The organism is Psychromonas sp. SR45-3, from assembly GCF_014163575.1.
In the GTDB taxonomy this organism is placed as follows: Bacteria; Pseudomonadota; Gammaproteobacteria; order Enterobacterales; family Psychromonadaceae; genus Psychromonas; species Psychromonas arctica.
On the sequence record NZ_JACJDP010000017.1, the window covers coordinates 1 to 57,671 of the forward strand.

50 protein-coding genes (1 of these 50 running past the window's edge) are annotated in these 57,671 nt (G+C 37.3%); 31 read left to right on the forward strand and 19 right to left on the reverse strand.

Translation table 11 applies throughout. The annotated features are described in order from the left end of the window. Window positions 1-753: 753 nt before the first annotated feature. From hemC to H5084_RS10645, 6 genes are all read left to right on the forward strand, one after another. Window positions 754-1,683, forward strand: coding sequence for a hydroxymethylbilane synthase (gene hemC / locus H5084_RS10620; protein WP_182690432.1), 930 nt, complete (start codon window positions 754-756; stop codon window positions 1,681-1,683). Beyond that, window positions 1,680-2,438 (forward strand): uroporphyrinogen-III synthase, encoded by a 759-nt coding sequence (locus tag H5084_RS10625; RefSeq protein WP_182690433.1) that lies wholly within the window; start codon window positions 1,680-1,682, stop codon window positions 2,436-2,438. Before hemC ends, H5084_RS10625 begins: the two co-directional genes overlap by 4 nt. An 18-nt stretch (window positions 2,439-2,456) precedes the next feature. Then, window positions 2,457-3,584, forward strand: a complete 1,128-nt coding sequence (locus H5084_RS10630) for a uroporphyrinogen-III C-methyltransferase (RefSeq protein WP_182690434.1) — start codon at window positions 2,457-2,459, stop codon at window positions 3,582-3,584. A gap of 5 nt (window positions 3,585-3,589) precedes the next feature. Then, window positions 3,590-4,804, forward strand: coding sequence for a heme biosynthesis HemY N-terminal domain-containing protein (locus tag H5084_RS10635; RefSeq protein ID WP_182690435.1), 1,215 nt, complete (start codon window positions 3,590-3,592; stop codon window positions 4,802-4,804). Window positions 4,805-4,936: 132 nt separating this feature from the next. Then, window positions 4,937-5,449, forward strand: coding sequence for a tyrosine-protein phosphatase (locus H5084_RS10640; protein WP_182690436.1), 513 nt, complete (start codon window positions 4,937-4,939; stop codon window positions 5,447-5,449). An 80-nt stretch (window positions 5,450-5,529) separates the two neighbouring features. Beyond that, entirely contained in the window at window positions 5,530-7,680 is a 2,151-nt protein-coding gene (locus H5084_RS10645) for a permease (RefSeq protein WP_182690437.1), read from the forward strand. Between the two features lie 46 nt (window positions 7,681-7,726). On the opposite strand, the gene H5084_RS10650 is transcribed toward H5084_RS10645, so the two are convergent. Then, on the reverse strand, window positions 7,727-8,083 hold the full coding sequence (locus H5084_RS10650; RefSeq protein WP_028868180.1) for a glutathione S-transferase N-terminal domain-containing protein: 357 nt from the start codon (window positions 8,081-8,083) through the stop codon (window positions 7,727-7,729). 102 nt (window positions 8,084-8,185) lie between these two features. On the opposite strand from H5084_RS10650, the gene H5084_RS10655 reads away from it, so the two are divergent. The 6 genes from H5084_RS10655 (at window position 8,186) to H5084_RS10680 (ending at window position 13,779) form a co-directional block, all read left to right on the forward strand. Then, the gene (locus H5084_RS10655; RefSeq protein WP_028868179.1) at window positions 8,186-8,371 is read left to right on the forward strand and encodes a DUF1289 domain-containing protein; all 186 of its coding nucleotides are present in this window, start codon (window positions 8,186-8,188) and stop codon (window positions 8,369-8,371) included. 49 nt (window positions 8,372-8,420) lie between these two features. Next, a complete protein-coding gene (locus H5084_RS10660; protein WP_182690438.1) occupies window positions 8,421-9,206 on the forward strand; it encodes an NAD(P)H-binding protein in 786 nt (261 codons plus the stop codon). Between the two features lie 257 nt (window positions 9,207-9,463). Further along, window positions 9,464-12,010, forward strand: coding sequence for a nitrite reductase large subunit NirB (nirB, locus tag H5084_RS10665; RefSeq protein WP_028868177.1), 2,547 nt, complete (start codon window positions 9,464-9,466; stop codon window positions 12,008-12,010). Next, window positions 12,010-12,336: a nitrite reductase small subunit NirD gene (gene nirD / locus H5084_RS10670; protein ID WP_028868176.1), complete on the forward strand. Its 327-nt coding sequence runs from the start codon at window positions 12,010-12,012 to the stop codon at window positions 12,334-12,336. The genes nirB and nirD overlap by 1 nt, the downstream gene beginning before the upstream one ends. A 134-nt stretch (window positions 12,337-12,470) precedes the next feature. Next, window positions 12,471-13,337, forward strand: a complete 867-nt coding sequence (locus H5084_RS10675) for a formate/nitrite transporter family protein (RefSeq protein ID WP_037071212.1) — start codon at window positions 12,471-12,473, stop codon at window positions 13,335-13,337. A gap of 244 nt (window positions 13,338-13,581) precedes the next feature. Further along, on the forward strand, window positions 13,582-13,779 hold the full coding sequence (locus tag H5084_RS10680) for a hypothetical protein (RefSeq protein WP_182690439.1): 198 nt from the start codon (window positions 13,582-13,584) through the stop codon (window positions 13,777-13,779). Between the two features lie 195 nt (window positions 13,780-13,974). Here the strand turns inward: H5084_RS10680 and H5084_RS10685 are convergent, their stop codons facing one another. From H5084_RS10685 to H5084_RS10715, 7 genes are all read right to left on the reverse strand, one after another. Beyond that, a complete protein-coding gene (locus H5084_RS10685; RefSeq protein ID WP_182690440.1) occupies window positions 13,975-14,964 on the reverse strand; it encodes a calcium/sodium antiporter in 990 nt (329 codons plus the stop codon). A gap of 258 nt (window positions 14,965-15,222) precedes the next feature. Further along, the gene (gene rpoZ, locus H5084_RS10690) at window positions 15,223-15,498 is read right to left on the reverse strand and encodes a DNA-directed RNA polymerase subunit omega (RefSeq protein ID WP_025563521.1); all 276 of its coding nucleotides are present in this window, start codon (window positions 15,496-15,498) and stop codon (window positions 15,223-15,225) included. A gap of 86 nt (window positions 15,499-15,584) precedes the next feature. Further along, the gene (gmk, locus tag H5084_RS10695; protein WP_028868172.1) at window positions 15,585-16,211 is read right to left on the reverse strand and encodes a guanylate kinase; all 627 of its coding nucleotides are present in this window, start codon (window positions 16,209-16,211) and stop codon (window positions 15,585-15,587) included. Window positions 16,212-16,417: 206 nt separating this feature from the next. Beyond that, on the reverse strand, window positions 16,418-17,401 hold the full coding sequence (locus H5084_RS10700; protein WP_182690441.1) for a two-component system response regulator: 984 nt from the start codon (window positions 17,399-17,401) through the stop codon (window positions 16,418-16,420). Window positions 17,402-17,421: 20 nt separating this feature from the next. Next, window positions 17,422-20,751 carry an MHYT domain-containing protein gene (locus H5084_RS10705; RefSeq protein WP_182690442.1) on the reverse strand — a complete coding sequence of 1,110 codons (3,330 nt, stop codon included), beginning with the start codon at window positions 20,749-20,751 and terminating at the stop codon, window positions 17,422-17,424. A gap of 539 nt (window positions 20,752-21,290) precedes the next feature. Then, window positions 21,291-22,271 carry a rhodanese-related sulfurtransferase gene (locus H5084_RS10710; protein ID WP_182690443.1) on the reverse strand — a complete coding sequence of 327 codons (981 nt, stop codon included), beginning with the start codon at window positions 22,269-22,271 and terminating at the stop codon, window positions 21,291-21,293. 153 nt (window positions 22,272-22,424) lie between these two features. Next, window positions 22,425-23,003, reverse strand: coding sequence for a TetR/AcrR family transcriptional regulator (locus H5084_RS10715; RefSeq protein WP_028868168.1), 579 nt, complete (start codon window positions 23,001-23,003; stop codon window positions 22,425-22,427). A gap of 204 nt (window positions 23,004-23,207) precedes the next feature. On the opposite strand from H5084_RS10715, the gene H5084_RS10720 reads away from it, so the two are divergent. Beyond that, window positions 23,208-24,203 carry an AraC family transcriptional regulator gene (locus H5084_RS10720; protein WP_182690444.1) on the forward strand — a complete coding sequence of 332 codons (996 nt, stop codon included), beginning with the start codon at window positions 23,208-23,210 and terminating at the stop codon, window positions 24,201-24,203. 126 nt (window positions 24,204-24,329) lie between these two features. Next, window positions 24,330-24,857, forward strand: coding sequence for a lipocalin family protein (locus tag H5084_RS10725; protein ID WP_028868166.1), 528 nt, complete (start codon window positions 24,330-24,332; stop codon window positions 24,855-24,857). A 77-nt stretch (window positions 24,858-24,934) separates the two neighbouring features. On the opposite strand, the gene H5084_RS10730 is transcribed toward H5084_RS10725, so the two are convergent. Both H5084_RS10730 and H5084_RS10735 read right to left on the reverse strand, forming a co-directional pair. Beyond that, on the reverse strand, window positions 24,935-25,597 hold the full coding sequence (locus H5084_RS10730) for an HAD family phosphatase (protein ID WP_182690445.1): 663 nt from the start codon (window positions 25,595-25,597) through the stop codon (window positions 24,935-24,937). A 371-nt stretch (window positions 25,598-25,968) separates the two neighbouring features. Then, window positions 25,969-26,853 carry an EamA family transporter gene (locus tag H5084_RS10735; protein WP_182690446.1) on the reverse strand — a complete coding sequence of 295 codons (885 nt, stop codon included), beginning with the start codon at window positions 26,851-26,853 and terminating at the stop codon, window positions 25,969-25,971. Window positions 26,854-26,960: 107 nt separating this feature from the next. Here H5084_RS10735 and H5084_RS10740 point away from each other — a divergent pair, with 107 nt between their 5' ends. The 10 genes from H5084_RS10740 to H5084_RS10785 all read left to right on the forward strand — a co-directional run bounded on the left by H5084_RS10740 (window position 26,961) and on the right by H5084_RS10785 (window position 37,375). Beyond that, window positions 26,961-28,361 (forward strand): PLP-dependent aminotransferase family protein, encoded by a 1,401-nt coding sequence (locus H5084_RS10740; RefSeq protein ID WP_182690447.1) that lies wholly within the window; start codon window positions 26,961-26,963, stop codon window positions 28,359-28,361. A gap of 1 nt (window position 28,362) precedes the next feature. Continuing rightward, entirely contained in the window at window positions 28,363-28,578 is a 216-nt protein-coding gene (locus tag H5084_RS10745) for a DUF3820 family protein (RefSeq protein ID WP_028868162.1), read from the forward strand. 143 nt (window positions 28,579-28,721) lie between these two features. Further along, on the forward strand, window positions 28,722-29,714 hold the full coding sequence (locus H5084_RS10750; protein ID WP_182690448.1) for a DUF2860 domain-containing protein: 993 nt from the start codon (window positions 28,722-28,724) through the stop codon (window positions 29,712-29,714). A gap of 251 nt (window positions 29,715-29,965) precedes the next feature. Further along, window positions 29,966-31,459: a sodium/proline symporter PutP gene (gene putP / locus H5084_RS10755; protein ID WP_028868160.1), complete on the forward strand. Its 1,494-nt coding sequence runs from the start codon at window positions 29,966-29,968 to the stop codon at window positions 31,457-31,459. A 292-nt stretch (window positions 31,460-31,751) separates the two neighbouring features. Next, window positions 31,752-32,207: a YHS domain-containing (seleno)protein gene (locus tag H5084_RS10760; RefSeq protein WP_028868159.1), complete on the forward strand. Its 456-nt coding sequence runs from the start codon at window positions 31,752-31,754 to the stop codon at window positions 32,205-32,207. A 2-nt stretch (window positions 32,208-32,209) separates the two neighbouring features. Then, on the forward strand, window positions 32,210-32,710 hold the full coding sequence (locus H5084_RS10765) for a hypothetical protein (RefSeq protein ID WP_037071208.1): 501 nt from the start codon (window positions 32,210-32,212) through the stop codon (window positions 32,708-32,710). A 9-nt stretch (window positions 32,711-32,719) separates the two neighbouring features. Further along, window positions 32,720-33,568 carry a hypothetical protein gene (locus H5084_RS10770; protein WP_028868157.1) on the forward strand — a complete coding sequence of 283 codons (849 nt, stop codon included), beginning with the start codon at window positions 32,720-32,722 and terminating at the stop codon, window positions 33,566-33,568. After that, complete coding sequence (locus H5084_RS10775) at window positions 33,568-34,473, forward strand: cyanophycin synthetase (RefSeq protein WP_259396758.1); 906 nt, start codon at window positions 33,568-33,570, stop codon at window positions 34,471-34,473. Before H5084_RS10770 ends, H5084_RS10775 begins: the two co-directional genes overlap by 1 nt. Continuing rightward, entirely contained in the window at window positions 34,474-35,655 is a 1,182-nt protein-coding gene (locus H5084_RS10780; protein ID WP_182690449.1) for an MFS transporter, read from the forward strand. Window positions 35,656-35,764: 109 nt separating this feature from the next. Further along, complete coding sequence (locus H5084_RS10785; RefSeq protein ID WP_028868155.1) at window positions 35,765-37,375, forward strand: methyl-accepting chemotaxis protein; 1,611 nt, start codon at window positions 35,765-35,767, stop codon at window positions 37,373-37,375. A 156-nt stretch (window positions 37,376-37,531) separates the two neighbouring features. Here the strand turns inward: H5084_RS10785 and dapB are convergent, their stop codons facing one another. Genes dapB through H5084_RS10800 form a run of 3 tightly spaced genes read right to left on the reverse strand, consistent with a single transcriptional unit; the run spans window position 37,532 to window position 38,823 of the window. Continuing rightward, complete coding sequence (gene dapB, locus H5084_RS10790) at window positions 37,532-38,263, reverse strand: 4-hydroxy-tetrahydrodipicolinate reductase (RefSeq protein WP_028868154.1); 732 nt, start codon at window positions 38,261-38,263, stop codon at window positions 37,532-37,534. A 19-nt stretch (window positions 38,264-38,282) separates the two neighbouring features. Beyond that, window positions 38,283-38,609 carry a DUF2956 domain-containing protein gene (locus H5084_RS10795; RefSeq protein WP_182690450.1) on the reverse strand — a complete coding sequence of 109 codons (327 nt, stop codon included), beginning with the start codon at window positions 38,607-38,609 and terminating at the stop codon, window positions 38,283-38,285. After that, window positions 38,602-38,823, reverse strand: a complete 222-nt coding sequence (locus H5084_RS10800; RefSeq protein ID WP_182690451.1) for a DUF1289 domain-containing protein — start codon at window positions 38,821-38,823, stop codon at window positions 38,602-38,604. The genes H5084_RS10795 and H5084_RS10800 overlap by 8 nt, the downstream gene beginning before the upstream one ends. 201 nt (window positions 38,824-39,024) lie before the next feature. On the opposite strand from H5084_RS10800, the gene H5084_RS10805 reads away from it, so the two are divergent. After that, window positions 39,025-41,367, forward strand: coding sequence for a fatty acid cis/trans isomerase (locus H5084_RS10805; RefSeq protein WP_182690452.1), 2,343 nt, complete (start codon window positions 39,025-39,027; stop codon window positions 41,365-41,367). Window positions 41,368-41,618: 251 nt separating this feature from the next. Then, window positions 41,619-42,449: an HDOD domain-containing protein gene (locus tag H5084_RS10810; RefSeq protein ID WP_028868150.1), complete on the forward strand. Its 831-nt coding sequence runs from the start codon at window positions 41,619-41,621 to the stop codon at window positions 42,447-42,449. A gap of 69 nt (window positions 42,450-42,518) precedes the next feature. On the opposite strand, the gene H5084_RS10815 is transcribed toward H5084_RS10810, so the two are convergent. Continuing rightward, window positions 42,519-43,094 (reverse strand): GTP-binding protein, encoded by a 576-nt coding sequence (locus H5084_RS10815; RefSeq protein WP_182690453.1) that lies wholly within the window; start codon window positions 43,092-43,094, stop codon window positions 42,519-42,521. 85 nt (window positions 43,095-43,179) lie between these two features. Here H5084_RS10815 and H5084_RS10820 point away from each other — a divergent pair, with 85 nt between their 5' ends. The 3 genes from H5084_RS10820 to H5084_RS10830 all read left to right on the forward strand — a co-directional run bounded on the left by H5084_RS10820 (window position 43,180) and on the right by H5084_RS10830 (window position 45,828). Continuing rightward, window positions 43,180-44,043 carry a YicC/YloC family endoribonuclease gene (locus H5084_RS10820; protein ID WP_028868149.1) on the forward strand — a complete coding sequence of 288 codons (864 nt, stop codon included), beginning with the start codon at window positions 43,180-43,182 and terminating at the stop codon, window positions 44,041-44,043. A 178-nt stretch (window positions 44,044-44,221) separates the two neighbouring features. Then, entirely contained in the window at window positions 44,222-44,659 is a 438-nt protein-coding gene (locus H5084_RS10825; RefSeq protein ID WP_182690454.1) for a M48 family metallopeptidase, read from the forward strand. Window positions 44,660-45,192: 533 nt separating this feature from the next. Beyond that, complete coding sequence (locus H5084_RS10830; protein ID WP_182690455.1) at window positions 45,193-45,828, forward strand: hypothetical protein; 636 nt, start codon at window positions 45,193-45,195, stop codon at window positions 45,826-45,828. Window positions 45,829-46,431: 603 nt separating this feature from the next. Here the strand turns inward: H5084_RS10830 and poxB are convergent. Then, on the reverse strand, window positions 46,432-48,156 hold the full coding sequence (poxB, locus tag H5084_RS10835) for a ubiquinone-dependent pyruvate dehydrogenase (RefSeq protein ID WP_182690456.1): 1,725 nt from the start codon (window positions 48,154-48,156) through the stop codon (window positions 46,432-46,434). A gap of 545 nt (window positions 48,157-48,701) precedes the next feature. On the opposite strand from poxB, the gene H5084_RS10840 reads away from it, so the two are divergent. After that, window positions 48,702-50,846: an MFS transporter gene (locus tag H5084_RS10840; protein ID WP_182690457.1), complete on the forward strand. Its 2,145-nt coding sequence runs from the start codon at window positions 48,702-48,704 to the stop codon at window positions 50,844-50,846. Window positions 50,847-50,934: 88 nt separating this feature from the next. Here the strand turns inward: H5084_RS10840 and H5084_RS10845 are convergent, their stop codons facing one another. Next, complete coding sequence (locus tag H5084_RS10845; RefSeq protein WP_182690458.1) at window positions 50,935-51,981, reverse strand: polysaccharide lyase family 7 protein; 1,047 nt, start codon at window positions 51,979-51,981, stop codon at window positions 50,935-50,937. Window positions 51,982-52,222: 241 nt separating this feature from the next. Beyond that, on the reverse strand, window positions 52,223-53,596 hold the full coding sequence (locus tag H5084_RS19955; protein WP_182690459.1) for an MATE family efflux transporter: 1,374 nt from the start codon (window positions 53,594-53,596) through the stop codon (window positions 52,223-52,225). 348 nt (window positions 53,597-53,944) lie between these two features. Between H5084_RS19955 and H5084_RS10855 the strand changes: the two genes are divergently transcribed. Continuing rightward, window positions 53,945-54,601 carry a DsbA family oxidoreductase gene (locus H5084_RS10855; RefSeq protein ID WP_182690460.1) on the forward strand — a complete coding sequence of 219 codons (657 nt, stop codon included), beginning with the start codon at window positions 53,945-53,947 and terminating at the stop codon, window positions 54,599-54,601. A gap of 168 nt (window positions 54,602-54,769) precedes the next feature. Here the strand turns inward: H5084_RS10855 and H5084_RS10860 are convergent, their stop codons facing one another. Together H5084_RS10860 and H5084_RS10865 are read right to left on the reverse strand one after the other, a co-directional pair. Beyond that, the gene (locus tag H5084_RS10860; RefSeq protein ID WP_259396759.1) at window positions 54,770-57,094 is read right to left on the reverse strand and encodes a bifunctional diguanylate cyclase/phosphodiesterase; all 2,325 of its coding nucleotides are present in this window, start codon (window positions 57,092-57,094) and stop codon (window positions 54,770-54,772) included. Further along, on the reverse strand, window positions 57,091-57,671 hold the 3' portion of the coding sequence (locus H5084_RS10865) for a transporter substrate-binding domain-containing protein (protein WP_028867827.1). It continues 346 nt past the right edge of the window; 581 of the gene's 927 nt are visible here — the last part of the coding sequence; the start codon falls outside the window, past its right edge — the gene reads right to left on this strand; it ends in the stop codon at window positions 57,091-57,093. The genes H5084_RS10860 and H5084_RS10865 overlap by 4 nt, the downstream gene beginning before the upstream one ends.

Sequence of the window (57,671 nt, forward strand, 5' to 3'; positions counted from 1 at the left end):
CCACTGGTTAGTTCCGGTGGGGCTTTTTTAATTGTGTTGATTTATGAGCTAGGCAGAAAGTAGGGCGAGTTTGCCGACAGGCAAGGTTGACGAGCGGAGGAGCTCTGCGACGACCGTTCCATCGCAAGCTGGCATAGTATTCAGAACAATCCCTGTAGACTCTGTCTACAGGGTTTTTTTCGATTAGGGCTTTTGGTGGTGATGTCCTGCTTGAGCAGGGGATAAATAAAGCGCCGCGCAGTGGCCATCCTTTAGTGCGATAGATAGGGGGGAATGATGCGGTCAGCATCGTCTTATGAGCGGGCTAAGTTCTGTGTGCCCTGGTGATATCGCGACAGCGATGGGTCATGAGCAATCTCGACCCATCGCCAAGCTTGCATAGTATTCAGAACAATCCCTGTAGACTCTGTCTACAGGGTTTTTTTCGATTAGGGCTTTTGGTGGTCAATCCTTTTAAGTTTTCAAACGTTTCGCGACGACTTTCCATCGTCAACAGCTTAATCACCGCTATTCCAATGATTCGAATTTTATCAATCTGCATACTTGCTCAGAAAATCGCCATCAAATACCTATAAGTCTTACCCCCCAAGAATATTGACCATTGGCTAAATTCGGGTATCAATTGCATTAATTAACTGAACAAGGTTAGAGAATTTATGCTTTAACTCGAACTTTGGCGTATTATCAAATATTTCTCTGGATCATTGTTTTGTTTTTGATAGCATAAAAACTCCCTTTGTTAGAGAAATTATCATGTCTAAAAAAATTATCCGTATTGCAACTCGTCATAGTCCATTAGCAATGTGGCAGGCTAATTTTGTTAAAGCCGAATTATTGAAGCATCATCAAGATTTAACTGTTGAATTATTACCAATGAAAACAAAGGGCGATATTATTTTAGATACGCCATTAGCTAAAGTCGGTGGAAAAGGTTTATTTGTTAAAGAATTGGAAGTCGCTATGCTTGAGAAGCGTGCTGATATTGCTGTGCATTCGATGAAAGATGTTCCTGTAGATTTTCCAAAAGGTTTGGGGTTAACCACTATTTGTGAGCGTGAAGATCCTCGTGATGCTTTTGTTTCTAATAACTACAAACAATTATCTGATTTACCCAAAGGCGCTATCGTTGGTACTTGTAGTCTAAGACGCCAATGTCAAATTAGTGAATTAAGACCTGATATAAAAATTAAAGACTTACGAGGTAATGTCAACACGCGTTTGCGTAAGCTAGATGGCGGTGAATATGATGCGATTATTCTTGCTGCTGCTGGTTTAATTCGTTTAGAGATGGCGTCGCGTATTGCTAGTTATATAGAACCGGAAGTTAGCTTACCGGCTGTTGGCCAAGGAGCAGTTGGTATCGAATGTCGACTAGATGATGCAGAGACAATTGCTTTGCTTGCGCCATTAGAACATCGTGATACTCGAATTCGTGTCACTGCTGAACGAGCAATGAACTTAGCACTTGAAGGTGGCTGCCAAGTTCCTATTGGTAGTTTTGCTTTGTTAAAAGGAGAAGACCAAGTGTTTTTACGTGGTTTAGTTGGCAGTGTTGACGGTAAGAATATCATTAGAAAAGAATTAATTGGGCATATTGATGATGCACATCTGTTAGGTGAGCAATTAGCACAGCAATTGTTAGATGCTGGCGCAAAAGAAATTCTAAGTGAAGTTTATAAGTGAAACCTGCTCCACGACTTTTAGTGACTCGTTTTGCACCTCATGCACAGGAGTTGGTTGAACGTTTAAGTCATGTTGATTGCTTTGCGATTGCTCAACCTCTGTTAATGACAACACTATTAAAAGAGCGTCAGGCTCTCGATATATTTTTAAGCGGTTATTATGACTTGGTGATTGTGGTCAGTGGTAATGCTGTTAAATATGCACAACAACAAATTCATAGTGACTGGCCAAAAGCAACTTATTTAGCTGTTGGTAAATCGACACAGATACAATTGAGCAAAGTGACTAAACAAGATGTGATATGTCCTTTAACAAGATTTGATAGTGAAGGTTTATTAGAACTGGCAGCACTACAATCAATTAAAAATAAGCATATTTTAATCTTGCGTGGTGAAGGTGGAAGGGAGTTATTAGAAAATATACTCATTGAACGTGGTGCAAAAGTAGATTTCTTACAAACATATAAACGTGTCAAGATTGTATTGGATGGTCACGAATTAGCTAATAATTGGCAACAAGCCTCTATAAATGGTGTTATTATCAGTAGTGTAGAGATTTTAAATCAATTATTTGCTTTGGTACCAATGAATCATAAAGATTGGTTATTGGGTTTGGTTTTTTATGTTCCAAGCCAACGAGTCGCTGAAGAAGCTACCTTGTTAGGTGCGAAAGATGTTGTTCTTTTACCAAGTCTACGTACCGAGCAACTAGTAGAATTTTTCAAAGCAGATGATGGCAACTGTATAGCCCGTTAGTTTTTAAATAGGAAAGTTATGACTGATACTAATACTGAAACTCAAAATATATCGGCGACTGTTGAGCCTGAAGTTGTCATTGATAAACCCAAAAAGTCCTCTCGACTTGTTGCGATCCTCGTTGTTATTTCTATTTTACTGTCTTTATTTATCATTGTATTTGGTTGGTATCTTTATAAGAATAACTCGGTGAATAACAATGTATACAAAGAAAAAATTGAAGTGTTAGCTAGTCAACTAGCAGAGCAAGTGGAACAGCAAGACAAACAATTTCAACAAAGCAAATCATTAAATAATAGCTTTAAAACACAAGTTGAACAATTAAATATTCAGTTGCTAGATGCACAGAATAAAAGCAAATTATTTAGTTCGGACATGCAAGCGTTACAACGTAATATGGCGGAAACAAATATTCGTCATCCAAGTGATTGGATCTTGTCTGAAGTGGAATACTTGATCAATTTATCAGGACGGAAATTATGGCTCGAACATGATGTGACCACTGCTACTTCTCTGTTAAATGCAGCTGATCAACGTATTGTTGAAATGGGAGATCCAAGTCTAAATCCATTACGACGCGCCGTACTTGAAGATATTAATATGTTGGAAGCTTTACCACAACGCGATCCTGATAGCGTAGTATTGGCTTTATCAAGTTTAGAACGACGTATTGACCAACTTGTGATGGTTGGTTTGGATATGCCTGAAGTAAATAAAGAAACCGATGGTGCAGTCTCTTCAGATGTCGCTGATTGGGAGCAAAACATTAACCAGTCTTGGGATGATTTTGTTGCTAGTTTTATCGTTATCTCTCATCGAGACAAACCTGTTGAAGCTTTATTAGCGCCTGAGCAAGCTTGGTACTTAAAAGAAAATTTAAGAAATCACCTCGCAAAAGCTGAATTCGCAGTTTATAGAGAGCAGCAAGATATTTACGATATGTCCATGACAAATGCAATGAAGCTAATCGAGCTTTATTACGATATGGAAGATAAAGGAACTGAACAATTCCACACTTCAATTAAAAGACTTAGTAAGCAAAAAGTTGCTATTACTTACCCAGATCAATTCAAAAGTGCGCCGTTGCTTTCTCGTATTCTTAAACAACGCATTAGCAAGTCATTTACTATTGAAAGTGCGGAGTAATTATTATGATTCGAGTTTTAATTATTGTTCTTATCTTATTAGCCGCATTAATCTTTGCGCCTGAAATAAGTGCTTATAAAGGTTATATTTTAATTTCATTTGATAGCTATACAACCTATGAAACAACAATAATCAATGCGGCACTTATTGCGGTTATTTTTTACTTTTTACTGCTTTTTGTGGAGTGGATATTACGTAAACTACTTTCTATGAGCAGTGTTACTCGAGGGTGGTTTGGGCAACGTAAAACACGTAAAGCACAAAAAAATAGTTTATTAGGCATGCTTGCTTTGTTAGAAGGAAATACTAAACAGGCTCAAAAGTTATTATCTAAATCCGCCTCTCGAAGTGAAGCTCCTGCATTGACTTATATTGCAGCTGCTCGTGCATCTCACAAAAATGGTGACTTTAATCAACGTGATGATTACTTACAATTAGCTAATACACACCCAGGTTGTAAATTAGCTGTTGGACTTGTTTGGGCAGAGTTACAGCTTGATGCAAAACAATATGAAAATGCATCTGCAACATTAAACGAGTTAAATCAAAACTTCCCTAAGAATAAACAAGTGTTACAGCACTATATGACACTATATCCAGCGCTTAATCAATGGCAAGAGTTGATTACATTAATTAATGCTCAACGAAAATTAACAGGCTTAAATGATCAACAGTTTGCCGAGTTAGAGCTTCATGCGCATCAACAATTATTTAAGCAACTAGCACAGGAGAGTGGGCAGCTACTTAATGACTATTGGCATAAAGATGTTGCTCGTTGGATGCGTAAAGAATTGAGTTATCAAGAAGCGATGCTAGCCGCATTAGTTGAACATGATCGCGGAAAAGTTGCACAAGAGTTTTTGTTAGATAAATTGCATCGTCAATTCTCATTGCCGTTATTACCTTATTTACAAAAAATACAAGTAACCGATTATTATCCTATTATTATGTTTCTTGAGAAGCAGTTAAAGAAATCAGCGCATGTCGATTATCTCCATCAGGCTTTAGCGCACTTAAAACTAAAAGAAGGCCATAATGAAGCTGCTATTGAGCATTTGACTGAAAGTCTTAAATCGCTTCCAAATATTGCGGATTATAAATTACTCGCTTCGCTTTTAGAACAAGAAGGCAAGCAGGAGCAAGCTAACCTTTGTTATAGAGAAGGGTTAACCTTTGCTGCTAAGCCAACCTCTACAAATTTAATACTTATTGATGGTTGATAGATCATAAATTTGTCATTATTAGCGAGTATATTTTAAAAGTAAGTTTTGGCTTACTTTTTTTATTTTTGCTTTTTACAGTAATTATTTTAATAAGCTTAATTACTATGATGGATATTAGTAGGTAGTTTAATGAGTTTACATCCCATCTTTCCTCTCAGTGTTGAACACAGCAATGCTAAGTTGTTATTAACTCCATGCCCTGGTGCTAAAGAGCTTCCCTTGAAATTGGCTTTACAGGCTTTAAAGGAGTTTGGTGCCAATGCAGTGATCACATTGATGACTGAAAAAGAGTTACAAGCACTGTTATTAAATGATATTTGCATCGCAACTAAATCTTTAGGTATGTCATGGTTTCATTTACCGATCTGTGATGAGCAAATCCCAGATAAAGATTTTAGTTGCTTGTGGGAAACTGCTGGTCCAGCTATCCATCGCCTATTAGAAAACGAAAAGAGTGTTGCGATCCATTGCAAAGGCGGATCAGGACGGACTGGCATGATCGCAGCTCAAATATTATTAGAGCGGGGAGAGGTGCTGCATAAAGTAATCAAAAAAATTCAAGTATTAAGACCTAATGCTTTTAATCTAGCGGAGCAGCGAGAGTATATTGAATCAATCGAACTTAGATTAGCAAAAGAATAAAATTATTTTTATTATGCTATTTTTATAGCGAGTTGTTTCTGGCTGTTATATTATAACATTTTTTGCTAGCTGGTTTTTCTATGTTACTCACTCTAAGCATTTTGGCCTTATTTTTAGGTCCTGTCACTTATCGTTTATTACAACGTCAACCTGGATGGTTAGATCTATTAGATGCTTTCATTTTTGTGAGTATTTCAGGGTTAGTACTCTTCCACATTTTGCCTGAGCTGCTCTTTGAAGGGGGATTATTAGTTTTAGTGCTCACTAGTTTTGGTTTATTAACCCCTTCATTAATAGAGAAATATTTTCACAAAGCTGCAGATAAAGCGCATAACACTACCTTGTTTCTTGGTGTATTAGGCTTGGTCTTGCATGCCAGTATCGATGGTACTGTTTTATTAGCAGATCAAGCTAACCACACTGGTTGGTTATTAGCATTAGGGGTCTTATTACATCGCTTCCCTGTGGGGTTAACTATCTGGTGGTTATTACGTCCTCAATATGGCGTCGTATTACCTTTTGTGGTGTTAATTAGCATGGCTGTTGCGACTTTACTTGGTGCTTCTTATGCTGAACTATCAATGGCACAACTGGATGGTCAATATTTAGCATGGTTCCAAGCTTTCGTAATGGGCTCTATCATGCACGTTGTACTGCATCGCCCTTATTTGCAGCACCATAAAAAACATCAAACTGGTGAAGTAAAAGAACATAAGTATGCTGCTGGTATTGGTAGTTTTCTTGGGTTAGTTGTACTGGGGTTTGTTCTCTTACCCCATTGGTTAGGTTATATTCAGCATAATCATGACCACGGTATTGAAGCAACATCAATAACCGAATTACCTGCCGATCACAACCATTCAGGTGTTGAGCACGATACACATCAAGAGCAACACTCGGCTGATGAGCATGAAGATCATAACCATGAGCATTCAACCGATGAACATGAAGAACATGAAGAACATGAGCACTTAGCTGTCGAGCATGAAGATCATAACCATGAGCATTCAGCCGATGAACATGAAGAACATGAGCACTTAGCTGTCGAGCACGATCATTTAACAGATCAACATACGAGTGATCAGCATTTAGCCGTTGAACACGAAGATCATAACCACGAGTACTCGACGGTTGCACACGAAGAACATGATGAAGAGAGTGAAACGCTACATCAACAGCACAATACCGCACTGACTTTAGTTAACTTTACTAAATTAGCTTTATATAGTGCTCCAATGTTGCTATTGGCTTATCTTCTAAGCGGGTTAATGCATTACTTTAAGCCAACCTTAAACGTATTACCAACACAAGATAATAAAGCGTACTTTAGAGATGCCATCAAAGGTGTTGTATATGGCTTGCCACTTCCTGTTTGTTCTCCTGCTGCGAGTAAAATGCATCAACAACTGTTGGGGTTAGGTGCAAACCAAACCTTCGCTACTGCCTTCTTAATTGCAACACCAATTATTGGGTTTGATGCTATTTTAATTTCTATTCCTCTGTTAGGCGAGCAGCTGGTTCTTTTACGCATTGTTTTTGCGGTGGTATTTGCAACGTTAATTGCATGGTTACTAGGGCGACACTTCAAAAATCCAATTTCAGCCGTGGTTGCACAAAGTTGCCAGGGTGGCAAACCTACTTCTCGCTTTATTACCGCGATTAAACAGGGTTACCAGCACCAATTAGATCATACAGCGCCGTGGGTTATATTTGGTTGGGCGCTTGCTGCCACCTTGTCTGCGACGCCTGCGTGGGCATTCTTTGAGCAAGCTTTATGGTTACAAGTACTAGTGATGGTTTTGATTGCTTTCCCTTTTGCATTGTGTGCAACAGGTATGACACCCATTATTGCAGTGATGCTAATGGCTGGTTTATCCCCAGGTGCTGCCGTGGCTTGTTTGTTAATTGGGCCAAGTATTAGCCTAGATTTATTAAAGCAATTAAGATTTCAACAGGGATACTTTGCAGCCTTTGCTTTTGCGATGGTGATGTTAGTCGGAGCCTTCTTGATAGGGTTATCATTAAATCAATATATTAATGCTTTTCCATTGCCATGGTTAGGAGAATTAGACTCTGACTTTGCTTGGTGGAATATCGTGAGTTTAGCCATTATCTTGGTGTTATATTTTGCTTCATTATTACGTCGAGGTGCACGTGCTTTTATTGCGGAGTTATTACCTAAAAGTTTATTAGCGCATCGCCATCATCATGATCACGGCCATCATCATTAGTCTTGATGATATAAACCTCTCTCAACAGTTTAAGAGAGGTTTTTTATTAGGCGAATCTATTCTCTAAATACTGGATAATATCTGAAGATTCATACATCCAAGTGACTTTGTTACCTTCTTCAATACGTAAACAAGGCACCTTAACTTTTCCGCCTTGTTCTGCTAATTGTTGTTGGTTATCAGCTTGTTTTGCATCAACGAGTTGAATATTGAGTGCATTACGGCGCATTGCTCGACGTACTTTGACGCAAAAAGGACAAGCTTGAAACTGATATAATTGTAAGCTTTGTGTTTCTTGGTCAACTTTTTGTTGTTGATCTTCTGTACGTTGACGTTTTTTGGGTGCAAAAATGAAATTCAACGTTAAAATTAAACGGCCTAATAGCCAGCGAATTATTTTCATTTACTTCTCTTTGTTATTAAATTAATAAGGCAAAATTGTAACCGATCCGTAAGCGACAGAAAAGAAATGATAAAGCAACGTATGATCAACTAAGGAAAAAAGATGCAGATTCCTCCTTCTCCATGTATTAGTAATTGCTGTTTAAATGATCAAGATATTTGTATGGGATGTTTCCGTAGTCTGGATGAAATTAAAGAGTGGTCGCAAGCATCCAGTCCGCGTAAAGAGACGATTATTATTAGCACTAAACAACGTCGTGAGCAGTTACAAGCTTCAGTATTACGTTAATATTTTATGCCCTATAGAATCAGGTAAGTGTATTAATAAGGAAATAAAAGTGAGTAATGAAAATAGCATTATTAGTATATTAGGTAGCGGTTGGTTAGGTTTACCGCTCGCAAAAAGCTTACAGCAAGATGGAAAAAACATTCGCGTATCCACTCGGTCACAGGCTAAAGCCAAACAATTAAGAGAGCAAAACTTAAAGTCATATGTTGTTGATATTGAGAATGAACTAACGGATGTTTTACCTTTTTTACAAGCTGAAACACTGATTATCAATATCACCAGTAAACAATTCACTGCTTATCAGACTCTCGTTGCTGAAATAGAAAAAAGCCCTATCAAACATGTGTTGTTTGTTAGCTCAACTTCCGTGTATGCAAATGATCAGGGGTGGTGTAAAGAGAGTGATACGTTAACGCATGAAACAAACTTACGGCTTATTGAAAAACTGTTTACAGATAACCCTGCTTTTGATTGTACGGTGATTCGTTTTGCCGGGTTAATTGGCCCCAAGCGTCATCCGGGACGTTTTTTTGCAAACGGTAAAAGCATTAAAGATGGACATGCTAAGGTCAACCTTATTCATCAGCTAGATTGTATTAAACTGATGAAAACGGTAATAAAGCAAGGTGCTTGGGGTGAGACTTTTAATGGTTGTGCAGATAACCATCCTAGCAAAAGTGACTATTATTCTACAATGGCAAAGTCATTGGGTTACCCTGAACCAAATTGTCAGTTTTCTGATAACGCGGTTAGTAAAATTGTATGTAATGAAAAAGTTAAAGCACAGTTAAACTATCAATTTATCTTTCCAGATATCTATAAAGTCATCTGCTAGCTTCCTATTATTAATAACCTTAGCCATGGCATGATCATGGCTAATTGTTTAATTCCCTCCTCATTCACTATAAAAATACGACAAAAGCCACAATAACCTTAAAATAATAATGGTTTTTGTTGATTTTTTTAAAAAAACTACTTTTAAATTTTCATTTTTAACACTTATGCAACTTCTCTTGATATCTATCAAGTTCCATTTATGAAGTTAGGTTATCTTTCACTGGAATTTAGTTTTAGCTGGTGAATGAGGAAATTATGAGTAAACAAAAATTAGTAATTATTGGTAACGGGATGGTTGGCCACCGTTTTATTGAAGATTTTGTTGAAAAGGCTGATCTTGAAAAATTTTCCATTACAGCTTTTTGTGAAGAACCACGCGTTGCCTATGATCGCGTGCATTTATCTTCTTACTTTTCTCATCATACAGCCGAAGAACTTTCTTTAGTGAAAGAAGGTTTCTACGAAAAACATAATATTGAAGTTTTAATTGGTGAACGAGCTTTAACCATTGATCGTCAGAAAAAAATAGTTCTTTCTCAAACTGGGCGTGAAGTTGCTTACGATAAATTAGTAATGGCAACGGGCTCTTACCCTTGGGTACCTACGATTAAAGGTAATGAAAGCCAAGATTGTTTTGTTTATCGTACCATTGAAGATCTAAATGCAATTGAAGCAACTGCAAAACGCAGTAAAAGCGGTGTTGTTGTCGGTGGTGGTTTATTAGGTTTAGAAGCTGCAGGTGCATTAAAAGCACTTGGCGTAGAAACGCATGTTATCGAATTTGCACCTGTATTGATGGCTGAGCAACTCGATCAACAAGGCGGACAGATGTTACGCCAAAAAATTGAAAGTATTGGCGTTAATGTTCATACGGGCAAAAATACGCAGGAGATTATAGCATCGGGTGAAACGGCGCGTAACACGCTAAAATTTGCCGATGGCACTTCATTAGAAGTTGATTTTATAGTTTTCTCAACGGGTATTCGTCCACAGGATAGGCTTTCTAGACAATGTGGTTTTGAAATTGGACCGCGCGGCGGGATAGCTATCAATAACCAGTGTATGACTTCTGATCCGGATGTTTATGCTATTGGTGAATGTGCTTCTTGGAATGACAAGTTCTTTGGCTTAGTAGCGCCAGGTTACAACATGGCAAAAGTGGCTGTTGATAATATCCTTGGCCGCGAAAATGAATTCGAAGGCGCTGATATGAGCGCTAAACTAAAATTACTAGGTGTAGATGTAGGTAGTATTGGTGACGCAAATGGACGTACTCCGAACTGTAAAAGCTATGTTTACGTTGATGAAAACGCATCAGTTTATAAACGTATTATTGTTTCTGAAGATGGTAAATCATTATTAGGTGCAGTACTGGTTGGTGATACAGAAAGTTATAGCGATTTACTGCAATACAAACTTAATGGGATTGAGCTACCGAAGCACCCAGACACGTTGATCCTACCTGCTCATGCTGGTGGTGAAAAAGTATCATTGGGTGTTGATTCATTACCTGATACAGCACAAATTTGTTCATGTTTTGATGTTAAGAAAAGTGATATTGCTGATGCAGTTGCAGCGGGTCACCACACGCTTGATGCAATAAAAATGGAAACCAGTGCAGGTACAGGTTGTGGTGGCTGTATTCCTTTAGTAACTCAACTATTAAACTCTGAATTGTCGAAACTCGGTGTGGAAGTTAATGATTATATTTGTGAGCATTTTGCTTATTCTCGTCAAGAGTTATTCCATCTGATACGCGTTGAAGGCATTAAAACCTTCTCTGAGTTATTAGCAAAATACGGTAGCGGTTACGGCTGTGAAGTCTGTAAACCAACGGTAGGATCTATTCTTGCGTCTTGTTGGAGTGAGTACATTCTTTCTAGCGATAATAATGGTCTGCATGATACCCATGATATTTTCCTCGGTAATATGCAAAAAGATGGTACGTACTCGGTTATCCCACGTATGCCCGGCGGTGAAGTGACGCCTAAAGCTTTGTCTGCTTTGGCAAGTGTGGCGGATCAGTATGAGCTTTATACTAAAGTAACAGGCGCACAACGTATCGCTTTATTCGGTGCGCATAAAGGTGATTTACCTGATATTTGGTCGCAATTAATCGCAGCTGGTTTTGAAACGGGTCAAGCCTATGCCAAAGCACTGCGTATGGTGAAAAGCTGTGTAGGTAATACTTGGTGTCGTTTTGGTGTGCAGGACAGTATTGGCCTCGGTGTTGAACTGGAAAACCGTTATAAAGGGTTACGTACGCCACATAAAATGAAATTTGGTGTTTCAGGTTGTACGCGAGAGTGTTCAGAAGCACAGGGTAAAGATGTTGGTTTTATCGCAACCGATAGTGGTTGGAACATGTACGTGTGTGGTAATGGTGGTATGAAGCCGCGCCACGGAGATCTATTCGCCACTGATCTTGATAAAGAAACAATGCTTAAATACCTAGACCGTTTTGTCATGTTCTATGTGCGTACTGCAGATAAAGCGACACGTACTTCAGTTTGGTTAGAGAACCTAGATGGCGGTATAGATTATCTGAAAAAAGTGATTATCGACAATAAACTAGGTATTAATGATCAACTTGAAATGGATATGGCTGCAGCAATTGGTCGCTATAAGTGTGAGTGGACAGAAACACTCTCTGATGATAATCAATTAAAACGTTTTGCGCATTTTATTAACAGCGATTTACACGATGAAAATGTTGTATTTACGCCGATACGCGATCAAAAACGTCCTGCATTCATTGAAGAAAAAGCCCCAACATACAAAATCAATTTGGAGGAAGTGTAATGAGTAAATGGATCCCAGTTTGTGCGTTTAACAACATCTATATAGGAACCGGTGTTTGTGCACTAATTGAAGGTAAGCAAATTGCCATATTTCGTCCAAGCGAAAAAGAACAGGTCTTTGCCATTGATAATATGGACCCATTTTCTCGTTCAAATGTATTGTCTCGCGGCATTATTTGCGAACACAAAGAGCAGTTGTGGGTTGCTTCGCCACTTAAAAAACAACGTTTTAACTTAATCGATGGTTCATGTTTAGAAAGTGATCAAGTATCAGTGGCGACTTATAAAACACGAGTCAAAGAAGGCAACATCGAGGTTCAGTTATAAAAAGCTCAACTGTAAAGATTAAATAGCTCAAATGCTTCTTACTTATGGACGTGATGATCGTGATTCATGAGGTAAGTAGGAAGCCTTTTACTATTCAATTTTAACTTTAAACTTTAACCAATAGGGACAATATTATGTCTTACATTAAACCTACTGACTTCGTAAAAACCATGATCGATGCTGGCGAAGCTAAAACAAAAACGAGTACTGGCGATCTGCTTTTACGTGGCACCATGGCAGGCATTATTTTGTCACTTGCCGTTGTTGTTGCTATCACAGCTATTGTACAAACAGGCGTTGGCCTTGTTGGTGCACTTGTCTTTCCAGTTGGCTTTTGTATTTTAAGCCTGATGGGTTTTGACTTAGTAACAGGTGCTTTTGGTTTAGCGCCGTTGGCTAAATTTGATAACCGTCCAGGTGTTTCATGGGCGAGTATTTTTCGTTGTTGGGGACTGATTGGATTAGGTAATTTAATTGGTTCATTAATCGTGGCTTACTTGATTGCGATTTCATTAACTATGAATTTTTCAATTGACCCTAATGCTGTGGCACAGAAATTTATCGCAGTCTCAACAGCACGTACCGTTGGTTTTGAAAACCTAGGCATGGATGGCTGGATAACTTGTTTTGTACGCGCTATTTTTTGTAACCTGATGGTCTGTTTAGGTGTTATTGGTGGTATGACATCACGCTCTGTTGCAGGTAAAGTGGCCGCTATGTGGTTACCTATCTTTATCTTCTTCGCGTTAGTATTTGAACATACAGTGGTAAACATGTTCCTTTTCCCTCTCGGTATGATTTTAGGTGCTGATTTTGGTATTGCAACATGGTTAAACTTTAACTTGATCCCTACCATTTTGGGTAACATTGTAGGTGGAGTAGTATTTGCAACCATCCCACTTTATTTAACACATAGAAAAAATACAGCACCAGTAAATGTTGCATCTGAAGTGAAGGCAACAAATGAAGCTTTTTCAGAAGAAGTATTAAACGCAAAATAAAAATTAATTTTTATTTTGGAATAAATAGCCTAGTGTTAACACGCTGGGCTTTTTTATACCTGCTATCTAAATGATACAATTCTGCATAAAAACCTGATCAATATTGCTGATTAAAATTAACGAACACTTTGTTGTTTTCAATCCGTAGTTCTCAATTCCAATAGCTAGCTATTACTCAATCAAACGCCTTGCCCTCATTGATTTTTCCTTCGTAATTTTTAACCATTTAATTAAGTGGAATGGTATGAATAATAAAAGTGCACAACAATTAGAGGGAGTAATTATTAGCTATACACCACAATTATTGATTGAGGAATTCAAAATGGGCTTAGCAAGTTTTATACGGCTAGACCCTGTAAATAATACTCGTTGCTATCTAGGAAGGATCACTCTTATTTATTTATACGCCTCGCCGCCAGAACACTTGGACCTATTGTCTTAATAGGAGGGCGGGTACTTTTTGCTGCTTGGTGCTGCTTAGTCCTTATGCACTTCAATATTGAAGCCGCCAAGTGTTTTATTAATCATAGACAATTTTATTGCAATTTATGGGTTTTACTTTTTAAAAGAAAAAAGGCGCTAAAGTATATCTTTAGCACCTTTAAATTTTTATTTTTTTGTTGTAATTAAATTAACACTAAACAACCGTGTCAATTAGGCCAGTGTATAACCAAAACATATAACCGATATAAGCGGCTAATAATAAACCACCTTCAACGCGCGCTAAAACGCCAGTTGTGCCTTTACGCCAAGCAATAGAGAATATCAGTAAGGCGATGGTTAAACCTAACATCACTGGATAGTCTCGGGTTAATACAACGCTATCAAATGTGCCTGGACGAATAAGTCCTGGTAATGCCATTACGCCGAGTATATTGAATATATTAGACCCAATAATATTACCCAGTGCGAGGTCATATTCTTTTTTACGCGCTGCGGTAATCGTTGCAGCTAACTCAGGCAGACTGGTGCCAATGGCCACAATGGTTAATCCAATAATCAAATCACTGACTTGAAAGTATTCTGCAATTTCAACGGCACCCCAGACTAAAATTCGAGAAGATGCGATCAAAATAAAGATGCCTATCAACAACCATTTAATGGCTTCTCCTTTACTAACCTGTTCCGGTAGCTCCTCTAATATTTCCTGTGACAGGGCATCGTCAGGTTGATTTTTAGCTTCCCAAATAGTGAAAGCTAACATCAAAAACATAAGTGTTAGCAATAATAAACCATTCGCAAAACTGAGTTCCCTATCCCAGAGAATAAAATAGCTTAAGGTAATAATAGCGAGTAAAACGGGCATTTCACGTTTGAGTAGTTTTGAGTGAATTTGCAATGGATAAAGCATTGCAGTGATCCCTAACATTAAACCAATATTAGTGATATTAGAACCGATAGCATTACCAATTGATAAACCGGTATTGCCATCAGCGGCAGCCATTGCAGATACTAGCATCTCAGGGGCAGAGGTGCCTAAGCCAACAATAACAACACCGACTATGAGAGGAGATATAGAAAAGCTGCGTGCAGTATTAGACGCGCCTAAGACAAACTTATCAGCACTCCAGATAAGCAACACAAAACCGATAATAATAGCGAGAGCGGGGAGTAATAAAGTAAACAAAATTTTTTCCTGATTATACTAATTACATCAATTAGAATAATTAAGTGGATTATTTCGCGGGTTAAAATTAGGTATTTTTTATTGTAAGTTCGTTAAAGGAAATAACCTTTACATCAATCTATGCTCAACCTAATTCATTTTCCAGCAGCAAATTTAAGCCACCTATTTAATACAATCGATAGTATTTTTTTAGCCATAAAAAAACGCTGAACATTTACATGATCAGCGCTTTTTCATTTTTATAAGGTCAGTTAGTATTTAACCACGACCTTCAGCAATTGCAGCAACAGCAGCTAATTCAGCAGCTTGTTTTTCATGTCTTTCTTGACGATCTTGAATATCCATTAACTCATTAGTAATTAAGTTTTCTTCAATTTCACGTAAAGCAATCACGGTTGGTTTGTCATTCTCTGGATCAACTAAAGGTGTTTTACCTCCAGTAGCAAGCTGACGAGCTCGGCGAGAAGCCATTAAGATTAGATCAAAACGGTTGCCTACTACATTTACTGCATCTTCAACGGTTACTCGTGCCATTGTTGAACTCCAAAAGTTAATTACATAAAAAAGGGCGGTTATTATATGTGCAAAATAGGAATTGATCCAGCACCTTAGTATAGAGTTTATACTTCTAATAACTCTTTGATGGTTTTACTGTGTTTTATCGCTTGTTTTTCTTGCTCATTACGCAGTGCGCGTACAATAGCAGAAAACTCACGTATAGCTGTATCAAAATCGTCATTGACGATTAAATAATCATATTCATTATAGTGTGACATTTCTGATTGTGCTTTTTCCATACGTTGCGCAATCACTTCAGCACTATCTTGGCCACGCTTGTTCAAGCGCGCTTCTAACTCTGCGCGGCTCGGAGGTAAGATGAAAATACCTTTAGCGTTTGGCATGACTTGATGTACCTGACGAGCACCTTGCCAATCAATATCTAGCATGATGTCGATGCCTTGTTGCAAGGACTCTTCAATGGTTATGCGAGAGGTTCCGTAATAATTACCAAACACTTCAGCCCATTCAAAAAATGCATTTTCAGAAATTAACTGTTCAAACTCTGCTTTACTAACAAAATGGTAATGCTCGCCATCTACTTCACCTGGACGCGGCAAACGTGTGGTATGTGAAATTGATACTTGAGCAGGGTGATCGCTATTTTCTGCTAATAAAGCCTTAATAAGGCTAGATTTCCCTGCGCCACTTGGGGCAGATACAATAAAAAGAGTGCCAACTTGGGACATAAATAAATTTCCTGAAACTATATTTTTATAAATGGGTGCTAGGCTGGTGGATTTTTGAGCACCTGAAATTTTGTAAGCGCGGATTATCGCCTATTTTGTTCATGAAGTCTGTTTATTGTTCGATTATTTTTTAAATAATAACCACGTGTAACAAGCTTTATTGTTAGGGCTGAAACGCGCTATCACTTATCACCTGGCTTTCATTATTAATCTTTCCAGCGGTTTTTTATCTCTACAATTTTGTCTAGCTTACTTACAAATAAGTCAACTAGCTCTGGGTCAAAGTGTTTATTTTTTTGCGAAGTAATAAACTCAACGGCTTTTTCAACCGTCCAAGCCTCTTTATAAGGGCGTACACTGGTTAATGCATCAAAAACATCTGCTAGGGCGACGATACGTCCTTCAATAGGAATGTTTTCTCCCTTTAATTGCTTAGGGTAGCCTGTTCCATCCCATTTCTCATGGTGTGTCATAGAGACGATTTTAGCTAACTCAATCAAATCAGAATCAGACTCTCCGAGTATTTCAGCGCCTATTTCCGGATGCTTCTGCATGATACTGAACTCTTCACTAGTTAATTTACCCGGTTTAAGCATGATGCTGTCAGGAATGCCTATTTTTCCAATATCATGCATCGGTGCAGCATGAAATAAAGCATCCGCTTCTTTCATTGAATGGCCATAAGCTAAAGAAATTATTTTAGAGTAATGACTCATCCGCATTACATGCATACCTGTTTCATTATCTTTGTATTCTGCAGCTCGGCCTAAACGTTGTATTATTTGTAATCGAGTGCGTTTTAATTCATTAACATCAACCAATGATAGGTGTGTTTTTACACGAGCTTTCACTACCGCAGGTGTTACAGGTTTTGAAATATAGTCTACAGCCCCCATATTCAAACCTTTGGCTTCATCAACGGCATCGTTTAAAGCAGTGACAAAAATAATAGGAATAGACTTATATAAAGTAGTTTGTTTTAAGTGCTCACATACCTGATAGCCTGTCATTTCTGGCATCATTACATCAAGTAATATTAAATCAGGTTGTTCTTTTTCTATTAAGCGTAATGCTTCCGCACCACTTTTTGCAAAAGTCAGTTTATAGGTATCCTTCAGGATATTGTTCAATACTTTTAAGTTAATAGGCTCGTCATCGATAACAAGCACATTCTGTTTACTATTTGGCATTCAATTCACCTATTAATCATTTAAATATTGGATCGTAACGAGTCGATAAACGCCTTGATATGGCTTGAAGCTAAATCAAAATCAAAGTCATTACATGCAATGATGATAGGCGTAACTTGTTTATCGTACCCCGCAGCATTGGCTTGAAGTGTATCTAATAAGTCATCATCGAATTCATTATTGGTAACGTATTTCTGTAAGGTTAATAAAGTATTAAGTAACTGTTCTTTAGATATTGCCTTAAGTTTACTTTGTACTTTTTTATGCGTTTTACTGCTCATTTTCTGCGCGCATTTACTAATGGCATCAACTTCATCTTGAACCGTCTCAATCAATAATAAAGCATCGCTTTGTTTGTGTTTACGGGTTATTTGCTCTAACTCAGTAAACGCCAGCATCAGTTGATTCAGTGCTAAATTACCAGCAACACCCTTATATTTATGTGCAATATCTTCTAGCTTGGACCAATCATTACTTTGTACTAATGACACTAGTGAACAGAGTTCATGTTCTGACTTGTTTAAAAAGTTTATGATTTCATGAAATAAAGTTGTTTTCGATCCCCACAAATCAATGCCCTTCTCAAGGTCAATCGTTGCTTTTTGTGTTGAAACTGGCTGTTTGGGTGAAGTGTCTACTTGCTCAATAATAATAGTCTTCGCAATTTCACCTATTAACTGCCGAATATCGATGGGTTTGCTGGCAAAACCATCCATTCCTGCAAGTTGTGCAGATTTTTTATCTTGAGGTAGCACGCTGGCCGTTAAGGCTATGATTGGTAATCGTGCCAGCCCATTTTCTGCTTCATAGGTTCGTCTTTGTTCTGTCGCTGTCAAACCGTCCATTACTGGCATTTGTATATCCATCAAGACGACATCAAACCCTTCACTTTCCATTTTTAATAGTGCTTGCTCACCATTTCTTGCAACGGAAATTACATGTCCGTGTCGTTTTAAGATCAAGCTTAATAAATCAATATTTTGCTCAATATCATCGACAATCAATACACTCAGTTGTGGTAGGAGAACTTGATCTTGTTTTTTGTCTGCTGTTGTAGATGCTATCGCAATTTTTACAGGAAGCGTAAAAGTAAAAGTAGAGCCTTTGCCAAACTCGCTACTCGCCGAAATTGTGCCTCCCATTAATTCAACTAGCTGTTTGCTGATAGTGGTACCTAACCCGGTGCCTCCAAAACGGCGACTCATGGATTCATCTGCTTGTGCAAATGCATCAAAAATAGCGGCTAGTTGTTGCTGAGTCATGCCGATGCCAGTGTCTGAAATCGCAAAGGTTAAAAAACCCTCAGACTCACTTTTTATAGCGATATCAACATGTCCTTGTTCGGTGAATTTGATTGCATTTCCAATCAGGTTAGTGAGTACTTGCCTTAATCGATCAGGTGCACCATGGTAGAAGCGTTGAATATTTTTTTCTATATTAAGATTAATATCTAAATTTTTATGTTGGGCTTGCAACCATAATGTTGATACCACTGAATCGACTTCTTCGACTAGCGAAAAATCCCGATATTCGAGCTGAAATTTACCTTTATCCAGTTTCGCACTATCCAAAATGTCATTTAGAATATGCAATAAGGACTTAGCTGATTGATTAATAGTATTGAGTTGTTTTCTTTGATGAATACTGAGTTCTTCATCCAATAAAATATCACTAAAACCAATAATGGCATTCATTGGAGTGCGAATTTCATGGCTCATATTTGCTAAAAAAGCAGCTCTAGTTGCCGCGGCTTGCTCAGCTTTTTCTTTTTCTGCAATTAAAGCTGATTCCATTTTTTTACGGTCTGTAATGTCCATGATGAAACCATCAAGAAAATAATCTTCTGAGTTTTCATCCTTTGATGAGCGACCGTGACCCAGTACCCATTTTACTTTGCTGTTACGGTCAATAACTCTAAATTCAAGCTGAAAGCCGTTTGTGTGTCGAAAATTAGTCTGTGCGATAGTTGGCATATCTTCTGGATGTACAAAGTCTGCAATACTACGTTTAGGGTAAGGTAATAAGAAGTCTTCAGCTGGGTAACCCAATATTTTTTCAACTTCATCATTAATAAAAATATTTGGCCAACCCGGCCTATCGATACAACGATAAGCAATACCGGGAATATTAGTGACCAAGGAACGGATCTTAGATTCTTTTTTTCGCAGTGTGTTTTCCATGGCTTTACGCTCACGTAAGTCAGAAATAAAGGCTACGAACATATGTTGGTTATTCAGTTCTACATGCCCAATTCCTAAACGTACTGGGATTTTTTCACCGCTTTTACAAAGCGCTTCTACTTCACGGCCTTTGCCGATTATTTTTGCTTCTCTAGTTTGTAGGTAATTATCCACATATTGATCATGATTATGCTGAAAAGGTACAGGCACTAACATTTTGACATTATTGCCAATTAACTCTTCTGGTTGCCATCCTAATAATGTTGATACTGCATTATTGACGCTAATAATAATACGCTCAGCATCAATCGTAATAATGCCATCGATAGCAGTGTCCATAGTGGCAAGCAGTCGTCTTTCATTATTGGTTGCAGTGGCTGAAATATCTTTATAGCGAATAATTAAATTTATGCCTAACACTAGAAAAATGATCACTACGGTAATGGTTGTGACTCCCAGTACCAATAACGTTGATACATTGCTGCTTTGTTGTGATAGCTCGATGCCGGGTGGCAATACAAAACGAGCTGCAAGCATACCTGTGTAATGCATACCAGCAATGGCCGCTCCCATAACACAACTTGAAATGGTTAGTTTTGTATTTTTACTGTATTGCAATGATGCCTTTTTATCTAAACCAAAGCTTATCCACAGTGCTAATATTGCCAAGCTGATAGCGACAATAATAGAGAGGATAAACAAAGGTAGGTCATAACGAAGTAAAGGGGCCATCTCCATCGCCGCCATACCGACATAGTGCATAGTTCCAATACCTGAACCAACCAGAACACCGCTATAGACTAACTGCTTCCTTTGAATTTGGTGGTTTGTAAGTAAATTAAGTGCCACCCAAGAAGCGGCTACTGCAGGTAAAATAGAGAGCGTCGTTAACTCAAACTGATAGGAAACACTAGTACATAACTCCAGAGCGAGCATGCCAATAAAGTGCATTGACCAGACACCACCTCCTAAAGCAATACTGCCAATTAGTAGTAATAAACTTTTACGGGCGGGCGTTGTATGCTTTGCTTGAGATGCAACTTGAAACCCCATAAAAGAAGCAAGGATAGCGATCAATATTGATAAAATGACTAATATTGGGTTGTGCGTAGAAACAATGAATAAATTATAATCACTATATTGAAAAAACGTTGAAATTTGTTGTTGCATATATATTAAACACTGCTTTGAAGAGGGTAAATAGCGTACTTTTAAGTACAGGTTGATTTGTCTATATCGGCAAGTGTTAATTAAAGTTTAATTATTTTACTGATAGTTAAGGATTTGCACATTAACAGTAATGGTGATGTATCTTTTTGATTTAAAATTGTTTGTAAGTTGCTCAATAAAATACTCATTTAACCTTAGCACCTTTCAATAATTTAGTAGGGCCTTTGTGTGTTTTTTTGTACTTTAACTAATTCTTAGGTTCACATAACACTTTTATTGACTGTTTATTGCGCAATGTGAGCCGTGTTAATGGAAAGAAAATACATACTATCAAATCAAAGAGTACGAGTGATATCAACTCAAAGATCAACTTTGTTTACTCGGAGGAAACGCTTTTCTTATGGCTATTTAATTAAAACGTAGTTTTTAAGCGATAGATATTAAAAAGAAAGTGATTGAGTTATTGTGGCAGGGGCTTTAAATCTGAATAAATTGATATCAACAGCGATCACTCGCCGTTGATATTGTTGATCGTAATCTTATAAGCTGCAGCGTTGCTGCATTTTTACTGCTTGTTTTTTTGCTCTATTTTCTTCTAATTGTGTTAAAGCATCCGAGCCAATATGTGCTTGACCACGCTCCTGCGAAAGACGAATTTGCTTTTCACGCTCTAAAAAACGCAATTTTTGTTGCTCAGATAAACTGTCATGGCATTGATGACAACTTACGCCTTGCATATACTTTTCTGATTTTTTGTCTTCTTCAGTGATCGGTAAACGGCAACCATGGCATTGGTCATATTGACCTTTTTCAAGCTGGTGGTTTACTGATACGCGATTATCAAAGACAAAGCACTCACCTTCCCACATGGTTTCTGATTCTGGCACTTCTTCAAGATATTTAAGTACACCACCTTCAAGGTGATAAACTTCACCAAAACCTTGCTCTTTTAAGTAAGCAGTTGATTTTTCACAACGAATTCCACCGGTACAAAACATAGCAATTTTTTTATGTTTTTTAGGGTCTAAATTTTCTTTAACGTATTGTGGAAATTCACGGAAATTAGTTGTTTTTGGATCGACAGCATTTTTAAAAGTACCAATGCTAATTTCATAATCATTTCGAGTATCGACCAATAATACCTCTGGATCACTGATCAGGGCATTCCAATCTTTAGGTTTAACGTAAGTCCCTACGACACGATTCGGATCAATACCTTCAACACCCAAAGTTACAATTTCTTTTTTTAGTTTTACTTTTGTGCGGTAAAATGGGTTTTCTGTATCAAATGAAAATTTTGCTGTTAAATCGGTTAAAGAAGGGTTTGATTTTAACCAATTAAGTACATTATCAATACCCTCTTGATCACCAGCAATAGTGCCGTTGATACCTTCGCTTGCTAATAACAAAGTACCTTTTACTTGATTGGCATTCATGATGTTAAGTAAAGGTGTTTGGATCTCTTCATAATTTACTAGATCAACAAATCGGTATAGCGCACAAACCACTGTATTTTGCATTTTTTATTCCTCTGTTTGCTAACTGAAACGTAAATTCAGCGCATTAATTGTGCGGGGCATTATACGAATAGAAATCATTTAAGCAATTTTTATATTACTTATTAGTTAGCAATTACTATGCTCTGTAAGCTTGTTACTTAGGGCGTACTTATACTAACGCTTGAAACGTAACATATTTTCAATGTAAAAGGTGGCCTGCTGAGCGCTATATTTTTGTTGGAATATTTGTTCGTTTGCAATGACACCTTCTTTTAATAAGGTCAATAAATCAACAATCAAACGATTTTTTTGAGCATCTTTTTCGAAATCTTCTACCTGTTTTTTAAAAATATTCTGAAAGGTTTGTTTATGGTGTAAGCAGGATTCAGTTATCTCGGGATTTAGCATAGAAAATTCTTTATGTGCTTGGGTGAAGTAACAACCATTGAAGGTTGGTAATTGTGTCACTTTCCCATTAAGCCAAGCATCTAACTGCTCAAAAATAACCAAGATACTATCTTTGCCCGGTACTGCTAAGGTAATACTTTTTTGTAAGTGCTCTATGATTTGTTGATGATGCCATTCTAACGTAGCAAGAATTAGTGCATCTTTATTTTTAAAATGATTATAGAGTGTCTTTTTTGCAACTTGTGATTGCTTGATAATTTCATTGATACCAACGGCATGAAACCCCTTTTGATAAAAAAGTGCAAAGGCAGCTTCTATTATTTGTTGTTGTTTTATATTGCTCATTTTCCTACACACTCCTACAAAAAATACAAATTATCATACATGAAGAACAATCGGTCTCATTGATTTTGTAAAAATTTTGAATTAAGTACTCTTTTTGAGGTATTTTTTCGCGCATAAATTTTATCTGTGCATATACTATTTTGATTACTTTAGGTTTTTTTATTAAAAGTAAGTACATCATTTTATCAATATGAGGTGTTATAGATGCCCACAAGTCTACATTTAATTAGAGCAAGTCACTTAAATGCAGTGATTCAAAACCTGCACGCATTATCGCTTCCCGTTGAATCTTTATTGGAAAAAGCAGGGCTATATTTTGCTACCCCAATTCAGCCTAACGAACTGATTATAGAAAAGAAAATTTGGCACTTTTTAAAGCTTGCTGCTGATTATACCAATATGCCGCATTTGGCGACTTGGTTAACAGAGCAAAGTGATTTATCACAGTATGGTGAATTTACTAAATGTTTGGTGAATGCTGATAATCTTCATCAAGCTTTACTGTTATTAACTCGTCACATTAGTCTTCACAATAGTAATAACATTTTTTTGCTAAAGGAAGACAAGCAAAATATTTGGATCTGCCAGCCGCACTCTCGGCATGTCAAACAAGGAGCTTGGCAAGTTGAACAGCACGTGCTCACTTTTATCTGTTTGTTAGTTGAACATTATTTAGGGCATGGCTGGCAACCTAAACAGATTAAATTAAAAGATACAGAGGCAGTTGGAATTGAACACTCTCGATTCTTTAAAGGTACCGATATTAAATTAGGGCACAGCTATTCGGCAATCGCGATAGATCGACGTTTATTAAATAAACACAACCCAGCTATTGATTTACCGCAGTTAGCTGAGATTGACCCTATACCTAATGATTTTTTACAAGCCTTCAAGCTTTTATTAAAACAGGGGTATTTTGGTCAGGATTGGTTAGCGGAGAATATTTCTGCTTCATTAGATATAAGTGTTCGTACTTTAAAAAGAAAACTGCAGGGGCAGGGCTCGTCTTTGCGCCAGGTTTTCGATGAAGTGCGTTTTCAGCTGGCTTGTGAACTTATTGATCAAAATGTGTATGAATATGAAATATTAGCGGAAAAGCTGATGTATACACATCCTAATAACTTTGTACGTGCTTTTAAGCGTTGGAGTGGCATTACGCCGCGTGAATTTATTCGCCTTCGTAATCGTGACCTGTCATAACAGCGGGGAGAAAATTCATCTACTAAAATACTGAATGATCTTTGTTTACTTTAATGGCGTATAACACCAGACTGTTTTATGTGGCTCATCCTTAGCTACAAAAACGAGCGTAAATGAGGGATCAAAATGAAAGTTTTATTATTACTGACGGCTATTTTGTTACAAACAGCATGTACTGGCGTACCCGAAGGTATGCAGGCAGTTAAACACTTTGAAAGTGAGCGTTATTTAGGTACTTGGTATGAAATAGCGCGTTTAGACCATTCTTTTGAACGAGGTCTGGATCAAGTCTCTGCGACTTACTCAATGCGTGAAGATGGCGGTATTAAAGTCATTAATAGAGGCTACTCCAAAGAAGATAAGGAATGGCAAGAAGCGGTTGGAAAGGCTTATTTTGTTGATGATAAAAATACAGGGCATTTAAAAGTTTCTTTTTTTGGTCCATTTTACGGGTCTTATATTATCTTTAAGATGGATAAAGTGGACTATCAATATGCTTTTATCAGTAGTTATAATCATGATTATTTATGGTTGTTGTCACGAACTCCGCAAGTGAGTGATACCGTGAAACAGGACTTTATTAATACTGCTGCTAAGTATGGTTTCGCCACTCAAGAGCTTATCTTTGTAGATCAAAAAATAGCTGTGGATTAAAATGTCGCTTTAGATAAAAAGCAACGCACATCAATGAGTATTGATGTGCGTTAACAAAAACAAAAAAGGTTAAGTATTTACTTGTTGTTTTGCTGTTTAAGGTGCGTTAACACATGATCTAGTGAAGATGCTATATGGTGACCTAATGCAATCACTTGTTGATCTGGAATAACCAGATCAGGTACCTGAAAGACTTGCATTTTTGCGGCTATGGCAGAGATAACACCATTACTTGAATCTTCAAAGGCTAAACATTGCTCAGGGGCAACATTTAAGCGTTGTGCAGCGAGTAAGAATATCTCGGGATCAGGTTTACCACGAGTAACTTCGCAACCACTACTAATATGTTGAAAATAATGATCAAGTCCCGCCAACTTTAATTTTGTTGCCGCTAATTTATTATGTGTTGATGTGGCGACGGCAACAGGGATATTTTGTGATTTAAACCATTCAAGTAAATTGATCACACCTGATTTAACCGGAATAGCTTGGTGCTCAACAATCGGCCAATAACCATCCATCCAAGCCTTACGTAATGGTGCATACTCAATATACTGTGCATAATGCGACATGATCGCTGCTTCAATACCTTGAGCATTACGACCAATAATTTTTAAGTAAGCGCTTTTCACAAAAGGCAGTGATAACTGTTGGCAGGCCTTTTCGAAGGCTTGCATGCAAACTCGTTCAGTATCCAGTAATAGACCATCCATATCGAAAATAGCAGCTTGGTAGGGCATAAAGTATCTCTGTCATATTAATAAGGTGATAAAGCGGATCTAGTTTACCTGTTTTTTATAGTAAATCCGTTAATTCTTTAATGCATCAGACGTCGATAAAAGTGTTATCCCACTGGTCGTATATTTTAGTCAGTAAAATGCTTCAATATTCTGTTTCAACTCACTACTTTAATAAGCAACCTCAGCTCGGGATCATCCAACCGATACAGCGCAGCTATTTCCGTGTATTTCTGTGTTAAATCAGCTATCAATAATCAGTTATTGCTATGCTGATTTGCCTTGAACTACACAAAACTGTATTGTGAGAAATTATAACTAATTGATTATGATATTAATTTTGTATTTATTACCCCGGGTTGAGGTTAAGTAACTCAAATGTATCGCGATTTCAGTTTAGTGATCAATTTAGTATTAACAAAACTAATTAAAATTCCGCTGATCACACATAAAAAAGCAATCAACTTAATCAGACCTACCGTCTCTTGGTAAAACAATACCCCCCCTAATAATCCAAACACGGGCACTAATAAAGTGAGGGGAGCAACCGTTGTTAATGGATAAGTCACTAATAAACGATTCCAAATCCAATACCCTAATAAAGTAACCGGATACGCTTGAAATAATACAGAGAAAATGACCCGTTCATTGAGTTGTTCTGGCAGTTGTACAAAAACATCGCTACCTGATTGTAAATAGACGATAAGAAACAAAGGAGCAGGTGCAAAAGCCATCGCCCATAAACTAAAGGCAAAGATTTGTTTGGTTGCCGCTTTTTTGACTGTGATGCTCGCTAAACTCCACGATATAGCAGCGAATAATATTAACATTAACCCTAGTTGAGTTACTGAACCGTCAGTGACGGTTAAGCTTAATAATAACCCTGCTAAAGCAATACCGCTGCCAATGACTTTATTAATTGGCAGCGGTTCTTTTAGTAAAAAATAACCTAAGAATAAACCGAATACTACATTCATTTGTAGCAATACTGATGCCATACCAGCACTTAAACCCGCTTCGATAGACCATGTCGCCATACCCCAAATACCAATTGCGAATAACCATCCATAAATGATCAGATACCACCATGAAACATTTGGTTTTTTAACAAAAAATATAGCCGGTAATGTTGCTAGTGTGAACCTTAATGCGGTTAATAATAAAGGATCAATTTCACTGACACCCAATTTGATTACAGAGAAATTTAATCCCCAGACAATCATTACTAAGATACCTAGTATCAAATCATTTTTTTTCATCATCGACCCTTTATTTTAAATGAGGTGTGCTTGCGCTTGTGAGTATTATCAAACAAACTAAAAAAGATAACAGATACAAATTTCAATTTTATGGGCGGTACAGTTTTATGCGTTATATACAATTAGCGACACAGTGTGTGCAGCAGATCGAATCTGGGCAATTAGCATTACATGCTAAAATGCCGTCATTACGTAAATTTAAACAGTTACACAATGTGAGTATGACGACGGCTTTAAACTGTTACCAACACCTTGAATCATTAGGCTGGTTGGTGGCTAAAGCTCAGTCGGGATATTATGTTGCGCAGCAATCACCATTAATGGACCAGTCATCTAGGCCGAGTTTTGTATCTTTTACGAGTAGCATTACTAAACCGCATTTACCTGCTATCTATAATCCTTTTGTTGATCCTTGCCCCTTAGGTATTGCACGTTACGATCCTGGGTTAATTCCTATCGATAAATTACAGGGATCTTTTCGGCGAGCAATGAAACGTCAAGGCAATCATCTCAGTCACTATCCTGCTCCGCAGGGAGAACCGGTATTGCGAGAAAGCTTAAGTGATCATTTCAAAAGAATCGATTTTCATTTTTCTGCTGAAGATTGTGTGATCACTCACGGTTGTTTGGATGCTATACGCAGTGCAATTGAAATAATCACTGAAGAGGGAGATGCCGTCGCAATTAGTTCGCCTTGTTTCTCAGGTTTATTGGAATTATTAGGCGTTATGAAGCGTCGAGTTGTTGAGATCCCTTCTGTGCAAGAGGGGATAGACCTTGATCAGTTACAGAAACAAATGCATTTAGGGTCAATAAAGGCGGGATTATTTTGCACTTCACATATGAATCCACAGGGAACCTCAATGACACCATTGCAAAAGCAAAGGTTAGTTGAGCTGGCGACTCATTATAAAATTCCTATTATTGAAGATGATGTGTATCTCGAATTGGGTTATAAAAAAGTCCTTCCTTTGCCTGCAAAGCATTGGGACACAGAGGGGTATATCCTATGGTGTGGATCTATTTCTAAGACTATTGCGGCTGGTTACCGGTTAGGGTGGTGTTTACCAGGTCGTTATTTGCAAGCTTATTTACAACAACGATTATTTGCGAATCAAGGTATTACTTCGCCTTTACAACTCGCAATAGCAGATTTTATTCAACGTGGTGATTACCTTAACCATCTCAAAAAGATACGCTTACACCTCGCTCAGCAAACATTGCAGTTTACTACCTATTTACAACAAAATTTGCCGCTTAATAGTAAGATAAGTCAACCGGCTGGTGGGTTTGTTTTATGGATTGAAGTGGACAATTTAAATACGTTTAGATTAAGAAAGCTAGCGATTGAAAAGCAATTAGATGTACGCATTGGTGAAAGCTTTAGTACGTTGGGTTTATATAAGCATTGCTTTCGCCTAAATATTGGCTTTAAGATCAGTGCTTCAGAGATTGAATTAAAATTAAAACAACTCATTACCTTAGTCAACACCTGCTCAAAGGAATAATATGTTAGATAACCCTCGTGCATTAAGTGATGCAATTAATCAAACCATGCCATTTGGTAAATACGCAGGCCGTAAGCTAATTCATTTACCTGAGCCTTATTTAGTGTGGTTTCACGGTAAAGGCTTTCCAGAAGGTAAATTAGGTGAGCAGTTGGCGTTAATGTACGAAGTAAAATTAAATGGATTAGAAAAAATGCTTGCCCCCTTAATCAAATAACTTCGTCATGATCATGTTTTGATTCTTTAAAGTAATGAAAAAAGAGCTAATTTAAAAAAAATTACGTATTGGTTTTATTGCTACAGGTAAACATATTAATAAAGCAGTACAGTAAGCAAACACTTCAATAGGGGATAAAGATAATGTTAAAAGCAATAGGCGGTTTAACCGCGGGTATTTTTATAAGTTGTTCTGTTATCGCTCAACCACTCAGTAAAGAAGCGGGCTGGGAGTTGACATTAAGCGTTAATGCTGGCTACAGCGTAGGAGAATCACAGTTTGATACTGATCATGATAATGAAATCACTAACGATTTAAATAATAGTGGCCAATCTAACTCATCAGTACTTGTGTATCCATTAGGGCGGATCCAATACACCTTAGAAAACCTTAACACCCAATTCTATCTAGGCAATAGCCGCGAACAAGTTAGTACTGCAAAATTCCAATATGAACTTGGCATGATCCATCAGTTTGCAGATCAAAGTAAATTAACGGTTGCCGTTTTTCCTAAATTATCTTTATTCAATGAAACTTGGGAAGACCCTTTTGTTACTAATACAAAAAGGCAAAGCACTGATCAAAAAGTCGGTGGTGCTCGAATTGCTGTTGATAATATTTTAGGTACTGGGCTCACTTTTAAATACGCGATAGCAAGCAGTAGTATCGACGATGAATTAAGTGGTCAGAGCCAATTAAGTGATACCTCTGAAATAGCGTTGTTAAAACGTGATAGCTTATATCAACGTGTTGAGGTAGGAAGCTCATTTCCTATATCTCAGGGTGTATTACTGAAGCCGGCTTTTCAATATACTAATCGAAATGCCGATGGGGATGCAAATAGTTATGATCAATATACGGGTCAACTGTCGCTTTTATTATTCAAGCAAAGACATACTTTAATCACCACTATTAATGCCGGTGTGCGTCTTTATAAACAAGAAAATCCTATTTTTAATGATAAGCAAGATTTAACACATGCAGGCATTTTCAGTCTTTATTTCTATCAGCGTCCATTTGATTGGCAGCATTGGAGCTGGACCATGATGCTTGGATATAATCAAGAAAATTCAGATATAGCTTTCTATGATAGCAAAGGCGTTATTATTTCAACGGGAATGGTTTATCGCTATTAATATGCTTATTTTTCAAGCATATTGTTTAATTTTATAATGATATGTTTGAATAAATTATTTTTATATTATCTGCGCAAGATCACAAAAAAAACTTTCAAGGAGCTGATTTTTACTTAAATCTGAGTTTAAATTCACTAAAGTAAATTATTCACAGGCTAATTTGTTAAGGTATTGTTATAAACAACATTTAAGGAATGATAGTTGTTTGGAAATACAAATTATCACAGGAAGTGTTAAGGAGTTTAAATCTTATGATAGAACAAAATTTTGCAGTGATTGGAACCTTCATCCTTTATTTAGCGATGATGATGGGGATTGGTTATTGGGCTTTTCGAAAAACAGTTAATTCTTCGGATTATTTTTTAGGTGGACGTCAACTCGGACCTTGGCCAACGGCAATATCTGCTGGTGCATCTGACATGAGTGGTTGGTTGTTGTTAGGTTTACCTGGGTATGCATTAGTGGCTGGTTACGGCTCTCTTTGGTTAGCTGGTGGTTTATTAGTGGGTAGTTGGTTAAATTGGCTTATTTGTTCAAAGCGTTTACGTACCTACACCATTATTACTAATGATTCATTAACCTTACCAGATTATTTTGCGCGTCGCTTTGAAGATAAAAGTAAATTATTACAAACGATGTCTGCGTTTTTTATTCTGCTATTTTTCCTTTTTTACACCAGCGCGGGTTTAGTAGCTGGCGGTAAGTTATTCCAAACTGTTTTTGACCTCAACTATCAGCTCGCTGTAATTATCGGTACGGTTTGTGTTGTTTCTTATACCTTGTTTGGTGGTTTCTTAGCGGTATCTTGGACTGATTTAGTGCAAGGTCTATTGATGGCTGCGGCATTACTGCTGGTGCCTATTCTTGCAATAGATGGATCGGTAAGTGATTTAGCGGCAACATTAACGGCTAAGAACCCTGAATTGTTAGATGCTTTTACTAACAATGATGGTACACCAATGAGTGCCATCGCTATTATTTCACTAGTTGCATGGGGCTTAGGTTACTTTGGACAACCTCATATTTTAGCGCGTTTCCAAGCAGCAAGTAGTAATAAATCGTTAACTACCGCTCGTCGTATTTCAGTGATTTGGACTGCACTTTCAATTATGGGTGCTATTGCTGTTGGTCTGATTGGGATCACCTATGTGGATGCGAATTTAGGTGGTGTATTAGAAGATAGCGAAACTATCTTTATGATTCTAGTGAATGGTATGTTCCACCCTGTGATCGCGGGTATTTTATTAGCGGCGATCCTAGCGGCTATTATGAGTACAGCGGATTCACAGTTACTTGTTTCTTCTTCTGCATTGGCGGAGGATTTCTATAAACAGCATATTAATCCTGAAGCTAGCTCTGAAAAAATAGTATTAGTTGGGCGCCTAGGTGTCGTTGGTTTATCACTTATTGCATTAGCTTTAGCCTTTAACCCTGAAAGCTCAGTACTTGGTTTAGTGTCATATGCATGGGCTGGTTTTGGTGCCGCATTTGGTCCTGTGATTGTATTAAGTTTATTCTGGTCTCGCATGAATCGTTTAGGCGCGCTAGCGGGTATTGTTGTAGGTGGTGTAACAATTGTGGTCTGGAAACAATTAAGTGGCGGTTGGTTTGACGTTTACGAGATTGTCCCTGGTATTATTTTTGCTACTATTTCAATCGTGGTAGCTAGTTTAATGACAGCTGCACCGAGTACAACTATGTTAGCTAAACACCAAGAAATGAAAGATAAGTTATCAGTGTTATAAGTGTAAGATTAATTTAAACATAATATAGCGTTTATGACTCGAAAGCCCACTTAAGCAATTAAGTGGGCTTTTTTTTCTGTTACTTTTAGAAAAATTATTGATTGTGGTTTTTGGTGTTAACGCATTGATTAATAACTAGAGTTAATTAAATGAATGTTCGTAAAAGCCATAAATATTTACCTTTTTATGCATGCCATTCATATAATTTGTATTTTTTTAATAAAAGAAGCAATAAAATTAGGGTCTTTCAGGTCTTGTAGATTATATTATTTTTAAAAGGGTGGAACTGAACATGAAAAAAATACTCTCAATCTTACAAGTTATCACATTAATGAGCTTTGCTCTTTTTCAAAGTGCGAATGCTGCTGATGCAATACATACTGGATTCTTTAGTAATAAAGCGGTCTCGGGATATGATGTTGTTGCTTATTTTACTGAGCAAAAACCGGTAGAAGGTAGCAGTAAGTACCAGCTTGAATATAAAGGCGCGGATTGGTACTTTTCAAGCCAAGAAAATTTAGCTTTGTTTAAAGGTGATCCAGAAAAGTATGCACCACAATATGGTGGTTATTGTGCATGGGCGATAGCAGGCAATGAAACTGCACCGGGCAACCCACCATTTTGGACCGTTTATAATGATAAACTGTATTTAAATTATGATCAGTCTGTGCAAGATTCATGGGCTGCTGATAAAGACAATTTTATTAAACAAGCCGATCTTAACTGGGCTAAATTGGACAAGGAATAATAATGAGAATTTTACCTGTTTTTAGCTGGATAGTGGTGCTGTGGATTGCAAAAGTTTTTTTATTATCGCTACCCTACAAGTTTACATTACATCCTGATACACAACATATTTTCGGAATGATTGGTGCTTGGATGCAAGGTATTCTAGGGGACTCGATAGGCACATGGTTTGCAAACTATGGCTCATATGCAGTTGGTTTTGTTGAGCTGGTTACTTCAGTTATTTTATTATTACCGGTTGTTTTTTGGTTACTGAAAAAAGTTAAACTATTACAATGTGCACCTAGCAGAAGTTTATTACATGCGCTTGGCGGATTGATGGCCTCGGGTGTCATGGGTGGCGCTGCTTTCTTCCACTTATTTACCCCATTAGGTATTGAAGTTATTCATGAAGGACAGAGTGATGGTGGTAGTTTATTTTATGCTGCTGTTTCTATTTTAATATTAGGTTTTGTTCTTTTTGTGGCTAATTACCGTGATTATAAAAGTAAAATAACTCAATAAGGGACCACATTGTTAATACGTATACTGCTGGTACTTTCTTATATTTTATGGTGCTGTCGATTTTTGATCGCGCCGTGGAAGTACTTTCAACTCAATGCTAATTATTTTAATGAGCATCGCCATCTCTTTTCTAAATTAGATATGGACCTGTTGATACCTGAAAAATGGCGACTCACACAGTTTGTTGATCAAGGTGCGGAACAAGGCAATAAACAACCAGAGCAATACCCCGTATTCCTTAAACCGGAATGGGGGCAGAACTCACAGGGCGTTTGTCGTGTTGATAATCAGCAAGCCTTGAAAGAACACCGTGAGCAGCGTACAGAAAATGGTCCTCGTTACTTAATACAAGCAGCGGCAAAAGGTAAGCGTGAGTTTGAGATATTTTATATCCCTGGCGCTAAAACCAATCATTCAGCTGCTATTATTTCGGTCACTGAAACCTGCAATAACAGTGGTGATGAGATGCCTGTTAATGGTATTTATAATAAGGATACTTTTTATAAATCTTGTATGCCGTTATTAAATACACATCAAGTACAAAAAATAGAATCGATGTTTGCTGCAATAGGGCCTTTTAGAATTGCACGTTATTGCGCTAGAGCTGACTCGATAGAAGCATTACTTGATGGGCAATTTTCTATTGTTGAAATTAATGTTTATGTGCCTATGCCGCTCATCTTATTAACGGATGAGCTGAGTTTTAAGGCGCAGTTAAAATTTGTATTTTCAAGCATGAAGCAATTGGCTTTAGTGACTAAAGACATTCCAGCTTCTCAAGCAATAAAATCGGTTTTCTTTCAAAAATTACAATGTGCTCGATTATTGAAATCAAGTACAAAAAAAGAGCTTTCTTAATGAACCTTAAAAAAATAATATATGCATGGATCAGCAAAAAATTCATGGGTGGTTGCAGTAATTATAATAGCTTAGAAGTACGAAGAGGCTGCCGTAGTAAAGAGCAAGCGCGTGATAAATTTAAGCAAGGTAACATCCCTCATGCGCAAGGTTTGATCTTTTTAAACCCTTTTGCGGCGATACGTTTCGCTAAGCAATATGGCTTTCCGCTTGTGATTAAACCTAATGTGAGTGGCTTTTCTCGAGGTAGTCATTTTCCCATTCGCGATTACAAAGAATTATGGAAAGCTATTTTTTTAGCTAAACTTTGGTGGCCATTTACGGTTGTTGAGCAATACCTTGAAGGCAGTAACTATCGTGTTGTTGTCGCTAACGGCGAAATAGTCTCTGTATTACAACGCTACGCTCCTGCAGTCAAAGGCGACGGTACGTCGACTATTCGTGAATTAATGCAAAAAGAAAATGCAATTCGTGAACAAATGCAGCTATACCCGGTTATTTACCCGCTAAAAGAAAGCGTGCAAACTAAAGGTTTTTTAGCGAAACAAGGTTTAAACTTTGAGTCTGTGCCTGCTGCAGAGCAACGTGTTACTTTATTTTATCGCATCTCATTAGCACCGGGCGGTGTGGTGGAAGTGATTAATAAACAGTTACTACCTGGAGCTAATAATCAATTATTTAAACAAGTGCTGACTTTATTTGATGCCAATATTTTAGGTATTGATGTGATTTTAGAAAAGGGAATTGAATACGATTACCGCCAACAGAAGTGTATTTTCCTTGAAGTCAATTCGCGCCCTTATTTAAAAATGCATGCTTATCCTCGGTATGGTAAGGCCGAAGACTTAAGTGAACAATTCTCTCAATTAGATGCGCTAGAGATTAAACAGTCTGATACCTTTTAAATGTCGTCTTTAGCACGAACATTTTATCTATTTACTGGTTTTCATTCCTTTTTATTAGGGTTATTGCCTTTATTCATTCCTGTTATTTTATGGGATAAAGGCTTAACCATTAGTGATATTGCGTATTTTGTGGCGCTGACCTCGGTGGGGTTTTTATGCGCATTATATTACTGGGATAGATTACGTGCACAGCACCAGTGGCGTAAGCTAATAAGCTGCTCGTTTATTTTTCAGGGGTGTTTTGTTGCGCTATTAGTGTGGGATCAACAAAGCTTACTGGTGACGTTGGGTGCATTCATTAATGGCATGGCGGGCTGCTTTTATTGGTCCACTCAGCGTCTTTTATTTCAAGCTATTACGGAAGATAAAAATACAGGCAATACGTTTGGTAACTTTCAAATACTTGTCGTTTTTGCATTAAAAATTGGCGTGTTAGTGGGCAGTTATTTGCTTGGCATGGCCTATTTTGCTGGTTTGCTAACCCTATCTTTTGTCTTATCATTAATAGGTTTTTATTGGGTTAATAAAAGTCTACAAAGTAACCGTCAGTTATATTCCTTAAAGCAAGTCCCCGCATTTACGTTAAAACAAATAATTCAATTCAAAGACACGAATAAATCGGCACTTATTTTTGTCGTTGATGGTTTATTTCTATTTTTAGAAAGTTATTTTTGGGTGTTAACGATTTATTTGCTGACGCAAGCTAATGTAATGCGGTTAGGTTTAATTATTGTGGCACTGAGTTTGTTATTAGCACTGATTTTTTTCTTTATAAAAAAACAGATTGATCGTGTAAATACTCAGCTAATCTATAGCTTTGCCGTTATTGGATATGCCTGTTCTTGGTTTATTAGAGCGGAGCTAAGCCAAGATATAAATAATGTAATGTTGTATATAGGCTTATTATTAGTGGCCTTTTTGAGTAACTTTTTCCGACTTGCGTTTAATAAGCGCTTTTATGATATTGCTCGTCAACATCAACCCACTTATTACATCATTTGTAAAAGTTATTACTCGCAATTTATGTTGATCTTGTTTTTCAGCTTAATTGCATTATTTGTTCCTCTTGAAGATAACGCTGTAAATCAATTGCAAACGCTGTATTACTTGTCCATTCCTCTCGTATTTATCTATTTTCTATATGGCCGCCATAAAGCCATATCAAGCCTGAATATTCATTAATATAAAACCTGAGTAGATATTGATCAGCTAATGATTAATTTTCAGCATTTTGATTTAAATAGACTATCCTGATAGTTGGAAATAATTTTTATCTTTTTAAGGAATGAACATGCCTATTAAATATCGACTGATATTAAGCCACTCAATGATTCTTATTTTTATGCTGGGCATGCTAGTCTTTTCTGGTGTTCGTTTTGATCATACAGCTTCTCAAGTTCGCAACATTGTTGAAGGTGATGTGTTGCGTGCCGAGTTAGCAGGAGAAGTTAATATTCAGGCTGAAAGTGTTGCAGGGAGCTTATTACTGCTGTTTATATTAGAAGAACAGTCTCTGCGAACCAAAGTATACAAAGATATCGATAGAAAAAATAAGCAGATAGATGAAGTAATACAAAAAATTGAAGCATTATTAATTTCAGAAACGGATAAAACCTCGCTCAGTACCATTATGGATCTGAGAAAAGAGTACCACCATCAGTTTTTTGCCACGGTAGATGAAATTGAGTTTGGCGACCCAGAGCAAGCTCGTTCGATGATGGCGGGCTCAACACGTGATGCGCTTAATGCCTTATTATCAGCAATGTCATCGTTTAAACAAAAACAACAAAAATCGATGAATGACCGCCAAGAGAGCATCTTAACAATGACTGAGAATGCGCTATTTATTATGTTGCTATTAGGTGGTGCAGCATTATTGGTTGGAGTGTTGATGACTTACAAAATTATCAGTAGCGTTACCTTACCTTTAAATCAATCGGTAACCGCTATTGCCAGTATTGCTGCCGGAGACCTTTCAAAGTCGATCCCGCAGGGAGATAACAATGAATTTGGTCATTTATTATCAAGTATGTCGCATATGCAAAATCAGCTCAAATCGATGATCTCTGATGTTGATAGTGATGCAAAATTGGTGCATGACAATGCTAACGATATTTTATTACAAGCTGCCGATATGAAAAGTGCACTGACTGAGCAATGTCAGCGTTCAGGTCACATCAATGACAGTATTGTTTCTTTATCCGTAGGTATTAAACAAACCTCAGAAGATGTGAAACACATCGAATCACAAGCTGAGAAAACGCAGCAACTTTCTGAGCAAGGAGTGAAATCGGTCACTGAGGCTAGCCACTCTATTAAAGATATTGCCGTTTCTATTTCGCAATCTACCGCTTCAGTCGCCCGACTTAGTGAGAGTTCACTTCAAGTTTCTAATGCGATTAATCATATTCGAGAAATTGCCGACCAAACTAACTTGCTGGCGTTAAATGCTTCTATTGAAGCTGCACGTGCAGGAGAATTTGGTCGAGGTTTCTCGGTTGTGGCTGACGAAGTGCGCGTACTCGCTAGCCGAACTGCTGAAGTGACGATGAATATTGATGAAGTGATCAGCACCATGAAGAAACAAACGAATCAAGTAGAAACTGAAATTACTGAGAGTGAATCGCGGATTGAAAAAGGTGTGTTATTAATTGAAAGTATTATCGTACCTTTAGAAAACATGCAGCAAGAAGCTGAACAGTCTAAGCAAAGCTTGCGTTCATTAGCTGACCTAACTATCCATCAGTCACAGGAAAGTGACTTAGTTGCTAACAATGCGACTGAGATAATGAATATTGCTCGTCAGAACGAACTTGCGAGTGATCGTCTAATGAGCAAGAGTGATGAGTTATTAGCAACCGCAAAACGCGTTGATCAAACGTTATCGGTATTTCAACATTAGAAATGTTATGTTGACTTAAAGTGGATCTAGCAATAAAAAATGCCCTTTAAACAAGTAGTTTAAAGGGCATTTTGTTATTATTTATATGGCTTATCTCACTTACTTCAGCTAAGCCACATTCGAGTAGCCTAAGTCAGACGGTATCATCTAGTGTCTTTAGTCCATTAAATATTCTAAGCCATAAACCAACTCAGAACGTTTAACTACTTCTTTACAGGCTAAACAAATACCTGGCATAAAAGATTCACGATGCTGAGAATTATGTTCAATTTTTAATGTTTCGCTTAATCCGCCAAAAAAGACAGTTTGTTGTGCAACCACACCCGGTAACCGAATTGAATGTAATTTAACACCATTTAATTCAGCGCCACGTGCGCCTTCAAGTAATTCTTTATCGCTGCAAGGTGTAGCTGCTTTGGTGCGCGCAGCTGCAATTAATTCTGCAGTACGAATACCTGTGCCAGATGGGCTTTCTTCTTTTTGTGGACTATGTGCTTCAATGACTTCTACATCAGGTAAGTATTTAGCAGCTTGTACGGCAAACTTCATCATTAAGACCGCACCTAGTGAAAAATTAGGTGCAATCAATCCACCCAATTGCTTTTCTTTTGCAAGTGCTTGCAACTCTTCTACTTGATGCTCAAGGAAACCACTGGTACCAATAACCGGACAAGCACCCGCATTAAGAATCGTTTGGGTATTATTAAATCCTGCAGAAGCAGCTGTTAAATCAACAACAACCTGCGCGCCTGTTTGTTTAATCAATGCAGCTAAGTCATCACCAAAGTCACACGCTGCAACTAATTCTAATTCGCTGTCATTATTAACGGCTTTAACTGCTTCACCACCCATACGACCTTTTGCGCCGTTTACAATTACTTTAACCATGATTCTTCCTTTACTACATTTATAGTGTTAAAAAATGATAACCAATAAACCCAACCCAACTTAGTGCTAATAAACCCCAAGGCAACCAGTAGGTCGCAGGCCTATCATCATTGCTATCGAGATCAGACTCTGTCTCATTGTTGGAGGCTTTTTTCTTTTTAGCTTTATCTGCTTCACGTTGCTTACTTTTGGCAAGCTTTTTATATTCAGCGATGCCTTTTTGGATCCCTAAAGCAATTAATTTAGTTTGCTCTTTAGTTTGTCCTGGCTTCTGTACTTTCTTTGCCATCGCAAGCGCTTCATCTTGGGTTTCTGGTGAGACCTGATGTTTATGCTTTTTAACCATTATTTTCTTCTTTGATTTTTGTAGAGCGTTTGATTACTTTATTTTTAATATTCTCTAAAAAATTTTCAGGATCGTCATAGTCGTATTTGACTAAATGCTCGACTAATAATTTTGTGATCGCTTGTGTTTCACGTATTTCATCGCGGCTTCTGCCACATCCGTAGCATTTGTCTTCGTCAGTAGTGCAGTCGCTGGTGCATGGGCTAAATTTCATTCTTTGTATCCTGTCTCTAGCTATTGGTAGATGGTTTAACCTAGATATTCGCGGAAATCGCTGTGTTATACTACTCTGCTTATCCGAAACTGAGGTTATTTAGCATTGATACTCTACCGATCTGTCTAGTCGATCGGATAATTGCTAACATCAGTTTTGATCAATTAATGACACATACTAACAATTTTAGAGAACGTATTCATGACTTTTAAAGTATTAATTATCCTACTAACTAGCGTTCTTGTGAGTGCTTGTTCCGATGCGTCGGATCAACTCGAAAAAGATTACGGTAGCGATAAAACAAGACCAAGACAGTTACCCGTTGAGGATACTTTAGCTCAGCAATATCGTGAACAGGTAATGCCTATTCTTGAAAGTCGATGTGTTGTTTGTCATGGTTGTTATGATGCACCTTGCCAATTAAAGTTGTCATCGCCTGAAGGTATTGATCGTGGAGCCAGTAAGCATAAGGTGTACAATGGCGAGCGCCTATTGGGCGCCCAGCCTTCGCGTTTATTTGTAGACGCCCATGAGACAGATGAATGGAGAAAACAAGGCTTTAGTTCCGTATTAAATGAACGAGATCAAACACTACTTGCCAACTTGCAAGGTAGTGTTATGTACAAATTGCTATTACAAAAAGAGCAACATCCACAGCCTCAAGGTATTTTACCCGCAGAATTTAATTACGGATTAAATCGTCAAGACCAGTGTCCTGATATTAATCAAGTAGAGGACTATAAAGAAGACTTTCCATTAGCAGGCATGCCCTATGGCTTACCTAATCTAAGTAATGATGAATTTAAAACACTGGAACAGTGGATTGGGCGAGGTGCTCCAATGTCAGCCCCATTACCGCTGTCAGCACAGCATCTTGCGTTAGTTGAGCATTGGGAGAGAAAGTTAAATGGTAACTCGTTGAAAGAACAGTTAGTCGCGCGTTATATTTATGAACATCTCTTTTTAGCGCATGTTTATTTTGATGCACAACCGATCAGTGCACAAAGCCCGCCACGTTTCTTTAAATTGATCCGTTCATATACGCCTTCTGGTGAACCGGTAAAAATCATTCCCACACGACGTCCCTATGACGATCCAAAAGTTGAACGTGTTTATTATCGCTTAGTATTGGATAGAGCAACCACATTAGCTAAAACTAATTTACCCTATGTTTTTAATCAAAAACTAGAAAAACAATGGGATAAATTATTCTATAACGCGAAATTTACAGTGCAAACTTTACCTGACTATCAAAACTTTAATCCATTTTTAGTATTTAAAGATATCCCTGTTAGCGCGCGTTATGAGTTTATGCTTAAAGAGGCTCATTTCACGATTAGCGGGTTTATAAAAGGTCCTGTTTGTCGTGGTCAAGTTGCGGTAAATGTGATTAATGATAAATTCTGGGTGTTCTTTGTTAACCCTGACATAAATGAAAATCCACGAATAGATGACTTTGTTTATGAACAAGCTAAGAATTTAAGGTTACCTGCTGAATCAAGTAGTACCAATTTATCACTGACAGAATGGTTATCTTATGCAGAAGGGAATACTGCGTATTTTAAAGCTAAGAGTAACTATATTCACCAAAATATGGACCACGAAAAAGGCCTGACATTAGATGATATTTGGTCAGGTGATGAGAACGCAGCATTGACTATTTTTAGGCATATCGACAGTGCAACGGTGTTAAAAGGCGCGGTTGGCAAACAGCCTAAAACAGCTTGGATAATTGATTACCCTATTTTAGAGCGTATTCACTATTTATTAGTGGCTGGTTTTGACGTTTATGGCAATGTTGGCCATCAATTGACCACTCGATTGTACATGGACTTTTTACGCATTGAATCCGAAACAAACTTTATCTCTTTTATTCCTACTGAATTTAGAAAGTCGACCTTAGCAAGCTGGTATTTAGGTTCGACTAAGGAGTTGAGTGATTATTTAGAAGATAAAAACTTATTTTACAATCGCCCTTCAGGTATCGATTTTGAAACACAATTTCCAAAAGAAGAGTTATTAACTCGTCTTAAGCAATATGTGTATGAAGCTCCGATGCTACAGAAAAAAAATCAACAATATAGGATCTCAGAAGACGATATTGAATTAAAACGATTGAGCATATTGGATAATGAAGTGGTATTAGCACTGCCTCAAGTTTCCTTTGTGCTTATCGAGGATCAAGAGCAGGGAGATAGGGTGTATACATTATTACGTCACAATGAACATAAAAATGTTTCTAGCTTATTGAATGAAAGAGCAAATCGATTACCTTTGCAGGATACGGCTGAGTTAATAAAAGGCTTTCTTGGCACTTATCCTGGTTTAATTTTTAAAGTATCAGCGCGTGATAAAAGCCATTTTGTTAGCGCATTCATTCAAGCTAATACTATTCAGAAATTTCAAGCGTTAATGACCCGTTATGGCGTGCGTAGAAGTAATCCTGCATTCTGGTCTGTGAGTGACCGATTACACCAATTATATTTACAGCAAGATCCTATTGAATATGGTCTTTTTGATTATAATAGACTGGTTAATAAGTAATTTTTTTGTAACTTTTGTTATTTTTCATATGCCAAATAACAAAAGTTAATGTTATTAAATAAAAGTCATTCATATTATGAGCTCGGTATTTGAGTTGTGTGCAGTCGCTATTGTTGATGCTCAGCATGTGAAACTAAATATTCAAAAACTATTACTTTTGAAGTAATTTAAGAAACAAGCTGTTAGGATTTGATTTTATAACAATCCAAACTATGTTTGGTAGTCTAACAATCAATATATAAGGGTGGTTTATGCTCGAAATTAAACAACTTTTTAATGAAGCAAAAAAATTACCTGTTTTACCCGTTTTATTACTTGAGTTAATGGAAAGTTTTTCTGATCAAGAAGCAAGAGTAGAAGACATTGCTAAAAAAGTAGCAATGGATCAATCAATCAGTGCAAAAGTCATTCGAATGGCTAACTCTGTAGCTTATCGTCGTGGTAAAGAGGTAGAATCAATTGAGCAAGCGGTTATTCGTTTAGGACTTAATCAAGTTAGAAGTATTGTTGTCGCTGCGACTTTATCTAATACTTTTCCTGATATTCCAGGGTTTGATAAAAACAAATTTTGGACTGATACCTTCACTACTGCCAGTATTGCAAAAGCGTTGGCTAAACATACTAAAGTAAATAGTGAAACTGCCTTTACATGCGCAATGATGCATAATATCGGTGAACTATTATTGCAAATTTTAAAACCTGATGAATGTGCCTTAGTGGCACTAGCTGTTGAGTCTGGTGACCCTCGTTTGGCTGTACAGCGTGAAATATTTGGCTTTGATTACACCCAAGTGGGTGCTGAGTTAGCAAAACATTGGGACTTCTCAACAGTGTTTTGTGATGCCATTGAACAGCAATTAGATCCATTATCTTTCGAACACCCGTCAGAAGGTGCTATTCTAATCCGCTTATCGGTATTTGCGGGTTTTGCATGGGGTGCAAACTTATCGCCAGAAATGATCGTTGGTCGCTTTCCTGAACCTTTAGTCGCGGCAATACAACTGAATAAAGATGGTTTAGTTGAAGAGTTTCAAGGCATGATTGAAGATGGTCAAGAATTAGGTCGTTTGATCGCTAATTAATCGACTTCAACATCTACACAGGGCCCTTAATTTAAACGGGCCTGTTAGTATGAGGCTATCATCCAAGTACTAATAAGAGTCTATTAACAGATGAGCATCTTGCCTATTACCCTGTAAAACAGTTAATGGCTTGCTATAGGGTTTAGCCACCTCTTTCGCCTTAATAACGGCCTCCCCTGCGTAAACTAACAAAGCATCAGCCTGCTCGATAAGTTGCAAGTAATTTTCATGCTCAGCAAAACTTGGGTCGTTTAAATGCTTGTTATTTAATAAGCATTGCGTAGCAGCAATACGAATAATAGGTTGGTAAAACTGCCCTTGTAACAATGTTTTAATATTATCTAAATGACCTGCTCCAGCGGGCTCGATAAAAATACGATCAGGTCTATGTTGTTTAATCATGTCGTTTAAAGCGACCCGAAAAGGCATACCTGCAGTACAGCATAAACAACCACCGAGCACGGTTTTCACCGCAACATGGTGTGCCTTTAGCTGCTCCATTGGATAATCTTGTTGCCCTACCTCATTAACTAAAATAACCCAGCGTTCATTAACCGGCTTGTAACTAACTAACTGTTGAATTAAATGTGTTTTTCCAGATCCTAAAAAACCTGCGATCAAGTGACAAATTATTTTTTGTTGCATTAAAAAAGACTCCAAATTGACTCACATCGTAGCATGTTTAGTGCGTAGTCAGTTATACTCTCGATTCAAATTTAAAGGGGAAAATATGATTTACAGCATGACGGCGTTTGCACGCAAACAATTAAAAGGGGATTGGGGTACTGCAGTTTGGGAAATTCGCTCAGTGAACCAGCGTTATCTTGAAACATATTTTCGTTTACCTGAACAATTTCGTGGTTTAGAAACAAAATTAAAAGAAACATTTCGACAACGTCTAGAGCGTGGAAAAATTGAATGTAGCTTACGTTTTGAAGCAAATTCAACGAGTAGTACTTCATTAAGTATGAACCAAGAGTTAGCAATGCAATTGATGCAAAATGCACAATGGGTTGTTGATCAAATGGGTTCAGGACAAGTTAACCCTGTTGATATTCTAAAATGGCCTGGTGTTATGCAAGCACCAGAGCAAGATGTTGATGCAGTAAGTGCTGAATTAATGGCTGGTTTCCAAACGACTTTAAATGAATTTGTCGAGTCTCGTGCTGCAGAGGGCGCTAACTTAGCCGTGTTTATTGACCAACGCTTAGTGGGTATTAGCGAACAAGCCGCTAAAGTACGTGAATTTATGCCAGCAGTACATGCATGGCAAAAAGCGCGTATTCTGAAAAAATTCGAAGATGCTAAAGTCGATTTGGACAGCACTCGTGTTGAGCAAGAGCTCGTATTATTAGCACAAAAATCAGACGTAGCAGAAGAACTAGACCGTTTAGATTCTCACATATCAGAAGCGCGTAATGTTCTCAAGAAGGGCGGTGCAGTAGGCCGTCGTTTAGACTTCATGATGCAAGAGTTTAACCGTGAAGCCAATACGCTAGGTTCAAAAGCAATCAACACAGACATCACTGCAGCAGCGGTTGAATGTAAAGTTTTGATTGAGCAAATGCGCGAGCAAGTTCAAAATATTGAATGATGTTTCAGCTCGTTTCTAGTCGTTAATTAAATAACAGAAAGCCCCGTATATCGGGGCTTTCTCGTTTTTGTTGGTTCTGGAACTATCGTGACAGTTCGTGGTAGAGTGATGACACAAATGATGACACAGCTTCGTGTCATCAAGAAATATCAATAAATTTTGGTTTTGTGTCATCACTATGGATGTACTGAATGGGGCATATCAGCCGCTCAAATTAGTGAGTGGCCGACTACAGCTAACTATACGAAAGTCTACCATTCAAGATTACTTCACTCGTGGTGCATTGATACGTTGGTACAAGCGCAATGCTAGGCGTAAGTTTACTGAAAAAACTGAGGGTTACGCCAAGGTAGTGGGTGTTGAAACAAAACCCATCAGCATAAAATCATTTAAAAGCCGTTGGGGAAGTTGCAGCCCTGAGGGTGACTTAGACTTTAATTGGGTTGTTCTAATGGCTCCTAACCGCATAGTCGATTACATTGTAATTCATGAGCTATGCCACCTATTACATCATGACCATTCCCCTAAGTTTTGGAAAGAAGTAGAACGAGTCATGCCTGATTACAGAGATCATAAAGAATGGTTAAAAGTGAATGGGCATAAGCTGGTGGTTTGATGGCTCTTTAATAATTATTTTTTAAAATTTAAGTTTTTTGTCGGTTTATTTTACAGCTGAGTAGTGTTCTTAGGTGTATAGGAGGTATTTAAACTTTAAATTTATAATCATATGTACATTCTATAGCTTTCGAGGAAGCGATAAGCTGAAAAAAAAGAAGTCTGAATATTTATTTGTCAGGTTTTTTTACAATAAAGTGATTTGTTTGTTTTTGGTTTATCTATGTATGAAAACCATTATTATCTGCTAATTAATATGATCTATCCCATCACTTTAATCGTCATTTAATACGTAAATGTCTGTAATAATGCGAGTTAATTCCTTTTCTAAATAATTAAACCTCCGTGTTTTTTACTCTGGTGTGATTTATGCTAGTGCTTCCTCGTGCATATTCATTTTTACACCAATGTCAATTTTTTGTGATATTGATATTTCAATAAATTAAGGAGTAATTTATCAAAACAACTATAAAACAGTGGAGTGTTCTAGTTTTATTTTCGCTAGTCTCTTTGGGAAGCTCCGCAACTGCAATATTGAAAACTAATTATGAATATTATGAGTCTACTATTGGTGCTCATTATCATGACGGCGATGTTAGAGAGTTAAATTCTAAAGGTGGTTTATTTTATGGAATAGGAGAAGATAACAATTATAGGCATGCGGCTTCTTTTACAAAAAAATATAAAGACGGACAATCTAATGAGTCATATACTCATGACTCATATACAAATATTATTAGTTATGGGGGTAGCCTTCAGTTTACTTTGGCACAGGGAAAAGTAGACACAGCAAATCAGTTAGGTAGTAGCTTTGGTTATGAAACATTTGATTGGGATTGGAGTTTTGAGGTGTTGAATGACAATACATTTTTAAATTTCGTTTTAAATCCTATTGGTTCTAGTGGTTCTAGTTTGCTTAAATTAACTAATATTACTACAAATACAGATGTTTCTTTTGATGCGGGAGCTGAAGCAAGCGTATCTTTAGAAGAAGGAAATAACTACCTTCTTTCGTTAAGCCTTTATAATTGGGCTTCTTGGGATGGTTTAGAAAATTATAATAGTTTATATTTAAGTAATGCTATTTTCCCTGTTCCTGCACCAAATAATATCTTAATTTTATTACTGGCCTTGATCGCTTTAGCCCCACTTCGAAAATCATTAAAGTGATTTTCACTTAAGAAAGCTTATGTCATTTATGAATGATATAAGCTTTTAATATATTAAATATGTAAATCGGCTTATAGCTTTTTGATTTGTCAAAGGCAAAAGGTAATTTTACTGGCTAGTAAGGTTAGTTATTAACTCTCTATCTGTGAAGATATAGTTAATGCTAGTAATTACATTTCAGTTTGTACCTCAGTCTTAACCCCTCGCCATTTAGCTTGAGTTATAGAATTATTTCCAACGATTTATTACGCAATTTATATATTGCTCTTATCTTTAGTTAGAAGCGAACCAGTTGATGACACAGTTGATGACACAATTTGTATTTAGGTTGATTTATTTGGTGTAAGCATATGTTTTATATTGATTAATGTTGTGCAATCAATGATTAGGTACAGAACATTGAATGATGACCTTAAAATGAAATGGTGATTTTTTAAATGATTTTAAGCTAAATTTTCCTAATTAAGAGATTAAATGCTAAGGGCTTATTTGTGCTTATGTATCATTATTGATTAGATAGGTAGATTAATAAAAATTGCTAAAGAACAAAGCCCTATCTAAGGGCTTTGTTCTTTCTAGTCGTCTAGTATAAAGATTAGGTCTTTAACGTGACCAATTGGTTTTGCTAAGCTCGACTATTTCATTACCTTTGCCATTAATTAACGCTTTCATCATATAAACGCTAAAACCTTTTGCCTGTTCAAATTTGATTTGTGGTGGCATGGCAAGTTCTTGTTTTGCCGTATCAACTTCAAGTACTACTGGTCCAGAGTGCTCCATCATTTCAGTCATTGCTTGGGGTAGCTTTTCTGGATTACTAACATGGATCCCTTTTAGGCCACAGGCTTGTGCTATTTTTGCAAAACTTGGATTATCTAAATCGGTATCATCTGACAAGTAACCGCTAGCCTTCATCTCCATTGCCACAAAACCTAATGAGCGGTTATTATAGACAATGATTTTAATCGGTAGGTTGAGTTGTTTTAGCGATAATAGATCACCCATTAACATCGAAAAACCACCATCGCCACACATTGCAATCACTTGACGGTTACGATCTAAGGATTGTGCTCCCATTGCTTGTGATAAGGCATTGGCCATTGAGCCATGATTAAATGATCCAATTAAACGGCGTTGACCATTCATCGATAAATAACGAGCAGCCCAAACGGTTGGCGTTCCAACATCACAGGTGAAGACGGTATTATCAGCTGCTTGTTCATCGAGTAGTCGTGTAAGGTATTGAGGGTGTATCAAATTATGTGAGGTCTTGCCATTGGCCAATAAATCGAGGTCCTTTCGGGACTCTTTATAATTTTTAACACATTTTTTTAAATGGGTGCTATCACGGCCATCCTTAATATGCCCAAGCAATGACGCAACAGTATTTTTGGTGTCCCCTAGTACGCCAAAATCAATCTGAGCATGTCGTCCCAGTGATGCGGGTTGGTTATCTATTTGCAGAATAGTGGCATTTTCTGGATAGAAAGCTCGATAAGGGAAGCTGGTGCCGATCATTAATAACGTATCCGCGTCTTGCATTGCGTGATAACCCGATGAGAAACCGATAAATCCAGTCATACCAACATCATAGGGGTTATCATATTCAAGAAACTCTTTACCGCGCATCGCATGTACTATCGGGGCTTGTAGCTTCTCTGCTAACGCAATAACTTGATCATGCGATCCTTTACACCCTGCACCACACAATAAAGTTAACTTTTTACTTTTATTAAGGTGTGCTGCCAATGTTTTTATATCTTCTGTATCAGGGGTGTAAGTTGCTAGTTTGGGTACGTTCCATTTTGCTTTAGTTAATTCTGGCATTGCTTTGAGTGCAATATCTCCGGGTAGAACAAGCACGCTTACATCATTATGTAAGATGGCTTGGCGCATGGCTGTTTCGAGCAAATACGGCATTTGTTCTGGATTAGAAACTAACTCACAAAAAACACTGCATTCTTTAAATAATTCCTGGGGATGTGTTTCTTGAAAGTAATCACTGCCAATTTCAGAAGAGGGAATATGGGCGGCTATCGCCAATACAGGGACTTTATTTCGGTGGCAGTCAAACAAACCATTGATTAAATGTAGGTTGCCGGGGCCACAAGAACCAGCGCAGACGGCCAACTCTCCTGATATGTGTGCTTCTGCCCCTGCGGCAAAAGCGGCTGCTTCTTCATGGCGTGTTCCTAACCATTCGATAGTGCCCATTTTTCGTAAACTATCACTTATTCCATTGAGTGAATCGCCAGTTACACCCCAAATTCGCTTTACACCAGCTTGTTCAAGGGTTTGAGTAATAAAACTTGCGATACTTTGGCTCATATTTAGATACTCCTCAGTATTAAATTTGATGATGTTGAAGTTACGTTAATGATATTTTTGTGTGTATAAAAAATGATCATCTAATAATCATCCTCTTGGGAGTCTTGGTTCACAATGGTGAAGGGAAAGTTTCTTGTAATATTTTGTTATAAAAAATAAATTTATATAAATAAAAAGAATATGAAGAAAAACAGATCACTTCTGCATTAAGTATTTGCAAAAACAATTTTTTAAGCAAAGATGCCATTGAACTTGTTAGTTACTTTGATGAATCTTGTGTGTTTTTTATTTTCATATGATGCATTTGAGATTAAAAGGTTTGATCGTTCTACAAAATTAAGTCGATGTATTATTAAAAGGTTTAATATAATACTCGAAGCGTTACGTTGGCCTTTTTTGTTAATGCTTTTTGCTTTATATTTAACATTCTTGCCGATTGTTTAAGCAATTGGTCATCGATACCCTTTCTCCTGAAGTGCACTGCATATGAGTGACTATTTAGGAGCACTTAATGCGCTGCTAAATAAGAGAATCCCTCTGTGATAATGACAATTAAACCTTTTTTTCTATTGCTAATAAGCTGTTTTTTATTAATGACAGGTTATGGGTTAAGCAATATTTTGTTACCTGTTCGAATGCAAAGTGATGGCGTTAGCCTAAATAATATTGGTCTTGTTTTATCAATGTTGTCGGTGGGATTTTTACTGGGCGCGGTTTATAGTCGTAAGTTATTACAACGTGTTGGCCATATTAGAATATTTGCGATGTGTGGTAGTTTAACCTCGGTTGCTATTTTAGTGTCTGGTTTGTTTCCCGATCCACTTGTTCTAGGAGCAATGAGGATTTTAACGGGATTTTGTATCGCTTGTACCAATGCGACGTTGGATAGTTGGTTAAGTTTTAGTGCAACTGAAAAAAATCGCGGCAGAATACTCTCTATTAATCAGATGGTGGTAATGAGTGCACTATTCTCTGGGCAGTTTTTATTAGCTATTGCACCTATTGATCAAATGACGTTATTTGTTGTTTCAGGGGTTTTATTTAGCTTAGCGATCACGCCAATTGTGATTAGTAAACAGCAAGGTCCTAAGATTGAAGATAGTGAATCGATGTCTTTGCTCACTATTGCAAAACTCTCACCATTAGGGGTAGTGAGTTGTTTTTACTGTGGTGTACTGTACGCTGGTTTATTAAATATGCTGCCTATTTTTGCCAGTGATAATGGAATTAAAGATCTTAATTTATCCATTTTTATGGGGTCAGCAATACTAGGAGCAATTCTATTACAGTTCCCTATTGCTTACCTTTCTGATCATTTTGATCGACGTAAAATTATGCTAGGTATGGTCACAACTATTATTTTAGCAGCGCTTTGCATCCCTTTATTACTCTCATTAAATATGTTCAATTTAAGCTTATTTTCAATTGCGTTGATCACTGGTGTTGCTGCTTGTTTGTACCCAATGAGTATGTCTGAAACCTTTGATAAAGTATTAAAAGAGCAAATTTTAGCTGCCATGTCTTCGTTATTAGTAATTTATGCATTTGGCAGTATTCTGGGGCCTTATTTAGCTTCGGCCGCAATGGGTGCATTTGGTAGTAATGCATTATTTACCTTTATTATTGCGGTTGCGATTACGTTATTAGTTTTTATCTTAATCCGCATGAAGCAACGTTCTGCTTTACCGCAAGAAGACCAAGATCATTTTGTTATGCAGACGCCAGCAGGCGCGGTATCAGCACTGGATCCACGTATCGATTATGCTGAACCAGCCTACCAGCCAAGTGCTGAAGCCGAAGTCGCCGTTAGTTTAGCGACTAAAAATCCGGGTGCTGCTGTTAATATGGCTAAAGCGCTAGCTTTAAGAGACCCACATAATGCCTCCAACTTAGCAGCGGCCTTAAGTACTATTGAGGAAATCAATATTGGTAAGTTATATGCTGCGATTAGTACTGCTGCGCCTGAAATGGCTATTCATATTGCCGAAGCATTGACCACTGCATCGCCTGAACAAGCGGAAGAATTGGTTGATTGGATAAGCGCAAATCACCCAGATCAATTCACTAATATTATTGTCGCGATCGCTAATTCGATGCCAGATAATGGTATTCGAGTGATGGAATTAGCGGCTGAAAATATGTCCGGCGAAGATTCGGCCGACTTGTTAGAAATGACTGAGCAATATATGACTGAGTTTTCTGATTCATTAGATGAAATGCGTCCAGTCGATAGAAGTGCAGCAGCTTCACAGGAAACGGCGACTGAATTGTATAGCCGCTTAAGTGATGTTTCACCTGAATACTCTGCGGAATTAGCACTGACAGTTTCTGAGGCTTTACCTGAATCGTCTAATGCTGTCGCAGAAGCTTATGTAAATAACTTAATGGATACAGATAGTGAACAACAAAGTGAAGCACAGCAAGCGGAAGGTATTGAAGAAGCTGTTAATGACTATTTGACTCAAGTAGTTGAGAATATTCCTGAATATGCAGTTGACGTTGCGAGTACTTTTATTGATTCTGTACCTGAAGTCGCTTCTGAAATGGTAGAGTTATTACAAGATTCTGAGGCAGTTGATAGCAGTGATTTAAGTGCGTCCATTGACGATAAACCAGAAGAAAATACGTTGCAAGAGCAGCTACTAGAGGCTGTGATCACACAAACGGATAAGCCGAATCAAGAGTCATAGAGTAGGGGAGTAGAGCGACTTTTTAAAAGATAAAAATAGAGTCCATTGCAAAGCAAAAGACTCTTTAATCATTTAATTATTCGCTTTTTTATTGACCGTTAAGTTTAAGTGCTGAGAATGTTACGCTACTGTAATTACCGTCTTTCTTATCTTTAGCAAAATCGCCTGTCCCTTCACAGCCAGTTCCCCAAACCGCATGCTTATCACTCACACTACATTGCCCATAAGCGCCTGCTTTGAAGTAAAAATCATCTTCTGCATAACCTTGAGCATGATCTTTTTCATCGTATGCTTTGCTTAAGTCAATATCGTAACTAACAGGTTTGTGACGAGCCGTCTCAAAAGTTAAGTGCATTATTGTGCCTTCAATATTTACTTTATAGCTAAACTCTTCGCCTAAAGCGATGCCTGCTTTACCTGGCTCTGCTTGGTTTTCCCAAGTATTGCCCCAAACAGGTAATGAAATATCCATACGATTAGGATCTTTCTTTTCTAGATTTCGTTCATAGTTCCAAAAAACAGAACCGTACTGGTGTCCTGGGAATTTTTTGAAGAAAATTTTCAGTGGCTCATTACCGTGACCAAAGCCTGTTTTTGCTTTAATTAACTGATCATGTTTCTTAGCATGAATTTGGCCAACAACAACTGAGTGGGCTGGTGGGCGTTCTGGGTGTTTTGCATTTTCAGCGACATGGTTAACTTTAACTGTTGCTTCTAAAGTACCGCCAACATCGCTATATTCTTTAGCTTGTGGGTGGCTGCTTAGTGCCCATTGGTTAAGTTTGTCTGAGGTGTCTATGGAAAAGTCAGCACCACGAGGCATTTGACGCAATTCAGAACGAGCATTTTTTGAATTTTTAGTGGTGATCGCTTGGTTTTGTACTTCAAAAACCATATTGTTATCTTTGTCTAAAAAGAAAAAATCTTGATGCGCATAACTCAACATTGCAACACCTTCGATTTCATCTACTCGGCCATCTTGGTTGATATCTGAAGGAATGGTAATTTTCCAATTGCGCATGTCAAATTTGTCAGCTGGTACTGCGTTTGAAACGCCATTATTAGCAACATCTGCAAGAGTTAATGTAGGTAAAGCAAGCAACATTGAACCAGCAAGAATAAGTGTTTTTTTCATTTTCTAATCCCTTTTTATGATTTTTATATTGTAATACTATATTAATTAACTATGCATCATAGGGAGTCATTCTCTGAAAAGAAGTAGAGATGATAAAATGTGTATTATTGATCACATACTAAAAAACAGAACTTATGCCGAGATCAAATATTCGAATCGACTTTTGATTATTTAAGCTTCTTGAATTCAACTATTAATCTCTTTTTATTTCCTTTAATCGCTATTTTTATGGTGTTCATTTTTAATCATGATTTAAATTTTTTGCTTTTTCTAAATCAAATTCCTCTAAAGATTTTCTGGCGAGTTGCCTAAAAGGTATCGCTTTAACTATCTCTTCAAAGGGTTGTATCGCAAATGCCCAAAATATAGAAGCGTCGAACATAAAAATAATAAGTGCACAGAGTGGAATGGAGATAATCCATTGGCCAGTAAAGTTGATTTTGAAAACAGCGGTTGTTTTACCTAATGCACGTAACACATTGCCATGAACCGTGTTGTAACCGCGAACTATCGGTAAAAAGATATAAAGAGGGGCAATAATCGATAATGCTTGGTAGGTTTCGACATCTAAATCAGGGTAAATATTTGCAATGAATAAGCTGATGCCTGCAAAAAAAACAGCACATAGGATGGATATCAAGACTGCAATATCGATGCTTTTATCAACGTTTTTAGCGAGATCATCCATTTTACCTGATCCGATTGCTTGGCTTACTGTAATGGCTGTTGAATGTGACCATGCAGCAATAAACTGAGTCCCCGCACGTATCCATGGCATCATTAATGTAATCGCTACATAAGCATTGATTTCAAGTTGTGAGTACAGTAACTGATACACAGTAATACCCATTGCCAAGACCATTACGTTGGCGGCAACGGGGAAGATTTCAATAAAATGTAGGCGAATATTTCGTATCATTGACACGTCTTTAACCGGTAACGTAATCGTTATCTCTTTGCTCAAGTACATATACAGAGTCAAATAAATAAGCCTCACTGTGATCGCCATCAGGCTACCAATCGCTGCACCTTGAACGCCCATGCCTTCTAAACTAAGCGTATTTGTGAATTGATACCCGTGTATAAAGAGGTACGAAAGCAGTGCGTTGATCGGCAGTTCGATAAGGTAACCTTTAAAGGGTACTTGGGTTTTCCCCAAGCTATTAAACAGTGCGATGATCACTTGCGTGAGTGCGGTAAATATTACAATATATTTGGCGATATCTAGGTAGTTAGTGATCTCTTTATACAGGCTTATGTCACTGGTAATCGCATGAATTAATGTTTGATCAAAGCACGTCAGAATGACCCAAAACATGACTGAAATGGTAGTGTTAATAATCAACCCTGATACAAATGCTCTTGATAGCGAAGCACTATTACCTGAACCTACTGCACGGCTCAATACTAATTGAGTTCCATTGGCTAATGCCATTTGAATACCAAGAATAGCGGCAATAATAGCTGTTGAAATACCCATAGCAGCAAGAGGAAGTTCCCCTAATGGGGAGATTAATAATGTATCGATCATTAGCATCGACTGCATCAGCAATCCATTTAATGCTAATGGCCATGCAAGAGATAAGTTTTTCTTAATGTAAGATTGCTGAGACACAAGTAAACCTTTATTTCAGAATGATTAATAGAGCTAGTTTTGAATTTATTGTAATACAATTAAGGTTGCGAATCTTTAGTTGTTAGCACTATTTTTAAAGTTAGAATTTTTTAATCCTCTTATATTTCCTTATATGTTAATCGTATTTTAAGCGGCTACTTTGTTTTGTTTCTTCATTAACAGGGGCAAGTTTCTTACTTTAAATTACTATGTGGTAGTAATTAATAGGAGCGTATAATAATTTATTGAACGATCGTTCTTATTTAGCTATATTGGTTACTACAAATACTCATTGTGATTATAAATTGTTATTTTTAAATTGAGTATGAGCTAAATATAGAGGTTGCTATGAGTAATAAAATTCAGATTGATATCGTCTCTGATGTTGTTTGTCCTTGGTGTGTTATTGGTTATAAAAACTTACAAAGAGCAATCGATGAGTTAGAGGTAGCAGATAAAGTTGAACTGCAATGGCAACCATTTGAGTTAAATCCTAATATGCCTGCAGAAGGGCAAGACTTAAGAGAGCATGTAGCAGAAAAATATGGCTCTTCAGAGGAAGAAAGTAGGCAGTCACGCCTTAACATTGCTCAACGTGGAGCTGAAGCGGGTTTCACATTTAATTTTTTTGACAAAATGAAGATAGTCAATACACGTGATGCACATGTATTACTTGAATATGCACATGAGCAAGGCAAGCAAACACAATTAAAATTACGTCTATTTAGTGCTGCTTTTACTGAGAAAAAAGATGTTTCTAATCGTGCCACGTTACTTGAAGAGGTTGCTCAAGTCGGTTTAGATGTAGAGCAAGCGAAGCAGCATCTAGAGAGTAAGACACAGCGTGAGCAAGTGATTGAACAAGAAGAATATTGGCAACGGTTAGGCATTTCTGCTGTGCCTGCAGTGGTCTTCAACCGCCGTAGTGCTTTATCTGGTGCGCAGCCCGTTGCAGCCTACAAACAAGCTTTAACTGAGTTATTAACCGAGCAACAACAGAACTAACATGCTGTTCGTAGTATTTATCAATGCAAATGTGTATTGATAGAGTGAGTAGTAACTTTAATCTAAAATGAAGGCCAATAAACTACCGATAGAATATTGGCCTTATTAGTGAATACAGGATTATAATAAATACTTAACTTGTTAGTTTCCTAGGTTCGCATCATAACCTTAACTTTCTGCACTAATTTGATCTCGTAATAAACGTTCAAACTTCTCCGCCGTCACTGGGGGACTAAAAAAATAGCCTTGCCCAAACTCACAGTCAAGACCTGTTAAGAATTGCATTTGCTTTTTATCTTCAATTCCTTCCGCAACGACTTTTAAGTTAAGCGCTTTAGCCATCGCAGTGATTGCTTTAACTAGTGACTGATCAGCCCTGTTATTGGTTAAGTTCATGATAAAAGCGCGATCAATTTTTAACTTAGTAAATGAAAATTTCTGCAAGTAACTCAGTGCGGAATAACCAGTGCCAAAATCATCAATACTCAGTTCGACCCCCATATTACGTAACGACTTCAGCATATCAAATAACTCGCCTTCTTGATTAATTAACAAACTTTCAGTTACTTCAACATCTAATTTTTCTGGTGGTAAACCGGTTGTTAATAAAACCTCCTGAATTTCTGCCAATAATGACTCACAATGTCTAAATTGTACGCTAGAAAAATTGATCGCAATTTGTAAGGGAGCAATTTTCTGCCATTCAGCTGCTTGGTGTGCTGCGGTATTTAAAGCAAAGCTACCTAACTGGTCAATTAAATCATTTTTTTCAGCCTGAGCAATAAACTCATCGGGTGGCACAAAACCCAGTTGACTATCTGTCCAGCGCATCAATGCTTCCGCCCCAATAATTTTTTGAGTGCTTAGGTCAATAAGCGGTTGATAGTACATTTCTAGGGTATTTTCTTTAAGTGCAGCGCGTAGACGAACGTTAATAGCTACCTTGCGGTTTACATCGTCATTCATCTTGGATTCAAAGAAGCTAAAGTTATTTCGACCTGTCTCTTTTACTTTGTAAAGTGCCATATCAGCACTTTTTAATAAGTTTTCTGCATCTGTCGCATCATCAGGAAAAACTGCTAAGCCAATACTGGTAGAGGTATGGAAGAGATGTTTATTCATTTTAAAAGGTTGGTCAAATAAATGTAAGACTTTAACGGCTAGCTCTTTAGCTTGTTCTAAATCTTGTAACTCATCAATGATCACCATGAACTCATCACCACTTAAACGTGCAACGGTATCTGTTTTACGAAGAGCTAGTTTTAGTCGCTTACCCGTTTCCTGTAAAATGATATCGCCAGCGGCGTGGCCCAAAGTGTCGTTAACTTGTTTAAAATTGTCTAGATCAATATACATGATTAAGACTTTTTTACGGCTACGTTGGCAATTATTGACGGCATCATTTAATTTTTGCAGGCTATAACTTCTATTTGGTAAGCCTGTTAATGAATCATGTGTGGCTTGAAAGGCTAGCTTTTCTTCAGATAGTTTTCGTTTACTAACCTCTTTTTCTAACTGTAAATTATGTGTTGAAAGTACTGTCTGTTGTTTTGTTGAATGATGGATTTGTGCTCGTAGTAGGCTATTTTTACGCTCGATATAAAACAAATAATACAAGCTAGAAAACACTGGAACAGCCAATAAAGAGAGTAATAAAACAAACCATTTAGAGGTGAATAAACTTTTATTATCAACACCCTCAACCCAAGCCTCTAGGGTGAAAGAGGTGTTTTCTACTTTTTTATTTAAATGAAAAGAATGTAAATGATCATCATGATCATTATCTAGATCGAAATCTTCTGGATTATTTAAGGAATCCCAAATAAATATGCTACCGTATTCACTTAATAATCGAATATAACTGCCAGTGCCTTGGTATTGCTGCGCATCGAGCAATGCAATGATAGGTGATTGATTATATTCGCCAATCATCATTGCAATTGGCTTATTTTGGAAATACACAGTAGTAGATAAACGCAGACTTAACTGATTTTGATACTTATTAATTAATAATTTTTGATCAACAGACTTTAATGCTGATAGGTCTATATTGCCGCGATTGAATCCTGTTTGCTGTGCGGTGTCGGCGATAATTGTGCCATCTAATGCTAATAATGTAATACGTGAAAAGTAAGGCGGACGTTTATCCTGATTTGGTTCTATACGCTCTGCAAGTAATTGTTGAACATTAAATAAACTGGCTCTTAAACCATAAGTCATTGACATTCCTGAGTTTTTGTTCGCATAAAAGGTGCTGATTGTTTTGTTTCTTGCAATAAAACTGAGACTACGGTTTGAAAGTTCAAAATAGTTGCTTAATAAATTGGCATAATGTTGTATTTTTAAATGCAGTTCATTATGTTGCGATTCTTGTAATTTTTTTTGTCCAACGTTAGTTACAGTTAAAATTAATAACAAGTAACCTGCTAACATAACACTACCAAATAATAGGCTATTTTTACTGGTTAACCATTTGCGAAGAATCATACTCATTGATGTTTTATCTTGAAAAAGTCAGGGTAAAAATTAAAGACGGAAGGGTAATATTTCTTAACTAATTGGTTATATTCACCATTTTTTTTCATTTCCTGTAGGTATTGATTAAAGGCGTCACGTAATTGTGGAGAGTCTTTGCGAAAAGCGACAGCCATTCTTTGGTCGTCTGAAACCGGGCCAATTACTTTTATTTCACCGGGCCATTTTTGTAGTGCTATTAACGTATCTGGTACATCAAGTAATGTACTTTCTGCATCATTGTTGAGAATAGCGGGTACCATTTCATTCAGTTTTAACTCTGTAATAGGCAATATAATATTTGCCTCAGTGTCGTATAAATTATATAAATCAGGATCGAGGCAAGTTTGTTTCATTGCTAAAACATCATGATTCTTTATCAGTTTTTTAACGGCAAGAATATCTTGTTGAATTATACCTGTAGGGGTGATGGGAATTAAGTCTGATTCAGCTTTAGCCACTAACCATACCGCTGATGGGAAATAATCGATAGAAAAATCAACAACCTCAGATCTCCATGGTAAAATGGTTGCCCCATTAGCAATAACGTCACCCT

Excerpts from the sequence above, each read along its gene's own strand:
- hemC (WP_182690432.1), top strand. The coding sequence starts at position 754 with ATGTCTAAAAAAATTATCCGTATTGCAACTCGTCATAGTCCATTAGCA.
- H5084_RS10630 (WP_182690434.1), top strand. The coding sequence starts at position 2,457 with ATGACTGATACTAATACTGAAACTCAAAATATATCGGCGACTGTTGAG.
- H5084_RS10635 (WP_182690435.1), top strand. The coding sequence starts at position 3,590 with ATGATTCGAGTTTTAATTATTGTTCTTATCTTATTAGCCGCATTAATC.
- H5084_RS10640 (WP_182690436.1), top strand. The coding sequence starts at position 4,937 with ATGAGTTTACATCCCATCTTTCCTCTCAGTGTTGAACACAGCAATGCT.
- H5084_RS10645 (WP_182690437.1), top strand. The coding sequence starts at position 5,530 with ATGTTACTCACTCTAAGCATTTTGGCCTTATTTTTAGGTCCTGTCACT.
- H5084_RS10650 (WP_028868180.1), bottom strand. The coding sequence starts at position 8,083 with ATGAAAATAATTCGCTGGCTATTAGGCCGTTTAATTTTAACGTTGAAT.
- H5084_RS10655 (WP_028868179.1), top strand. The coding sequence starts at position 8,186 with ATGCAGATTCCTCCTTCTCCATGTATTAGTAATTGCTGTTTAAATGAT.
- nirB (WP_028868177.1), top strand. The coding sequence starts at position 9,464 with ATGAGTAAACAAAAATTAGTAATTATTGGTAACGGGATGGTTGGCCAC.
- nirD (WP_028868176.1), top strand. The coding sequence starts at position 12,010 with ATGAGTAAATGGATCCCAGTTTGTGCGTTTAACAACATCTATATAGGA.
- H5084_RS10675 (WP_037071212.1), top strand. The coding sequence starts at position 12,471 with ATGTCTTACATTAAACCTACTGACTTCGTAAAAACCATGATCGATGCT.
- H5084_RS10680 (WP_182690439.1), top strand. The coding sequence starts at position 13,582 with ATGAATAATAAAAGTGCACAACAATTAGAGGGAGTAATTATTAGCTAT.
- rpoZ (WP_025563521.1), bottom strand. The coding sequence starts at position 15,498 with ATGGCACGAGTAACCGTTGAAGATGCAGTAAATGTAGTAGGCAACCGT.
- gmk (WP_028868172.1), bottom strand. The coding sequence starts at position 16,211 with ATGTCCCAAGTTGGCACTCTTTTTATTGTATCTGCCCCAAGTGGCGCA.
- H5084_RS10700 (WP_182690441.1), bottom strand. The coding sequence starts at position 17,401 with ATGCCAAATAGTAAACAGAATGTGCTTGTTATCGATGACGAGCCTATT.
- H5084_RS10705 (WP_182690442.1), bottom strand. The coding sequence starts at position 20,751 with ATGCAACAACAAATTTCAACGTTTTTTCAATATAGTGATTATAATTTA.
- H5084_RS10710 (WP_182690443.1), bottom strand. The coding sequence starts at position 22,271 with ATGCAAAATACAGTGGTTTGTGCGCTATACCGATTTGTTGATCTAGTA.
- H5084_RS10715 (WP_028868168.1), bottom strand. The coding sequence starts at position 23,003 with ATGAGCAATATAAAACAACAACAAATAATAGAAGCTGCCTTTGCACTT.
- H5084_RS10720 (WP_182690444.1), top strand. The coding sequence starts at position 23,208 with ATGCCCACAAGTCTACATTTAATTAGAGCAAGTCACTTAAATGCAGTG.
- H5084_RS10725 (WP_028868166.1), top strand. The coding sequence starts at position 24,330 with ATGAAAGTTTTATTATTACTGACGGCTATTTTGTTACAAACAGCATGT.
- H5084_RS10730 (WP_182690445.1), bottom strand. The coding sequence starts at position 25,597 with ATGCCCTACCAAGCTGCTATTTTCGATATGGATGGTCTATTACTGGAT.
- H5084_RS10735 (WP_182690446.1), bottom strand. The coding sequence starts at position 26,853 with ATGAAAAAAAATGATTTGATACTAGGTATCTTAGTAATGATTGTCTGG.
- H5084_RS10740 (WP_182690447.1), top strand. The coding sequence starts at position 26,961 with ATGCGTTATATACAATTAGCGACACAGTGTGTGCAGCAGATCGAATCT.
- H5084_RS10745 (WP_028868162.1), top strand. The coding sequence starts at position 28,363 with ATGTTAGATAACCCTCGTGCATTAAGTGATGCAATTAATCAAACCATG.
- H5084_RS10750 (WP_182690448.1), top strand. The coding sequence starts at position 28,722 with ATGTTAAAAGCAATAGGCGGTTTAACCGCGGGTATTTTTATAAGTTGT.
- putP (WP_028868160.1), top strand. The coding sequence starts at position 29,966 with ATGATAGAACAAAATTTTGCAGTGATTGGAACCTTCATCCTTTATTTA.
- H5084_RS10760 (WP_028868159.1), top strand. The coding sequence starts at position 31,752 with ATGAAAAAAATACTCTCAATCTTACAAGTTATCACATTAATGAGCTTT.
- H5084_RS10765 (WP_037071208.1), top strand. The coding sequence starts at position 32,210 with ATGAGAATTTTACCTGTTTTTAGCTGGATAGTGGTGCTGTGGATTGCA.
- H5084_RS10775 (WP_259396758.1), top strand. The coding sequence starts at position 33,568 with ATGAACCTTAAAAAAATAATATATGCATGGATCAGCAAAAAATTCATG.
- H5084_RS10780 (WP_182690449.1), top strand. The coding sequence starts at position 34,474 with ATGTCGTCTTTAGCACGAACATTTTATCTATTTACTGGTTTTCATTCC.
- H5084_RS10785 (WP_028868155.1), top strand. The coding sequence starts at position 35,765 with ATGCCTATTAAATATCGACTGATATTAAGCCACTCAATGATTCTTATT.
- dapB (WP_028868154.1), bottom strand. The coding sequence starts at position 38,263 with ATGGTTAAAGTAATTGTAAACGGCGCAAAAGGTCGTATGGGTGGTGAA.
- H5084_RS10795 (WP_182690450.1), bottom strand. The coding sequence starts at position 38,609 with ATGGTTAAAAAGCATAAACATCAGGTCTCACCAGAAACCCAAGATGAA.
- H5084_RS10800 (WP_182690451.1), bottom strand. The coding sequence starts at position 38,823 with ATGAAATTTAGCCCATGCACCAGCGACTGCACTACTGACGAAGACAAA.
- H5084_RS10805 (WP_182690452.1), top strand. The coding sequence starts at position 39,025 with ATGACTTTTAAAGTATTAATTATCCTACTAACTAGCGTTCTTGTGAGT.
- H5084_RS10810 (WP_028868150.1), top strand. The coding sequence starts at position 41,619 with ATGCTCGAAATTAAACAACTTTTTAATGAAGCAAAAAAATTACCTGTT.
- H5084_RS10815 (WP_182690453.1), bottom strand. The coding sequence starts at position 43,094 with ATGCAACAAAAAATAATTTGTCACTTGATCGCAGGTTTTTTAGGATCT.
- H5084_RS10820 (WP_028868149.1), top strand. The coding sequence starts at position 43,180 with ATGATTTACAGCATGACGGCGTTTGCACGCAAACAATTAAAAGGGGAT.
- H5084_RS10825 (WP_182690454.1), top strand. The coding sequence starts at position 44,222 with ATGGATGTACTGAATGGGGCATATCAGCCGCTCAAATTAGTGAGTGGC.
- poxB (WP_182690456.1), bottom strand. The coding sequence starts at position 48,156 with ATGAGCCAAAGTATCGCAAGTTTTATTACTCAAACCCTTGAACAAGCT.
- H5084_RS10840 (WP_182690457.1), top strand. The coding sequence starts at position 48,702 with ATGACAATTAAACCTTTTTTTCTATTGCTAATAAGCTGTTTTTTATTA.
- H5084_RS10845 (WP_182690458.1), bottom strand. The coding sequence starts at position 51,981 with ATGAAAAAAACACTTATTCTTGCTGGTTCAATGTTGCTTGCTTTACCT.
- H5084_RS10855 (WP_182690460.1), top strand. The coding sequence starts at position 53,945 with ATGAGTAATAAAATTCAGATTGATATCGTCTCTGATGTTGTTTGTCCT.
- H5084_RS10860 (WP_259396759.1), bottom strand. The coding sequence starts at position 57,094 with ATGAGTATGATTCTTCGCAAATGGTTAACCAGTAAAAATAGCCTATTA.